We start from the raw sequence: 57,671 nt of genomic DNA, 5'->3' as shown, positions 1-57,671 counted from the left end.
CGGCCGTCGTCATAGCGGGCGATGCTGGCGGTCACAGTTTCGCGCACCGCAATTCGTGGCCGCGTGCGGTCAGGCACCGGCCGGTGGTCAGATCCCACTGCCAGCCATGCTGATTGCAGGTCAATGTGGACCCCTCCACCACGCCGAACTTCGACAGGTCCGCCTTCATGTGGGGGCAGCGGCGTTGAATCTCGTAGCCGCCCAACTCGATTGTCGCGGAATCGTCGTGGGCTTCGCCGAACCAGCCGTCGGCGTAGACGATCCGGTCCTCGGTGAGGCACTTGAAGAAGGTGTACAGGTATTCGTTGTAGCCGCCGACGCGCCATGCGGTGAACCGGGTGGACAGGAAAATGGTGTTGACCCAGTCGGGTTCGTTGTCGCGCAGCACCGTGCGCACCAACTCCGGTGCGATCGCGAACCCGTAGCGGAATTTCTCGCCGGGGTTCGGGGTGCGCACCGAGCGGTTCGGGAAGTCGACCACCACCGTCTCGTTGCCCAGTACCAGCTCCACCGGATAGCCGACCCCGTCACAGATCTGGTCGCTCTTTTTCATCAGCGGCTCGAACAGCGCCTGCAGCGGCGCCAACAGCGGCTCGCCGGTCGCCGGGGCCCACGACGCCTTCTCCGCGGCCAGCACCGGCGCCATCCGCTCGGCGTAGGCGGCGATGTAGTCGGCTTTGCCGGTGGTGAAGATCGCCTCGACCTCCGCGGTGGGCAGCGGGTGGGTCAGCGCCGACAGCTCGGTTCCGTTGAACTGCGCCACCGTGCCGGGGATCATCAGCAGGCCGCGGTCGTGGCCGTTGCGGCGCATCTGGTCGAGGAAGACCATCTCGTCGGGGAAGATGTTGGCCGGATCGCCGTGGTCGTCGTTGAGGTGACGCAACTCGGGATCCAGGAAGCACGGCGGGCCCGCCGAGGGCACCACCCAGGTGGCCCCCACGTGGGCGATGTACTGGCGGGCGCGGTCCATCTGGCGCTGCCGCTTCTGGGTGCCGAACGCCGCTTTGGCGCGCTCCGGCATGTCGTAGACCATCGGATACCAGATCGCCCCGGAGTACTGCAGCAGGTGCACGTCGATGTGGTCGAACGCGGTGAGCACGTCGAGGTCCACCGGGCGGGAGTCGTTCATGTTGAACACGGTGGTCTGCCCGTCGCTGACCACCAGCCCGGAGTCGCCGATCGGGCCGTCGGCGGGCGCGCGCAACGCGATGATCATGATGTCGAGGTCGCCCTTGGGGCCGCTGATCGTCTGGCGCACCGAATCGGTGGTCTCGACGAACCGGTGAAAGCCCAGCGCGGTGAGCGCGTCGCGCAGGTCCGGCACCGGGTAGTCCGGCAGCAGCACCACCGCGTCCTTGCTGACGTGGTCGCGCAGATGCCGGGGGTCGAAGTGGTCGTGGTGCAGGTGCGAGATGTAGAGGTAGTCGCAGTCGCCGAGGGTGTCCCAGTCCAGCTCGCTGTTGTCCGGGAACGGGAACCACGACCCGAAATACGCCGGGTTGACCCACGGGTCGCACAGGATGCTGCCCGCGGCGGTGTCAATCCGAAAACCCGCGTGTCCGACGCTGGTGACCTGCACGAAAACCTCTCTCCACCGCTGGGTCCGCCGACGGTTCCGGTGGGCGCACCGGCTTGGGGCCCGTCGTTTGAGCTTAACGCCCGGATCGGCGCCGGGGCGCCCGCGGCGGTGGGTGCGGCCCACCGGCGGGGTCCGCCGATTAGGCTGAGCGGCGTGGAGCCGGTTTACGGGACGATCATTCAGTGTGCACGCCTGGCGTGGCGGCTGCAGGGGCTGACCTTCACGGTCAGCGGGGTGGAGAACCTGCCGGAAACCGGCGGCGCGGTGGTGGCGATCAACCACACCAGCTACTTCGACTTCACCTTCGCCGGGCTGCCCACCTACCGGCAGGGCCTGGGCCGCAAGGTGCGGTTCATGGCCAAACAGGAGATCTTCGACCACAAGATCGGCGGGCCGCTGATGCGCGGCTGCAAACACATCCCGGTCGACCGCGGCAGCGGCGCCGCGTCGTTCCAGCTCGCGGTGGAGTACCTGCGCTCCGGTGAGCTGGTCGGGGTGTACCCGGAGGCCACGATCAGCCGCAGCTTCGAGATCAAGGAGCTCAAGTCGGGCGCGGCGCGGATGGCCATCGAGGCCGACGTGCCGATCATCCCGCACATCGTGTGGGGTGCCCAGCGCATCTGGACCAAGGGCCACCCCAAGAAGCTGTATCGGCCGAAGGTGCCGATCGTCGTCGCCGTCGGCGAACCCATTGCGCCGACCCTGCCCGCACCCGATCTCACCGCGCTGCTGCATTCGCGGCTGCAGCATCTGCTCGAACGTGTCCAGGACGACTACGGGCCCTACCCGCCGGGCGAATTCTGGGTGCCGCACCGGCTCGGGGGCGGTGCGCCGTCACTGGCTGAGGCCGCCCGGATGGACGACGAGGAGGCCGCCGCCAAGGCCGCCCGGCGCGCGCAGCGGGCGGCCGGCGACCCGGAGTAGCCCGTGGAGCCGGTCTTCCGCGTCCTCGAGGTCACCGCCGCCCAGGTGGTGCGGGCCACCGGTACCCACATCAGCTACCGCGGGGTGGACCATCTGCCCGCAGGCGGCGGGGCGGTGGTGGCGATCAACCACACCAGCTACGTCGACTTCCTGCCCGCCGCGCTGGCGGTGCACCGGGCGAAACGGCGTCTGCGGTTCATGATCAAAGCCGAGATGCGCCGGGTCCGGCTGGTCAACTTCCTCATCACCCACACCGGCACCATCCCGGTCGACCGGTCTGCCGGGGCCGGCGCGTACGCCGCCGCCGTGGAGCGCCTGCGCGCCGGCGAGCTGGTCGGGGTGTACCCGGAGGCCACCATCAGCCGCAGCTTCGAACTCAAGGAGTTCAAGACCGGGGTGGCGCGCATGGCGCTGGAGGCGGCGGTGCCGGTGATCCCGCTGATCGTGTGGGGGCGCAGCGGATCTGGACCAAGGATCATCCGAAGAATTTGGGCCGCACCAAGACGCCGATCAGCGTGGCCGTCGGCGAGCCGATACCGCCGGACGGGACGGTGCCCGAGTTGCTCGACGAGGTGCGCGAGCGGATGGCCGCGCTGCTAGACGAGGTGCAACGCGACTACCCGCAGCCGGCGGGAGCGTTCTGGGTGCCGCACCGATTGGGTGGGGCCGCCCCCACACCGGCGCAGGCTAAGGTTTTGGACGAGGCTGAGCTGGTCCACCGGGCGCGTCGGGTGAGGAGGTAGCCGAGCATGGCCGAACCGTTCTTCCGGTTGCTGGAGATCGTGGTGCCGCAGGTGGTGGCCGCGAACAAGACCACGATCAGCTATCGCGGTCTCGAGCACATCCCCGAACAGGGCGGCGCACTGATCGTGGTCAACCACACCAGCTACGTGGACTGGCTTCCCGCCTCGCTGGCGGCGCTGCAACGCAAACGCCGGCTGCGGTTCATGATCAAGGCGGAGATGCAGGACGTTCCCGCGGTCAACTACGTCATCAAACACGTCAAATTGATCCCGGTGGACCGTGAGCACGGCGCCGATGCCTACGCCGAGGCGGTGTACCGGCTGCGCACCGGTGAACTGGTCGGGCTGCACCCGGAGGCGACGATCAGCCGCAGCCTGGAGCTGCGGCCGTTCAAAACCGGGGCGGCGCGCATGGCGCTGGAGGCCGCGGTGCCGATCATCCCGATGATCGTGTGGGGGGCGCAGCGCATCTGGCCGAAGGACCACCCGAAACAGTTGTTCCTCAACAAGATTCCGATCATCGTGGAGGCGGGCCGCCCGCTGGTGCCCCGCGACGACAGCCCCGAGCAGATCATGACTGAACTGCGTGAGCAGATGAAAACCATGCTCTACCGCGTCCAACAGGAATACCCGCATCCCACCGGCGCGCACTGGGTGCCCAACCGGCTGGGCGGGGGAGCGCCGACACCGGAGGAATCGGCGGTGCTGCGCCGCGCCGAACTGGCCGAACGGGCCCGCAAAAAGGCTCGCAACCACGACGTGGCCCAGCGCCGCTCCGAACGATGACGCTGCCGGCGCTGATCGCCAGCGACGTGGACGGCACCCTGCTCGCCGACGACGACACGATCAGCCCCCGCACGCGGGCGGCGATCCACGCCGCGGTCGACGGTGGAGCCCACTTCATCCTGGCCACCGGGCGCCCGCCGCGCTGGGTGGCCCCGGTCGTCGACCAGCTCGGGTTCGCCCCGACCGCCGTCTGCGCCAACGGGGCGGTGATCTACGACCCGGCCACCGACCGGGTGCTTTCCGCCCACACCCTGTCGACGGAGACCCTCACCGAGCTCGCCGCGCTGGCCACCCGCGTGATCCCGGGGGCCGGGCTGGCGGTGGAGCGTCTCGGGGCCCGCGCGCACGACGCCGCCACCCCGCAGTTCGTCAGCGCACCGGGCTACGAACACGCCTGGCTCAACCCCGATCACACCGAGGTCTCGCTGGCCGATCTGCTCAGCGCCCCGGCGATCAAGCTGCTGATCCGCAAGACCGGGGCCCGCAGCGCGGACATGGCGGCGCGGCTGGCCGAGCATCCCCAGTTCGCCGGGGACATCACCTTCTCCACCGACAACGGGCTGATCGAGGTGGTGCCGCCGGGAATCAGCAAGGCCACCGGGATCGCCGAGGTGATCGGGCCGCTCGGGCTGCTGGCCGGCGATGTGCTGGCGTTCGGTGACATGCCCAACGACATCCCGATGTTGCGCCGGGCCGGCCACGGGGTGGCGATGGGCAACGCCCACCCGCAGGCCGTCGCCGCCGCCGACGAGGTGACCACCGCCAACAACGACGACGGGTTGGCCCGCGTGTTGGAGCGGTGGTGGCTGTGAGCGCCGGCGCCGGTGGGGGCGGGGAGCCGGGCGGTTAGACCGCGGGGCTCACCGGTGGGGAGAACCGCTCCAGTTGCACCGGCGGACCGGTGCCTTCCGGCGGGGGCAGCACCTGCGCGACCCCGTCGACCACCCGGGTGATCGCACCGGTCAGCCGGTCGAAGTTCAAGGTGCCGTGCTGGAAGTTCTGCCCGATCCACTGCGGTTCGGGGATCTCCCCGCTGGTCGGCAATCCCAGCACGCCGCGCTCATAGCCCAGCGCCGCCCACGCCTGATATATCGCCCCGAGCACCGGTTGCGGCCCGGTCTGCGGCGACCAGTACATCGCCCCGTGCTCAAAGGTGGCGTAGCGGGTGGTGTCGACCCCGGCGCTCTCCGGCGAGGTGGGTGCGCCCAGTGGGCCGCGCATCCCGCCCATCGCCTGCCACCGGGCCAGGATCGCGCCGCCGCGCAGTGACTCGACGAGGTCTTCGGGGCCCGGCGGGCGGGTGGAGCGGGCGGCCGCCTGCCGGATCCAGTCGAGCATCGCGTAGGCGGCGTGGCCGGGACAGTCGGTGGCGCCGACGTCGCGGTGGGTGAAGATCGTCGGCAGCGTGGTGGGGGTGTCGCGGACGAACCGGGTGTCGGCCCCGCCGGCCGAGCGCAGCGTCGTGGTCCCCAGCGGGTCGACCCCGTCGAGGCCGAGCCGCCATCCCAGCAGCCGGGCCACGGTACGGGCCTGGATGGTGGTGGGCGGCTCGTCGTCGAAGTTGCCGAGCATCGCCACCCCCCAGGTGTCGCGGTTGAACCCGCCGGTGTGCGACCCGCGCACCGGCCGGGTGATCCCGCCGGCGCGGCCCTCGAACACCTGCCCGTACTTGTCGACCAGGGCGTTGTAGGCGATGTCGCACCAGCCCAGCGTGCGGGTGTGATACGCCTGGATGGCCTGAAGGATCGGCGCGGAATCCTTTGGCGAGTAGTCGTTGCTGCCGGCGGTGTGGTGCACCACCGCGGCGCGCACCCCGTCGGAGTACTCGGTGGGGCAGCGTGCGGTCTCGTCGGCGCCCCACTGGGCCCGGCTGATGATGGTGGGCGGCTGCCCCGGCGGGGTGACCGCGTTCGGCGGGGTCCACTGCACGTCCCGCGGCGCCTGCGGCGGGGAGATCAACACCGCCGAGACCTGCGGGGCCACCGAGTGTTCCACGCTGGCCGGACGGTACCCCCGCTCATCGTCGTCAGCGCCGCGGCCGGAGTCCGCGACGGTGGTCGCCGCGTCGGCGGGGCGATCCACCGCGATCTGCACCGCGGTGGTCGCGCCGACGAAGACCGGTTCGGTGCCGTGGGTCTGCCGCGCGGTGTCGTCCCCGCCGAATTCGGAAGCCTCCACCTCATACCAGGGGCCCCAGCTGCCGTCGTCGTGGCGGGCCCGCACCCGTGCGGTGGTGCCGGTCAGGTCGGTGCCGGTGAGTGCGACCAGTGAGAACGGCGTGTCCTGGGAGAGTTCGCGCACGCTGTGCCCGGCGGTGAGCGCGGGCAGCGGCTGCTCGGCGAGCGCGGTGTCAGCGGCATCGGGGGCCGGCGCGGCGCCGCCGGTGGCGCCGATGCCGTCGGTGGCCCACGGCAGTATCGCGACGGTGACGGCGATGGCCGTGAACAGCAGCGTCGGTGCGGAACGGCGAGACGGCACGCGCCGATGTTACGTACGTTTCAATAGTTACTAATGTTGCGACACGGTATTACTGTGAAATAAGTGACTCAACCTGTAACGACACCGCAGAGCCCTGGGGTGCTGGATCGGCCCGGATCCAGTCCCGCCCTGCGGTGTCGTTGCGCAACAGGTCGATCGTGCCGGTTACGGCAGCGTGGTCCCCACCTCCGCGGCGGTGCCGGCGGCGTCGGCGGCGACCCCCGCGGCGTCGGTGGCGGCCTCGGCGGCCGGGGCCGCGACAGACGGTGCCGCCGCAGCCGGGTTGGCCCCCTGGGCGGCCTGCATGATCGACGGCATCACCACGCCCTTGAGCAGGTCCATGGCCTGGCCGGCGCCGAGCTGCTGGGCCGCGCTCATCACGTCGCTGACGATGCCGCCGCCGCCGCTGGTGGCGGGGGTGGCGGGCATGGCGCCCAGCGAGGGGTCACCGAGGATCGGATAGGTGCCCATCGACGGGTCCATCCCGATCGGTGTGCTGATCGGCATCTCGCTCGGGCCGATCGGGGAGAGCCCGTCGCTGGGTCCGAGCAGGGCGGGGTCCACGCCCGGCAGGGTGGCGGCCGGGTTGGTCAACGCCGGGTCCACCCCGGGCAGGGTGCCGCCCGGGTCGGGCAGCGCACCGGACGGATCGGTCAGCCCGGGGATGGCGGCCGACGGATCGGTCAGCCCCGGCATGGTGGCCGACGGGTCGGTCAGCCCCGGCATGGTGCCGGCCGGGCTGGTCAGGCTCGGGTCGGTCAGCGCGGGATTGGTCATCCCCGGGCTCAGCCCCGGCGAGGTCAGCCCCGGGCTCATCCCGGGCGAGGTCAGTCCCGGCGAGGTGAGTCCCGGCGAGGTCAACCCCGGGGAGGTGGCCGGCATGGCCCCGGCCGGGCTCAGGCCGGTCGGCACCGGCGGGAGGTTGATCCCGAACTGGGACAGGCCCTGGCTCAGCGCGGACATCAGTTCGTTGGGCAGGTCGGTGACCACCGCCGCTCGGACGAACTCGGGCTGCTCGGGCGCCGAGGAGGCGCTCGCGCTCAACTCGGACACGGTGAGAACGGCAAATGGACTCGCGACGGCCAAGGCGGCGACTGCGCTCATGGCGGTCGAGAGCTTGCGTCGACGTCGGTTCGGCACGGAAGTCTCCTCAATGTGGAACTACTGCATTCAGGTGGTGCAGCACGGCAGGGAGCCGCTGAACTCGATGGTACGAGTGTGACTGGTGAGATTGGTGTGACGAGATCGAATCGTGAGCGAATCGCGATCTGCGGTTGGCGCGGGCCCGTGACGCCGGCGATCGCCGCCGGTACGCGGCGTCCGACGCGGCGGCGGCGTCGTCGGATACCCTAGGCGCCGATGACCGCACGTTATGACCTTTTCGTCGTCGGATCCGGGTTCTTCGGCCTCACCGTCGCCGAGCGGGTGGCCACCCAGCTCGGCAAGCGGGTGTTGGTGATCGAGAAACGGCCCCACATCGGCGGCAACGCCTACTCGGAGGCCGAGCCGTCCACCGGCATCGAGATCCACAAGTACGGTGCCCACCTGTTCCACACCTCCAACAAGCGGGTGTGGGACTACGTGCGGCAGTTCACCGACTTCACCGGCTACCAGCACCGGGTGTTCGCCATGCACGACGGGCAGGCCTACCAGTTCCCGATGGGGCTGGGGCTGGTGAGCCAGTTCTTCGGCCGCTACTTCAGCCCCGAGCAGGCCCGCGCGCTGATCGCCGAGCAGGCCGCCGAGATCGACACCGCCGAGGCGCGCAACCTCGAGGAGAAGGCGATCTCACTGATCGGCCGCCCGCTGTATGAGGCGTTCGTCAAGGGCTACACCGCCAAGCAGTGGCAGACCGACCCGGCCGAGCTGCCCGCGGCGGTGATCAGTCGGCTGCCGGTGCGCTACACGTTCAACAACCGCTACTTCAACGACACCTACGAGGGGCTGCCGGTCGACGGCTACACCGCCTGGCTGGAGAACATGGCGGCCGACGAGCGCATCGAGGTGCGCCTCGACACCGACTGGTTCGACGTGCGCGACGAGCTGCGCGCCGCCAGCCCGGACGCCCCGGTGGTCTACACCGGGCCGCTGGACCGGTACTTCGACTACGCCGAGGGACGGCTGGGCTGGCGCACCCTGGATTTCGAACTGGAAGTGCTGGACGACTGCGGGGATTTTCAAGGCACGCCGGTGATGAACTACAACGACGCCGACGTGCCCTACACCCGCATCCACGAATTCCGCCACTTCCACCCCGAGCGGGACTATCCGACCGACAAAACGGTGATCATGCGGGAGTACTCTCGGTTCGCCGACGATGACGACGAGCCCTACTATCCGATCAACACCGACGCCGACCGCGCGGTGCTCGGCGCCTACCGGGCCCGCGCCAAAGCCGAGACCGCGGCCGCGCGCGTCCTCTTCGGTGGCCGCCTGGGCACCTACCAGTACCTGGACATGCACATGGCCATCGCCAGTGCCCTGAGCATGTACGACAACGTCTTGGCCCCACATCTGCGCGACGGTGTGCGGCTGGAGGAGAGCAGCAACCCATGAGCGATATCCCGTCCGGTCCGCTAGACGCCGCCGAGTCGCGGGCGGTGAGCCTGCTGTCGCGGGTCATCCTGCCGCGCCCCGGCGAGCCGTTGGACGTGCGCAAGCTGTACCTGGAGGAGGCCGCCACCAACGCCCGGCGCGCCCATGCGCCCACCCGCACCACCCTGGAGATCGGCGCGGAGTCGGGGGTGTCGTTCGCCAGCTACTTCAACGCGTTCCCGGCCAGCTACTGGCGGCGCTGGTCGACGCTGGAGTCGGTGGTGCTGCGGGTGGAGCTGGCCGGGTCGGCCCGCGTCGACGTCTACCGCACCAAGGCGACCGGCGCGCGCATCAGCGTCGGCGGCGCCCCGGTGGTCAGCGCCGCCGACGGCGAACCGGCCTGGACCGAGTTCGAGATCGACCTGTCGCCGTTCGAGGACGGCGGCTGGATCTGGTTCGACATCACCACCGACACCCCGGTCAGCCTGCTGCACGCCGGCTGGTACGCCCCCACCGCCGCACCCGGGCGGGCCGACATCACGGTGGGCATCCCCACCTTCAACCGCCCCGCCGACTGCGTCAACGCCCTCGCCGCGCTGACCTCCGATCCGCTGGTCGACGCCGTGGTCGGGGCGGTGATCGTCGCCGACCAGGGCACCAACAAGGCCGTCGACCACCCCGACTTCGCCGCGGCCGCCGCCGCGCTCGGCGATCGGCTGGCCGTGCACAACCAACCCAACCTGGGCGGCTCCGGCGGCTACAGCCGGGTGATGTACGAGGCGCTGAAGAACACCGACTGTGAACAGATCCTGTTCATGGACGACGACATCCGCATCGAACCGGACTCGATCCTGCGGGCGCTGGCGATGAACCGGTTCGCCAAGAAACCCACCCTGGTCGGTGGCCACATGCTCAACCTGCAGGAGCCGTCGCACCTGCACGTGATGGGCGAGGTGGTCGACCGGGAGAACTTCATGTGGACCAACGCCCCGCACGCCGAATACGACCACGACTTCGCCGAGTGCGCACTGGCCGACTCCACCGAACTGCACCGGCGCATCGACGTCGACTACAACGGCTGGTGGATGTGCATGATCCCGCGGGCCGTCGCCGAGGAGCTCGGCCAGCCGCTGCCGCTGTTCATCAAATGGGACGACGCCGACTACGGGCTGCGCGCCGCCGAACACGGCTACCCCACCGTCACCCTGCCCGGGGTGGCGATCTGGCACATGGCCTGGAGCGACAAGGACGACGCCATCGACTGGCAGGCCTACTTCCATCTGCGCAACCGGCTGGTGGTCGCCGCCCTGCACTGGGACGGCCGGGCCCGCGGACTGCTGGCCAGCTCGCTGAAGGCCACCGCCAAACATCTGCTCTGCCTGGAGTACTCGACGGTGGCGATCCAGAACCAGGCCATCGCGGACTTCCTGGCCGGCCCCGAGCGCATCTTCTCGGTGCTGGAATCCGCGCTGCCGACGGTGCACGCGCTGCGCAAGCAGTACCCGGACGCGGTGGTGCTGCCCGGCGCGACCGCGCTGCCCGCCCCGTCGGGGCGCACCAAGATCCACAAACCGCCGGTCTCGCTGCCCTCGATCGGGCTGCGGCTCACCCGCGGGGTGGCCCACCAGCTGCGCCGGGAGAACCCCGAGCACCACCGGCGCCCCCAGCTCAACGTCGCCACCCAAGACGCCCGCTGGTTTCTGCTGTGCAAGGTCGACGGGGTCACCGTCACCACCGCCGACGGCCGCGGGGTGGTCTACCGCCAGCGCGACCGGGCCAAGATGTTCACGCTGCTGCGGGCCTCGCTGCGCCAGCATGTGGCGTTGGCGCGCCGGTTCAACACGCTGCGCCGGGTCTACCGGCAGGCGCTGCCGATGCTGACCAGCACCCAGAACTGGGAGGCCGTGCTGCTCGCCGGCGAGCCCGACCGGGCGGGCGAGCCGCGGTGAACGAGCCCGCGGCGCCGCACGGCGAGGTGGCGGTCATGGTGGCGGTCCAGTCCGCCCTGGCCGCCCGGCCGGGCATGGTGACCGGCGCGCGGGCACTGTCGCACTTCGGCGAGCACGCCGCCGGCTGGCTGGGCCTGGCCGCCGCCGGGGCGAGCCTGAACCGGTCGCGTCGGCGGGACTGGCTGGTCGCCGCCGCCGGAACCCTGGCCGCCCACGCCGCAGCCGTCGTCGTCAAACGGGTGATCCGCCGGCAGCGCCCGCATCACCCCGCGGTCGCGGTCAACGTCGCCACCCCCAGCGCCCTGAGCTTCCCGTCGGCGCACGCCACCTCCACCACCGCCGCCGCGATCCTGCTGGGGCGGATCACCGGGTGGCCGCTGCCGGCGGTGCTGATCCCGCCGATGGCGCTATCGCGGATACTGCTGGGGGTGCACTACCCCAGTGACGTGGCAGCCGGGGTGCTCGTCGGTGCCGCCGTCGCCGCCGGGGCCCGCGCCCTCGACGGTGCCCTCGGTGGCGCACCCGACGCCCCGCAGAGCCGAACAGAAGGAACGAGCGCAGGCCCATGAGCAAGATCGACGAGGCACCGCCGGCCGCCGGCCCACCATCGAACCTGGTCACCGGCGTGATCAAGGCGGTCCGCCCCCGCCAATGGGTGAAGAACGTGCTGGTGGTGGCCGCGCCGCTGGCCGCCCTCGGCCGCGGTCTCGACGTCGACTACCGCGCGGTGGCCGGCCAGGTGCTGCTCGCGTTCGTGGTGTTCTGCCTGGCGGCCTCGGCGATCTACCTGATCAACGACGCCCGGGACGTGGAGGCCGACCGCGCCCACCCGACCAAACGGTTCCGGCCGATCGCCGCCGGGGTGGTGCCGCCCTGGCTGGCCTACGTCCTGGCCGGGGTGCTCGCCGCGGCATCGCTGGGGATCGCCCTGTGGGTCACCCCCAACCTGGCGCTGGTGATAGCGATCTACCTGGCCATGCAGCTGGCGTACTGCTTCGGGCTCAAACATCAAGCGGTGCTGGACATCTCGATCGTGTCCTCGGCGTATCTGCTGCGCGCGATCGCCGGTGGGGTGGCGGCCGACATCCCGCTGTCGCAGTGGTTCCTGCTGGTGATGGCGTTCGGCTCGCTGTTCATGGTGGCCGGCAAACGCTACGCCGAGTTGCAGCTCGCCGAGCGCACCGGGGCGAAGATCCGCAAATCGCTGGAGAGCTACACCAGCACCTACCTGCGGTTCGTGTGGACCCTGTCGGCGACGGCGATGGTGGTCTGCTACTCGCTGTTCGCGTTCGAACGCGACCACGGCTCCGGCTCCTGGTACGCGGTGTCGATCATCCCGATCACGATCGGCCTGCTGCGCTACGCGGTCGACGTCGACGGGGGATTGGCCGGCGAACCCGAGGACATTCTGCGTCACGACCGGGTGCTGCAGCTGCTCGCGCTCGCGTGGATCGCCACCGTGGGTGTCGCCGTTGCCTACGGTTAGCGCCGCACCGGCGGACCGGTCGGCGCCCCGCCGGGCGGGGTGGCCGGCCTACCCGTATGAGGCCATCACGCGCACCAGCCTGTGGCTGGGGATCGTGCTGGTCACCGTGGCGTTCGGCTGGGGTGCCTGGCAGCGCCGCTGGATCTCCGACGACGGGCTGATCGTGTTGCGCACCGTGCGCAACCTGCTGGCCGGCAACGGCCCGGTGTTCAACGCCGGGGAGCGCATCGAGGCCAACACCTCCACCGTCTGGACCTACCTGGTGTATCTGGGCAGCTGGATCGGCGGGCCGGTGCGACTGGAGTACGTGGTGCTGGCGCTGGCGCCGGTGCTGAGCCTGGCCGGGATGGCACTGGTGATGCTCGGCACCGCCCGGCTCTACGCCCCGAGCCTGGTCGGGCAGCGCGCGCTGCTGCTGCCCGCCGGCGCGCTGGTCTACATCGCGTTGCCGCCGGCGCGCGACTTCGCCACCTCCGGGCTGGAGTGCGGTCTGGTGCTGGCCTACCTGGGCCTGCTGTGGTGGATGATGGTCTGCTGGGCGCAGCGCCGCCCGGGGGAGCCCGGCGGGCGCGGGTTCCTCGCGGCGCTGGCGTTCGTCGCCGGGCTCAGCGTGCTGGTGCGCCCCGAGTTGGCGCTGCTGGGCGGGCTGGCGCTGATCATGCTGCTGATCGCCGCCTCCGGGTGGCGGACGCGGGCGCTGATCGTGGCCGCCGGCGGGGCGCTGCCGGTCGCCTACCAGATCTTCCGGATGGGCTACTACGGGCTGTTGGTGCCCGGCACCGCGCTGGCCAAGGACGCCGGCGGCGACAAATGGCATCAGGGCTGGATCTATCTGGCCAACTTCAACCGCCCCTACGCGCTGTGGATCCCCGCGCTGCTGCTGCTGGTGCTGGTGCCGGCCCTGTTGATCACCCGCGGCGGCCGGACGCGGACCCGGCGCACCGACCCCGGCGCCGGGCGGCTGGCGCGGCTGCTGCAAAGCCCGGCCGGTGTGGTGGCGTTCATGCTGATCAGCGGGGTGCTGCAGGCGGCCTACTGGACGCGCCAGGGTGGGGATTTCATGCACGCCCGGGTGCTGCTGGCCCCGGTGTTCTGTCTGCTGGCCCCGGTGGCGGTGGTGCCGCTGGTCATTCCCGACGGCGCCCGGGTCTCCCGGGAGACCGGCTACTGGCTGGCCGGGGCGGTCGGGCTGGTCTGGATGGGGCTGGCCGGCTGGTCGCTGTGGGCGGCGAACTCCACCGGCATGGGCACCAACGCCACCCGCATCGGCTACGCCGGCATCATCGACGAGCGGCAGTTCTACTCCCAGGCCACCGGGCACGCCCACCCACTGACCGCGGCGGACTACCTGGACTATCCGCGGATGCGGGCGGTGCTGGTGGCGCTGGCCAATACCCCCGACGGCGCGCTGCTGCTGCCCTCGGGCGACTACGACCGCTGGGACGTGGTCCCGGCGATCCCCCCGCCCCCGGATCTGCCGGCCGCCGAGCGGCCCGAGCCGGTGCACACCGTGTTCTTCACCAACCTGGGCATGGTCTCGATGAACACCGGCCTCGACGTGCGGGTGATCGACCAGATCGGGTTGGCCAATCCGCTGGCGGCCCACACCGCCCGCCTCGACCACGGGCGTATCGGCCACGACAAGGACCTCTTCCCGGACTGGGCGGTCGCCGAGGGCCCCTTCCTCAAACAGCACCCCTACCTGCCGCCCTACCTCGACGAGGACTGGGTGGCGCAGGCGCAGGCGGCGCTGCGCTGCCCGGACACCGAGGCGGCACTGGCCGCGATCCGCGCCCCGCTGGGGCCGCGCCGGTTCGCCTCCAACGTGCTGCACGCCTACGAGTTCACCCGCTACCGCATCGACCGGGTGCCGCTGTACGAACTGCACCGGTGCAAACTGGCGGTGCCGCCGCCGCGCACCGAGCCCTACACCGGGATGCCGGCGACCGGGCCGTGACCGGCGCGCCCACGCCGGTGCGCGGGTGAGAAATGCCACAGCCCCCGTCGGGGCCGTCCAGCAACGTAGCCCGCCGGTGCTGACCGGCGGGTTAGAGAATCTGAGCGCACTCTAAGAGTATTAAGAGCCGGTGGCGAATGTGCAGGTGACCGGCGGGCCCGGCCGCGCGCGATGCCAGAAAACGCCCCGCGATGTGGTTGACTACACGGGCGCTGCCGCGGCCGGGACTCGCGCGAGTCCCGCAGACCGGCGGCTTCGAGCTCGACTCCCCTCCCGTCTGGATGGTGGCGTCAGACGACGGCTCTCCCCATGGTGGTTTTCAGGAAGGAACAGGACAACAACGATGACGCTCGTTGACAAGATGCGCGGTGCCCTCGCGGCGATGCCGCGGCGGCTGACGGTGGCGGCCCTGGGGGCCGCGTTGCTGCCCGGGCTGGTCGGTGCGGTGGGTGGTTCGGCCACCGCGGACGCCTTCTCCCGCCCCGGGCTGCCGGTGGAGTACCTGCAGGTGCCGTCGGCGGCGATGGGCCGCGACATCAAGGTGCAGTTCCAAAGCGGCGGGGAGAACTCGCCGGCCATCTACATGCTCGACGGTCTGCGCGCCCAGGACGACTACAGCGGCTGGGACATCAACACCCCGGCGTTCGAGTGGTACTACGACTCCGGGATGTCGATGGTCATGCCGGTGGGCGGGCAGTCCAGCTTCTACTCCGACTGGTACAAGCCGGCCTGCAGCAAATCCGGGGTCTGCCAGACCTACAAGTGGGAGACGTTCCTCACCAGCGAGCTGCCCGGGTGGCTGTCGGCCAACCGCGCGGTCAAACCGACCGGCGGTGCGGCGGTCGGGCTGTCGATGGCCGGGTCGGCGGCGCTGACCTTGTCGATCTACCACCCGGAGCAGTTCATCTACGCCAGCTCCATGTCGGGCTTTTTGAACCTCTCCGAGGGCTGGTGGCCCAGCCTGGTCAACCTGGCGATGGGTGACGCCGGCGGCTACAAGGCCGAGGACATGTGGGGCCCGAAGGGCAGCGACGCCTGGCTGCGCAACGACCCGATGGTCAACATCCAAAAGATCGTCGACAACAACACCCGCATCTGGATCTACTGCGGCGACGGCAACCCCAGCGAGGTCGGCGGCGACAACATCCCCGCCGAGTTCCTCGAGAAGCTGACGATCCGAACCAACCGGACCTTCCAGGAGGAGTACGTCGCCCACGGGGGCAGCAACGGGGTGTTCAACTTCCCCGCCAACGGCACCCACGACTGGGGCTACTGGGGTCAGCAGCTGCAGGCGATGAAGCCCGACCTGCAGCGGGTGCTCGGCGCCACCTCCGGTGGGGCGGTGCCGGTCGAGGCCCCCGCCGAGGCCCCCGCCGACACCCCGGCCGCCGACAGCGACGAATAGGCCCACCCACCGCCGACGGCGGCGTCCCACCCGGGGCGCCGCCGTTGCGCGTATCGGCACCCCCGGCGGCGCCGGTGTGATTCACTACGGTGCGTCGGGGTCGCGCCGGGCTCACCCGCGGACCCCCGGACCGACGGCGTGCGGAGGGTGATTGCGATGAGGGCCGGGACGATTCTGCTGCGAACACTGCTACGAACGTTGAGCGCCGTCGCGGTGGCGCTGGGCCTGGGAGTGGTGGGCGTGGTGGCGGTGCCGGCCGCGCCCGCCCACGCCGACGGGGTGGAGCAGCTGATGGTGCCGTCGGCGGCGATGGGCCGCGACATCCCGGTCAGCTTCCAGGGCGGCGGGCCGCACGCGGTGTTCCTGCTCGACGCGTTCAACGCCGGCCCCGACGTGAGCAACTGGGTCACCGCCGGCAACGCGATGGGCACCCTGGCCGGCTCCGGGCTGTCGGTGGTCGCCCCCGCCGGCGGCGCCTACAGTCTCTACACCAACTGGGAGCAGGACGGCAGCAAGCAGTGGGAGACCTTCCTCGCCGACGAGCTGCCCAACTGGCTGGCCGCCAACAAGGGGCTCGCCCCCGGCGGGCACGCCATCGTCGGCGCCTCCCAGGGCGGCACCGGCGCGATGACGATGGCGGTGTTCCACCCCGACCGGTTCGGTTACGCCGGCTCGCTGTCGGGATTCCTCTACCCGTCGTCGACCTGGGAGAACGGCGCGATCACCGCCGGGCTGGCGCAATTCGGCGGTGTCGACGCCAACGGCATGTGGGGTGCGCCGCAGTTGGGCCGGTGGAAATGGCACGACCCGTACGTGCACGCCAACATGCTCGCCGCCAACAACACCCGGGTGTGGGTGTTCAGCCCCGGCACCACCACCGCCAGCGACCCGGCGGCGATGATCGGCGCTGCCGCCGAAGCCCAGGGCAGCGCCCGGCAGTTCTTCCAGCAGTACCGCAACGCCGGCGGCCACAACGGGCACTTCGACTTCCCGCCCAGCGGCGACCACGGCTGGTCGTCGTGGGCCCCGCAGCTCGGCGCGATGGTCGGTGACATCGTCGCCGCCATCGGCTGAGCCCCCCGGCGGCCGGCTCACCGAGGTGGGGCCCCGCCGGCGCGGTCGGTACCGTGGAAACGCAATCCGACCGACCCGGGCGAGCAGGAGATCCGCACACCGATGGCCACCACCTCGCGGCGTAAACGCCACCGCATCCTCGGCTTGATCGCCGCCGCCGCGATGGCCGTGGCCGTCGCCCTGGTCATCTGGGTGGTGATCATCGCCATCCGGATGCCGTCGAGTCCGCCGCCGTCCGCCGAGCAGCCCGGCGGGGTGCCGCCCACCTCCTCGACCCCGCGGGCCAAGAAGCCGCGCCCGGCATACCAGGACGCCAGCTGCCCCGACGTGCAGGTGCTGTCGATCCCGGGGACCTGGGAGTCCTCCCGCACCGACGACCCGCTGAACCCCGACCAGTTCCCGATCGCGTTGCTGCTGGGCGTCACCCGCCCGATCGCCCACGACTTCGATGCCGCCCGGGTGCAGACCTACACGGTGCCCTACACCGCCCAGTTCCATAACCCGCTCAGCAACGACAAGCAGATGTCCTACAACGACAGTCGCGACGAGGGCACCCGCGCCGCGGTCAAGGCGATGACCGAGATGAACGACAAGTGCCCGCTCACCAGCTACGTGGTGATCGGTTTCTCCCAGGGCGCGGTGATCGCCGGGGACCTGGCCAACATGATCGGCAACGGCAAGGGGCCGGTCGACGAGGACCTGGTGCTGGGTGTGACGTTGATCGCCGACGGGCGACGCCAGGACGGGGTGGGCCAGTTCATCGGGCCCAACCCGCCCGGGCAGGGCGCGGAGATCACGTTGAGTGAGGTGCCGATGCTGTCGGGGCTGGGGCTGACCATGACCGGGCCGCGCCCCGGCGGGTTCGGGGCGTTGAACAACCGCACCTACGAGATCTGCGGCGAAGGCGACTTGATCTGCGCCGCGCCGCGGGAGGCGTTCTCGATCGCCAACCTGCCGGCCACCCTCGACACCCTGGCCGGGGGTGCGGCCAACCCGGTGCACGCGCTCTACGCCACCACCCAGTTCTGGAGCATGGACGGCAAACCGGCCACCGAATGGACGCTGGACTGGGCGCGTCGGCTCATCGAGAACGCTCCCCACCCGCCACACGGGTGAACCGGCGCCCGGCGGCGCGTTGATTTTGCCCGTGCGGGCCCGGACCTTTAACATTAAGAAAGAATTAAGAGCGGGCGGTCCCCCGGTTGCCGGTCGGATCGACCGCGCAGCCGGGTCGCGTCGGTACGATCTGTGCGAACGCGGCGGCAACGCGGCTGCCCGCACGGCCGACCCCGCGCCGTAACGAGGTGTCGACAGGAGAGTGGTAATGGCCCAGGGATCCCAGTTGGGGTACCGCAACCCGTTCATCAAGGACGGCAAGATCAGGTTCCCCGAGCATGGCAGCCTGGTCCGCCACGTCGAGCGGTGGGCCTCGGTGCGCGGCGACAAGCTTGCCTACCGGTTTTTGGACTTCTCCACCGAGCGCGACGGCATCGCCCGCGACATCTCCTGGGCGGAGTTCGGTGCGCGCAACCGCGCGATCGGGGCCCGGTTGCAGCAGGTCACCCAGCCCGGCGACCGGGTGGCGATCCTGTGCTCGCAGAACATCGAGTACCTGATCGCGTTCTTCGGCACCCTGTACTCGGGGCGGATCGCGGTGCCGCTGTTCGACCCGGCCGAGCCCGGCCACGTCGGCCGGTTGCACGCGGTGCTCGACGACTGCGAACCGGCGGCGATCCTGACCACGTCGGACTCCGCCGAAGGGGTCCGCAAGTTCTTCCGCAGCCGGCCCGCCAAGGAGCGCCCGAGGGTCATCGCCGTCGACGCGGTCCCCGACGAGGTCGCCGGCACCTGGGAGCTGCCGTCCGCCGACGAGGACACCATCGCCTACCTGCAGTACACCTCCGGGTCGACCCGCACCCCCACCGGGGTGCAGATCACCCACCTGAACCTGCCCACCAACGTGGTGCAGGTGATGCACGCGCTGGAGGGCCGTGAAGGTGACCGCGGGGTCACCTGGCTGCCGTTCTTCCACGACATGGGCCTGATCACGGTGATGCTCTCCCCGGTGATCGGCCACCACGTCACGTTCATGACGCCGGCGGCGTTCGTGCGCCGGCCCGGCCGGTGGATCCGGGAGTTGGCGCGCAAACCCGACGACCAGGGCATGGCCTACTCGGTGGCGCCGAACTTCGCCTTCGAGCACGCCGCCCTGCGCGGGGTGCCCCGCGACGGTGACGAGCCGCTGGATCTGAGCAACGTCAAGGCGATCCTCAACGGCTCCGAGCCGGTCTCGGCCGCCTCGCTGCGCAAGTTCAACGACGCGTTCGGCCCGTACGGGTTCGCCGAGAAGGCGATCAAACCGTCCTACGGGCTGGCCGAGGCGACCCTGTTCGTCTCCACCACCCCGATGGAGGAGGCGCCGAAGATCATCCACGTCGACCGGGACGCGCTGAACAAGAACAGCTTCGTCGAGGTCGCCGCCGACGCCGAGACCGCGGTCGCGCAGGCCTCCGCCGGCCGGATCGGGGTCGACGAGTGGGCGGTCATCGTCGACGCCGAGACCGGTGCCGAGCTGCCCGACGGCCAGATCGGGGAGATCTGGCTGCACGGCAACAACATGGGCAGCGGCTACTGGAACAAGCCCGCCGAGACCGTCGAGACGTTCCAGAACCCGCTGACCTCCCGGATCGAGGACTCCCACGCCGACGGTGCCCCCGAGGACGCCCTGTGGGTCCGCACCGGCGACTACGGCACCTTCTACGAGAAGGACCTCTACATCACCGGCCGGGTCAAGGACCTGGTGATCATCGACGGGCGCAACCACTACCCGCAGGACCTGGAGTACTCCGCGCAGGAGGCCAGCCGGGCGGTGCGCACCGGGTTCGTCGCCGCGTTCTCGGTGCCGGCCAACCAGCTGCCGGCCGCGGTCTTCGACAACCCGCATTCGGGGTTGACCTACGACGCCGACGACGCCTCCGAGCAGCTGGTGATCGTCGCCGAGCGGGCGCCGGGCACCCACAAGCTCGATCCGCAGCCGATCGCCGACGACATCCGGGCGGCCATCGCGGTGCGCCACGGGGTGACCGTGCGTGACGTGCTGCTGGTCCAAGCCGGGTCGGTGCCGCGCACCTCCAGCGGCAAGATCGGCCGCCGGGCCTGTCGCGGCGCCTACGTCGACGGTAGCCTGCGCGGCGGTTACGCTTCCCCGAACGCCTTCCCCGACCAGGCGGAATGACGCCGCCGGTCGGTCATCATCCCCGCTCCTGGGGCAGCCACGAGGTGAGGCCTGAACATGACTGACGCCCAACCGGATTCACCGGCACCGGACCGCAACCTGACCGTCGCCGAGATGCGCACCTGGATGCGCAACTGGGTGGCCAACGCCACCGGGCAGTCCCCCGACACGATCAGCGAGACCACCCCGATGGTGGAGCTGGGGCTGTCGTCGCGCGACGCGGTGGCGATGGCCTCCGACATCGAGGACCTCACCGGGGTGACCCTGTCGGCGACGGTCGCGTTCCAGCACCCGACGATCGAGGCGCTCGCCACCCGGATCATCGAGGGGGAGCCGGAGCTGCCCGACGCCGACGACGGGGTGGACTGGTCACGGGAGGCCGACGTCGCCGACATCGCCGTGGTGGGCCTGTCCACCCGGTTCCCCGGCGACATGAGCGATCCCACCGAGACGTGGGCCGCCCTGCTGGAGGGCCGCGACGGCATCACCGATCTGCCGGAGGGCCGCTGGTCGGAGTTCCTCGACGAGCCGCGCATCGCCGAGCGGGTCGAGACCGCCCGCACCCGCGGCGGCTACCTCGCCGACATCAAGGGCTTCGACTCGGAGTTCTTCGCGCTGTCGAAGATGGAAGCCGACAACATCGACCCGCAGCAGCGGATGGCCCTCGAGTTGACCTGGGAGGCCCTCGAGCACGCCCGCATCCCGGCGTCCAGCCTGCGCGGCGAGAGCGTCGGGGTCTACATCGGCGCGTCGAACTACGACTACAGCTTCCTGGCGATGTCGGACCCGAGCATCGCCCACCCGTACGCGATCACCGGCAACGCCCACTCGATCATCGCCAACCGGGTCTCCTACTTCTACGACTTCCACGGCCCGTCGATGGCGATCGACACCGCCTGCTCCTCCTCGATGGTCGCCGTGCACGAGGGGGTGCGCGCGCTGCGTAACGGCGACGCCGACGTGGTGGTCGCCGGCGGGGTCAACGCGCTGATCACCCCGCTGATCACGGTCGGGTTCGACGAGGTCGGCGGGGTGCTGGCCGCCGACGGCCGGATCAAGTCGTTCTCCTCCGACGCCGACGGCTACGCCCGCTCCGAGGGCGGGGGCATGCTGGTGCTCAAACGCGTCGACGACGCGCGCCGCGACGGCGACCAGATCCTGGCGGTGATCGCCGGCTCGGCGGTCAACCACGACGGGCGCTCCAACGGGCTGTTGGCCCCCAACGCCGAGGCGCAGGCCAAGGTGCTGCGCCGGGCCTACAAGGACGCCGGCATCGACCCGCGCACCGTCGACTACATCGAGGCGCACGGCACCGGCACCATCCTCGGCGACCCGATCGAGGCCGACGGGCTGGGCCGGGTGGTCGGGCGCGGCCGCCCCGACGACCGTCCGGCGCTGCTGGGCGCGATCAAATCCAACATCGGGCACCTGGAGTCGGCGGCCGGCGCGGCCAGCCTGGCCAAGATCGTCCTGGCGCTGCACCACGACAAGATCCCGCCGTCGATCAACTACGCCGGGCCCAACCCCTACATCGACTTCGACGCGCTGCACCTGAAGGTCGCCGACACCGTCACCGACTGGCCGCGCTACGGCGGCTACGCGGTGGCCGGGGTGTCCGGGTTCGGCTTCGGCGGGGCCAACGCGCACCTGGTGGTGCGCGAGGTGCTGCCCCGCGACGTCATCGACCGCGACCCCGAACCGGCCCCGGCCCCGGTCGCCGGGACGGCAGAAACCGAGACCCCCGAGCACGTCGGCGGGGTCCGCTTCGACGAGTACGGCGAGTTCATCCACGAGCCGGCCCCCGCGGCCGACGGGGGTGCGGGCGCGCTCGCCGAGGACGAGGTCGAGCTGCCCGGGCTGACCGAGGAGGCGCTGCGGCTCAAGGAGGCCGCGCTGGCGCAGTTGGCCGCCCGGGAGGCCGACAACCCCACCAAACCGCTGATCCCGCTGGCGGTGTCGGCGTTTTTGACCTCGCGCAAGAAGGCCGCCGCCGCCGAGCTGGCCGACTGGATCGACAGCGCGGAGGGCCGCGCGTCGTCGCTGGAGTCGATCGGCCGCTCGCTGTCGCGACGCAGCCACGGCCGCTCGCGGGCGGTGGTGCTCGCCCGCGACCACGACGAGGCCATCGCCGGGCTGCGCGCGGTCGCCGAGGGCAAATCCAAACCGACGGTGTTCAGCGCCGACGGCCCGGTCACCAACGGGCCGGTGTGGGTGTTCGCCGGGTTCGGCGCCCAGCACCGCAAGATGGGCAAAGAGCTCTACCTGCGGGATCCGATCTTCGCCGAATGGATCGACACCGTCGATGCGCTCATCCAGGACGAGCGCGGGGTGTCGATCCTGGAGATGATCCTCGACGACGCGGTGGACTACACCGACGACACCGTCGACTACCCGATCGAGGCCGTGCAGCTGGTGATCTACGCGATCCAGATCGCGCTCGGGGAGCTGCTGCGCGCCCACGGGGCGTCGCCGGCGGCGGTGATCGGCCAGTCCCTCGGCGAGCCGTCGGCGGCCTACTTCGCCGGCGGGCTGTCGCTGGCCGACGCCACCCGGATCATCTGCCCGCGCGCCCGGCTGATGGGCGAGGGCGAGAAGATGCTGTTCGGCGAGTACATCCGGCTGATGGCGCTGGTGGAGTACTCCGCCGAGGAGATCCGGGAGGTCTTCGCCGACTTCCCCGACCTGGAGGTCTGCGTCTACGCCGCCCCCGGCCAGACCGTCATCGGCGGGCCCCCCGAACAGGTCGAGGCGATCATCGCCCGCGCCGAGGCCGAAGGCCGCTTCGCCCGCAAATTCCAGACCAAGGGCGCCAGCCACACCTCCCAGATGGACCCGCTGCTCGGCGAGTTCACCGCGGAGCTGGCCGGCATCGAACCGCAGCCCACCGCGATCGGCTACTACTCGACGGTGCACGAGGGCACCTTCGTGCGCGCCGGGCAGGCGTTCCACGACGTGGAGTACTGGAAGAAGGGGCTGCGCCACTCGGTGTACTTCACCCAGGGGGTGCGCAACGCCGTCGACAACGGCCACACCACGTTCCTGGAGCTGGCCCCCAACCCGGTGGCGCTGATGCAGGTGGGGCTGACCACCGCCGACGCCGGGCTGCCCGACGCGCAGCTGATCGCGACCCTCGCGCGCAAGAACGACGAGGTCGACTCGATGACCACCGCGATGGCCCAGCTCTACGTCTACGGCCACGACCTGGACATCCGCACCCTGTTCCCCCGGGCGCAGTCGCTGGCCGACTACGCCAACATCCCGCCGACGAAGTTCAAGCGCAAACAGCACTGGCTCGACGCGCACTTCACCGCCGACGCCTCGGGCATCATGCCCGGCTCGCACGTGGCGCTGCCCGACGGCCGGCACGTCTTCGAGTACGCGCCGCGCGCCGCCGAGGTCGGCGTCGAGGAGCTGTCCGCGCTGGTGAGCGCGGCGGCCACCGCGGTGCTGCCCGGGGCCCGCGTCCTCGCCGCCGAGCAGCGGGCGGTGCCCGGCGGGGGTGCGCGCCTGGTCACCACGCTGACCCGGCACCCCGGCGGCGCGGCGGTGCAGGTGCACGCCCGCATCGACGAGTCGTTCACCCTGGTCTACGACGCCCTGGTCGCCCGCGGAGACACCGACGCGGCGGCGGTGCTGCCGGCGGCGGTCGGGGTGGGCACCGCCACCGGCGGCGCACCCACGGTGGCCGCGGCCGAACCGGAGCCCGCCGAGGAGGCGGCGATCCTGTCCGACAACCTGACCGCCGGGGCCGGGCTGGCCGCCGGGTTCGCCAAGTGGTCGCCGGACTCCGGGGAGACCGTCGCCGACCGGCTCGGCGCGATCGTCGGCGGGGCGATGGGCTACGAGCCCGAGGACCTGCCGTGGGAGGTGCCGCTGATCGAGCTGGGCCTGGACTCGCTGATGGCGGTGCGGATCAAAAACCGCGTCGAGTACGACTTCGACATGCCGCCGATCCAGCTGACCGCGGTGCGCGATGCCAACCTCTACAACGTCGAGGAGATGATCCGCTACGCCGTGGAGCACCGCGACGAGGTGCAGGCGCTCCATGAGCATCAGAAGACCATGACGCCGGAGGAGATCGCCGCCGAGCAGGCCGCGATGATCGCCGCCGCCAAGGCCGCCGAGGACGGCAGCGCCGAGGCCGCCGAACCCGCCGCCGAGCCCGCCGAGCCCGCCGAGCCCGCCGAGGCGGTGCCGCCGCCGCCGACTGACCCCTCCGGCCCGGCGGGCCCGTCCGGTCAGGCGGTGCCGCCGCCCCCGACCGACCCGTCCGGCCCGGCCGGACCCGCGGCGACCGCCCCCGCCGGAGCGGCCGCCGAATCGCCGGTGAGCACGGCGACCGCTGCCGCCGCGGCGGCGAAGGTGCTCACCTCCGAGGCGGTGACCGAGGCGCTCGGCGCCGACGTGCCGCCGCGTGACGCCGCCGAACGGGTCACGTTCGCGACATGGGCGATCGTCACCGGCAAATCCCCGGGCGGGATCTTCAACGACCTGCCCGCCCTCGACGACGCGGCCGCCGAGAAGATGGCGACGCGGCTCTCCGAGCGCGCCGAGGGCGTGATCTCGGTCGACGACGTGAAGTCCGCGGCCACCATCGAGGCGCTGGCGACCGTCGTGCGCGACCAACTCGAGGACGGGGTGGTCGACGGATTCGTCCGCACCCTGCGAGCACCCAAAGAGGGCTCGAAGAGTGTGCCGCTGTTCGTGTTCCACCCGGCCGGCGGCTCAACCGTGGTCTACGAGCCGCTGATGAAGCGCCTGCCCGCCGACACCCCGATCTACGGCTTCGAGCGGGTGGAGGGCTCCATCGAGGAACGCGCCGCGGAGTACGTGCCGAAACTGCTCGAGATGCACGACGGTCCGTTCATGCTGGCCGGCTGGTCCCTCGGCGGGGCGCTGGCCTACGCCTGTGCGATCGGGCTGAAGCAGTCCGGTGCCGACGTGCGCTACGTCGGCCTGATCGACCTGGTGTTGCCCGGCGAGCCGATCGACCAGTCCAAGGAGGGGATGCGCGCCCGCTGGGACCGCTACGCGAAGTTCGCCGAGCGCACCTTCAACGTCGAGATCCCCGAGATCCCGTACGAGGAACTGGAGAAGCTCGACGACGAAGGCCAGGTCCGTTTCGTCCTCGACGTGATCGCCCAGAGCGGGGTGCAGATCCCCGGCGGCATCATCGAGCACCAGCGCACGTCGTACCTGGACAACCGGGCGCTGGACACCATCGAGATCCGGCCCTACGACGGGCCCGTCACGCTGTACATGGCCGACCGCTACCACGACGACGCCATCGTGTTCGAGCCCGCCTACGCCACCCGCAAACCCGACGGCGGCTGGGGCGAGTACATCGACGACCTGGAGATCGTCCACATCGGCGGTGAGCACATCCAGGCCATCGACGAGCCCTACATCGCTAAGGTGGGTGCGCACATGAGCGAGGCCATCAACCGCATCGACGCCGAGAATGAGGGCAAATGAGCACACCCGCGCAGCCGGAGCGTAAAACCACCGCCGAGCTCTTAGCCGAGCTGCACGAGAAGCTGGCGGAGGCCGCCGAGCCGGGCGGGGAGAAGGCCGTCGCCAAACGGGCGAAGAAGGGGATCCCCAGCGCGCGGGAGCGGATCCACGCGCTGCTGGACCCGGGCAGCTTCCTCGAGATCGGCGCCCTGGCCAAGACCCCCGGTGACCCGAACGCCCTCTACGGCGACGGGGTGGTCACCGGGCACGGGCGCATCAACGGCCGGCCGGTCGGGGTGTTCTCCCACGATCAGACGGTGTTCCAGGGCTCGGTCGGGGAGATGTTCGGCCGCAAGGTGGCCAAGCTGATGGAGTGGGTGGCCATGGTCGGCTGCCCGATCATCGGCATCAACGACTCCGCCGGGGCGCGCATCCAGGACGCGGTGACGTCGCTGGCCTGGTACGCCGAACTGGGCCGGCGCCACGAGATGCTGCGCGGGCTGGTGCCGGAGATCTCCATCATCTTGGGCAAATGCGCCGGGGGCGCGGTGTATTCGCCGATCCAGACCGACCTTCTGGTCGCGGTCCGCGATCAGGGCTACATGTTCATCACCGGCCCCGACGTGATCAAGGACGTCACCGGCGAGGACGTCACCTTCGATGAGCTCGGCGGCGCCGACGTGCAGGCGCAGCGCGGCAACATCCACAAGGTGGTCGCCGACGAGGCGGAGGCGTTCCAGTACGTGCGCGACTACCTGTCGTTCCTGCCCGCCAACCACTTCGACGACCCGCCGATCGTCAACCCCGGCCTGGAGCCGGAGATCACCCCGCACGATTTGGAGCTCGACTCGATCGTGCCGGATTCGGACAACACCGCCTACGACATGCACGAGATCCTGCTGCGCATCTTCGACGACGGCGACGTCTTCGAGATCTCCGAACAGCGCGGCCCGGCGATGATCACCGCGTTCGCCCGGGTCGACGGACGCCCGGTCGGGGTGATCGCCAACCAGCCGATGTTCATGTCCGGTGCGGTCGACACCGACGCCTCGGACAAGGCGGCCAGCTTCATCCGGTTCTGCGACTCCTACAACCTGCCGCTGGTGTTCGTGGTCGACACCCCCGGCGCGATGCCCGGCGTGTCCGAGGAGCAGAACGGGATCATCAAACGCGGCGGCCGGTTCTTCAACGCGATCGTGGAGGCCGACGTCCCCAAGGTGACGATCATCATCCGGAAGGCCTACGGCGGCGGGTACGCGGTGATGGGCTCCAAGCAGCTCTCCGCCGACCTGAACTTCGCGTGGCCGACCGCGCGCATCGCGGTGATCGGCGCCGACGGTGCCGCCCAGCTGTTGGTGAAGCGGTTCCCCGACCCGACCGCGCCCGAGGTGCAGAAGATCAAGGCGGACTTCATCGCCGGCTACAACGAGAACATGGCGATCCCGTGGACCGCCGCCGAGCGCGGCTACATCGACGGGGTGATCCAGCCGCACGAGACCCGGCTGCTGCTGCGCAAATCGCTGCGGCTGTTGCGCGACAAGCAGAACGGGCCGAAGGTGCAGCGCAAACACGGTCTGTTGCCGATGTAGCGACCCGCGCCGCGGGGGCGGCGGGGTTGACAGTGTGGGCTACGGTGGACCCAGTCCGGCGCATTCGAGGCCGGGCCACACAACCACACATCGCACAACCACACATAGCACGGGAGCGCCCGCTCGAGGGCGCTGAGAGGACGGCTAGTGCCGTCGACCGTCTGAACCTGTCCGGGTAATGCCGGCGTAGGGAGAAGCACATGTCTGATGCATCCGTGTCCGGGAAACCGGCCGTCACCACCGGCCCGATCCCCTACAGCAGCAAGCACTACCGGCCCGTGGCGGGCGCCGACGTGGCGGCGGGCCTGCAGGTGCCGTTTCGCCGGGTCCACCTGAGCACCGGGGAGCACCTCGACCTCTACGACACCTCCGGGCCCTACACCGACGACGACGCGGTGATCGACCTGCAGGCGGGCCTGCCGGCGCGCCCGGGTGTGGTGCGCGACCGCGGCACCCAGCTGCAGCGCGCCCGCGCCGGGGAGATCTCCGCGGAGATGGCCTACATCGCTGTGCGCGAAGGTGTTTCCGCCGAGCTGGTGCGTGACGAGGTGGCGCGCGGGCGGGCGGTCATCCCGGCCAACCACAACCACCCCGAATCCGAGCCGATGATCATCGGCAAGGCGTTCGCGGTGAAGGTCAACGCCAACATCGGCAACTCCGCGGTCACCTCCTCGATCGGCGAAGAGGTCGACAAGATGGTGTGGGCGACCCGCTGGGGCGCGGACACCATCATGGACCTGTCCACCGGCAAGGACATCCACGAGACCCGGGAATGGATCCTGCGCAACTCCCCGGTGCCGGTCGGCACCGTGCCGATCTACCAGGCTCTGGAGAAGGTCGACGGGGACCCGGCGAAGCTGACCTGGGAGATCTACCGCGACACGGTGATCGAGCAGGCCGAGCAGGGCGTGGACTACATGACCGTGCACGCCGGGGTGTTGCTGCGCTACATCCCGCTCACCGCCAAACGGGTGACCGGAATCGTCAGCCGGGGCGGTGCGATCATGGCCGCCTGGTGCCTGGCGTATCACCGGGAGTCGTTCCTCTACACCCATTTCGCCGAGCTCTGCGAGATCCTCGCGCGATACGACATCACGTTCTCTCTCGGCGACGGCCTGCGTCCGGGGTGTATCGCCGACGCCAACGACGCCGCGCAGTTCGCCGAGCTGCGCACCCTCGGTGAGCTCACCAAGGTCGCGAAATCCCATGGCGTGCAGGTGATGATCGAAGGCCCCGGTCACGTGCCGATGCACAAGATCGCCGAGAACGTCCGCATCGAACAGCAGTGGTGCGAGGAGGCGCCGTTCTACACCCTGGGGCCGCTGACCACCGACATCGCCCCGGCGTACGACCACATCACCTCGGCGATCGGCGCGGCGAACATCGCCGAGGCGGGCACCGCGATGCTGTGCTACGTCACCCCCAAGGAGCACCTGGGGCTGCCCAACCGGGCCGACGTCAAAGCCGGGGTCATCGCCTACAAGATCGCCGCGCACGCCGCCGATCTGGCCAAGGGCCACCCGCACGCGCAGAAACGTGACGACGCGTTGTCGAAGGCGCGCTTCGAGTTTCGCTGGCACGACCAGTTCGCGCTGTCGCTGGACCCGGAGACCGCCCGCGAATACCACGACGAGACGTTGCCGGCCGAGCCCGCCAAAGCCGCCCACTTCTGCTCGATGTGCGGACCGAAGTTCTGTTCGATGCGCATCACCCAGGATGTGCGCGACTACGCCGCCGAGCACGGTTTGGAGACCGAGGAGCAGATCGACGCCGCGATCGCCGACGGCATGGCCGCCAAGTCGGCGGAGTTCACCGCACGCGGCTCGAGGGTGTATCTGCCGCTCACGCAGTAAGCGGTGCGGCGAGTCCGTCGTGCACCGATGACGTTTCGTCGCCGACTCGTTACCGGGCGCCGTTGGGACTGTCATCGGTGTAATTCACCATCGGCGCAGTTCACGGGCAATTTCCGACGAATTCGGTTGGTATCGACACGATCTCGGGTTGATAAGTGTCTCGTAACACTTTGGCAACACCGGCAACATCCGTTTCAGAGGAATTATCGTGTTTTGGGGCGATCCCGTGACGGGCTCGCCGTCGAGGCTCCCACCGGCCTGGCGTCACCGCACGCCTGCGCCGTATCGATCGCCTGCAGGGTCTCCGGCGGTGTGAAGGGGCGTGTGAAGGGGAGGTAGCCGTGGGCGGTGGTGGCACCCGATGACCCCCCGGACGATCACGCGGGAATCCCGCCCGGCGCCGCAGGCGGCCGAGCAGAAACGGATGCTGCGCAAGGCGATCCTGGCGGCTGCGATCGGCAACGCCACCGAGTGGTACGACTACGGCGTCTACGCGGTGGTCGCCACCTATCTGACCCAGGCGTTCTTTCCCGGCACCCTGGGCAACATCGGCACCATGGCCGGGTTCGCGGTGTCGTTCGTGCTGCGCCCCCTCGGCGGCATGGTGTGGGGGCCGATCGGGGACCGCTTCGGCCGCAAGGCCGTGCTGATGGCCACGATCCTGCTGATCGCGGTGGCCACCACCTTGATCGGGGTGCTGCCCACCCACGCCTCGATCGGGTGGTGGGCCCCGGCGCTGCTGATCGGTTTGCGTGTGGTGCAGGGCTTCTCCACCGGCGGCGAGTACGGCGGTGCGGCGACGTTCATGGCCGAATACGCCCCGGACCACCAGCGCGGCCGCTACGGCAGCTTCCTGGAGTCCGGCGCGGTGGCCGGGTTCGTCGCCGGCAGCGCGGTGGTTCTGGTCCTGGAGGCGCTGCTGACGCCTGCGCAGATGGCCGACTGGGGATGGCGGGTCCCGTTCCTGTTGGCGCTGCCGTTGGGGACCATCGGCCTGGTGTTGCGCGTCAACATGGACGAAACCCCGGTGTTCAAGGAGTGCATGGCGGTCGAGGCGATCACCGGTTCGGCGTGGGGGCGGCTCAAAGACCTCATCGCCAACTACACCCGCCCGATCATGGTGATGTTCGCTCTCGTGGTGGCGCTGAACCTCATCGACTACACCCTGGTCACCTATCAGCCGACCTACCTGCAGGCGACCCTGGGGCTCGGGGAGCGCAGCCGGACCACGGTCGTGCTGGTGGGGGAGTTGGCGATGATGGCGTGCATCCCGCTGGCGGGCCTGTGGTCAGACCGGGTGGGGCGCAAGCCGTTATGGCGATTCTCGCTGCTGAGTCTGGTGATGCTCGCCCTACCGATGTATTGGCTGATGGGTCACGGGTTCGGTGGTGCGCTCGTCGGCTTCACCGTGCTGTGCGTGCTGTTCGCCGCACCGCTGGCCACCGTCGCGGCCACCTTCCCGGCGATGTTTCCCACCCAGGTGCGCTACGCGGGGTTCGCGATCTCCTACAACGCCGCGGTCACCTTGTTCGGCGGCACCGCGCCGATCGTGGCCGACACCGTCATCGAGACCACCGGCTGGCAACTCTTCCCGGCCGCCTACCTGATGCTCGCCGCGCTGATCGGCTTGGCGGCGCTGCGGTTCCTGCCCGAGACCGCCGGATGCTCGCTGCGCGGCACCGACATCCCCGGTGTGGCCAGCGATCTGGAGCGCGAACTGCTGGAGTCGTTGGAGACCCGACCGCTCGTGCTGCCCGCGCCGACCACCGTGTTCCCGACCATCCCGATCCCGATGGACATGCCCACCCTGGTGATGGCCGGGCCGGTGTCGGCACCGGAGCCGACGCTGGATCTCGCGGCCTACTGGTCCGACGAGCCGATCCCGGCGAAAGCCAAACCGATGCGGGTGGGGCCGCGCCGCGCGCCACGCCGCTGAGCCGATCCGCGGCGCGCCGCCGCGTCGCCGCTACGGCCCGATCCGGATCCGCCCGGACTTGTACAGCCCGCTGTGGGTGGTCGTGCCCAGTTCGATGTCGGCGGGAACCGCGTCGACGATGCTGTCGAACTTGCGCAGCGAGCCCCAGTCGCGGCCCCAGTCGTCGGAGAGATACGTGGCCATCACGTGGGCGCGCAGCAGCAGGTCGCTGATGCCCAGCAGCCCGCCGTTGAGGCCGTCCTCCCAGGTGTCGGTGTCCTGTTTCTTGGCGGTGTAGTCCGGGGTGATCCGGTACTGCGGAACCTCGGTGACGCCGTTGGCGTGCAGCATGGGCTGCTGGCAGGGGAACGCCATCCCGACCGCCCAGTCCATCAGCACCGGCGTGGTGGAGCCGACATAGTCCTGCAGGGTGCGCAGCTGCGGAACGCGCGGCGGGGTCACCGCCACCCAGTCTCCCGGGGTCAACGACAGGTCCTCGGCGACGATGCGCACCGCCACCGCGTCGGCCGGGATCGCGGCGCGCGGGAACCGCAGGTTGCGCCAGGAGGGCGCCGGACCCAGATCGTAGGGCTGCACACGCCCGGCCGGCACCGGCGCCCCGTCGGGACCGACGGTGGCGTACTCCAATTCGACGGTCTGCCCGCTGGTGTGGGCGTTGAGCACGCTGTACCCGGCGATGGTGCCCGCGGCGGTCACCACCACCAGCGGATGCTCACCGGCGTCTGCGGGCTCGAGTGCGTACCACGCCGAGGTCAGGGTGCTCTGCTGCTGGGGGCCGTGGGCGAAGCTGCCGGCGAGCGGGACGCGCGCCGGGTCGAGGTCGTAGGGCAGCGGAATCGTCGACCCGTTGACCCCGGGGGTCTTCAGTTCGGTGGGGGCATCCCAGTCGTAGTCGGTGCCCGGCTGCGGCAAGGTCATGCGGATCGCTTCGGCCACAATGTGTTCGGGAACCCCATCGGCGCTGAACCCGACCGGGTCGACACCGGCAAGCGCACCGAGGGGCCCCCAAGCGCCGGCGCCGTCGGGCAGCGGATGCAGGAACCCGTCGTTGGCGTCCGGTTCGACGAGCACGTAGTCGGCCAGCCCGCAGCCGCCGGTGAAGGCCCGCAGGTTCGCCCACCCGTTGGAGTACGTGGGGTATTGGCGCACCACCCCGATGGCCATCGACGCGAAGAACACCACCACCATGAACCCGGCGGTCACCGGGATCGGTGCGGCGGTCAGCGCAGTGGTGATCCGGTCTTGGCCGCGATCGCGGGGGGCGAAATGCAGCCATGCCGCCCACAGCGCGGCCGCGACGAACAGCGCGAAGATCATCGCGCTGACACTCAGCCCGCCGATGCGCGGCATCGCGTTGTTGAACGGCACCCCGTAGCTGGAGACGTACCACCATCCGTTGGTGGTGGCGAAACACAGCGCCAGCACGAACAGCAGGGCGGCCAGAAACGCCATCCGGTTGCGCGCGGAGCGCAGCACTGACCGCGAGACCAACACCGTGGCCAGTGCCGCCATCGCCGCACCCACCGCGGCGAACAGGCCGAAGTGGTGCACCCACTTGGTGGGGGTGAACATCAGGAAGAACATCGTGCCGAAGATGACGCCCATCAGTCGCCACGCAGGCCCGCGCGCCACCCCGGGAACCCGCCCGCGCCGCAGCATGAGGAACATCGCGGTGAACAGGCACAGCGCGGTGATCAAGAACCCGAACCGCCGCGACAGCGACCCGTCGACGGTCGGCAGGATCAGGTAGTAGTAGCGCAGGTTCTCGGTGTACCAGGCCTGGCTGGGGCCGATCGCGCTGCGAACCCGGGTGGCCTCCAGCACCGTCGACAACGTCTGGTCGAAGAACACCACCGTCAGGATCACGAACCCGGCGGCCAGCAGGGGCATCACCAGCGGCCAGGTCCCGACCTGGCGGTGGCGGCGCACCAGGATCCGCAGCAGCGGACGACCGCCGGCCACCAGCGCGGCCACCGCGATCAGGCCGGTCGGCTGGATGCCGAGGGTGAACGCCGCGGCGATGATCGCCAGCGCCGCGGGGGTGAGCCGCCCGGAGGTGACCGCCCGTTCGATGAGCACATAGGTGATCAGGGAGCCGACCGCGATGATCGGCTCGGGGCGCAACCCGTTGTTGAACGGGAACCAGGCGGCCATCAGCACCATCGCCGCCGCCCACAGGGCCGGGCGGCTGGTGGCCACGGCCGGGCCCAGCCGCGGCAGCACCTCCCGGCTGAGCAGCAGCCAGCACACCAGCGCGGCGATGAGGTCGGGCAGCCGGATGAAGATGCTGGCGTCGCTGACGTGGGTCATCCAGGCCAGCAGGTTGTAGTACCAGCCGAACGGGTCCTCGGGGCTGCCGAACCACCGGAAGTAGTTGCTCATGTACCCGGCGTGCCCGGCGACACGGGCCATGCCCAGGATGTAGCCGTCGTCGGAGGAGTTGGCGCCGAGGACATGCCAGAGCGCGAACCCGGCGACGACGACGCCGTCGACGACGCCCAGCGTGCGCCACCGGGTGGGGATGAGCCGGCGCATCCGGCGCCCGTCGAGCCGGTCGAGGCGCCACAGCGCCAGCAGGGCCACCACCGTGGCGGTGATCGCCACCAGGATCGCGGTGAGCTTCATCGCGGTCGGCTTGGTGGTGAACCGGGTGTCGATGGTGGCGGAGAACTCCAGGCCGGCCGGGGCGGGGCCGGTCAGGTCGGTGAACACCCCGACGATCTGCGGGCGCAGGTTCGGATCGGTGAACCCGGTGTGCCACTCCCGGCCGGTTTTCGGGTCGGTCACCCCGACGAAGGTGGCGTAGGTGCCGGCCTCACTGGAGGTGATGTCGATGCGTGAACACCCCGGTGTCCCGGCGGTGCCGGCCAGCGCGGTGCGCGGCACGCTGGCCACCACCACGTTGCGCACGATCACGTCGACCCGCTTGGCGGAGACGGTCACCAGCATCGCGTTGAGCGCGGCCTGCTTGCCGTCGGCCGGGGCGGTGCCCAGCAGCAGCCCGCCGCTGGCGGGCAGCGCCTCGACGGTCTCGCACGGGATGGACACCTGCAGGGTCACCGGCACCTGCGAGATCAGCGGGGCGGTGACATTGCCGAGCTGGCCGTGCTGCGGCCAGTCCAGGGTGGCGGTGGTCTGCACCACCGGCAGCAGCGGGGTGGCCACCGACAGCAGAAACCCGATGAGCCCGGCGACGATCGCGGTCCAGCGGGTCCAGCGGATCTCCCGCGACAGCGGCTGGTCGGCGGGCGCGGTGGTGGTCACGGCAGGGCTCGAATCGGTCCGGGGCGGCTCCAGCCGGGCACGGTGGTCACACCTTCCTCGATGGCGGCTTCAGGGGCCTGCGACGCCGGCACCAGCCGGTGGTAGCGCTCCAGCGATCCCCAGTCGCGGTACCAGTCGTCGCGCAGATAGGTCGGCACGGTCGTGGTGTACAGCAGCGCCTGGGTGAACAGGAACGGCCCGCCATCCTCGGGGGCCTGCCACAGGTTCGACGACGACGCGGTCTGCTTGTGGTCGGGCAGGATGCGGTACTCGGGCAGCTCCGCCACCCCGAGGTGTTCGGTGAACGGCCGCTGGCACGGGAAGTTCGCGGCGGTCGCGATGTCGGCCAGCACCGGGGTCGCCGGGCCGATCAACTGCCCGACGGTCTCCAGCACCGGCACCCGCGGCGGGGTGAACGCGAACCACTGGTCGGAGCTGAGGTTCGGGTCGTCGGCGACGATGCGCACCACGTCGGCCTCCGGCGGTGCCCAGGCCAGCGGGAACCGCAGGTTACGCCAGGCCGGGGCGGGCCCGATGTCGATGGGCTGCACCTGGCCCAGCGCCGCCGGTTCGCCGTCGGGACGGCGTGCGCCCCACTCCAGTTTCAGCGACTGGCCGTAGGTGAACGTGCCGTCCTCGTCGTAGGACCAGATCGCGCCGGCCGCGGCGACGGTCACCAGCGGCCGGTCGGCGCTGCGCTCGGGCAGCGCGTACCAGGCCGACGTGGCCTCGGCCTTGACGGTGTTCTCCCCGTAGCTGCCCATCACCGGCGTGGTCGCCGGGTCCAGGCCGAACGGCAGCGCCACCCGGGAGCCGTTGATCCCGGCCGGGGCGTCCGGCGGCAGCCAGCCGCCGGCGGTGCCGGCGGAGTCGCTCACCGACGATCCGGGCTTATTGGGGGAGGCGTCGGAGTTGACCACCCCCGGCTTGGAGATCACCGGCTCGCTGGACAGGTCGTCGCCGACGCCGTCGGGGGTGAACCCGACCGGGTCCAGTCCGCCGAGCGGGCCGTCGGGGCCGAACCGCTGGCCGGGTTCCACCGCGAGCAGCCCGGCGTTGGTGTCCGGCTCGGCGAGCACGGCGTCGGCCATCGCGCAACTGTCGGCGGCCAGCCCGGAGGTGAGCGCGGCCAGGTTGGCCTTGGCGGTGGTGTAGGTCGGGTAGCGCGCCGCGAAACCCTTGGCCATCGAGGCGACCTGCAGCACCACCATGATCGAGGCGACCACCAGCAGCGGGGTCGACGCCAGCACCCGGTTGCGGCGGGTGTTGGCCACCTGGGTGTGCCCGGCGAAGTCCAACCGGAAGTGCTGCCAGGTGGCCAGCAGCCCGGTGAGGATCGCCAGCACCAAAAACATCGTGGTGACCGGGTGGCTGGCCAGCACCGGCTGCTTGTCGAACCACGGCACCCCGTAGTTGCCGACGTAGAACCAGCCGTTGATCCCCGAGGTGGCCCACGCCAGCAGGAACAGCAGCGCGGTGACGTACAGCGACAGGTTGCGGCGCGAATGCAGCCCGACCCGCGCGAACGTGAACGCGGTGACCGCGCCGAGCGCACCGGCCAGCCCGGCGAACGCCCCGAACTGCACCGCCCACTTGGTGGGGGTGAACGTCAACAGCAGCAACCCGATCGCGGTGGTGCCCAGAAGCCGCCACACCGGTCCGCTGGCCAGCCCCGGCAGCCGGCCGCGGCGCAGCAGCACCGCGAGCATCCCGAACAGGCACAGGAACATGATCAGCACCGCGAAGCGTCGGGTCATCGACCCGTCCACGGTCTCCACGGTGAGGAAGTAGTAGCGCAGGAACTCCTGATACCAGGAGATGGTCGGGCCGACCTCGTATTTGATCCGCGCCGACTCGGCGACGGTGGCCAGCGTCTGGTTGCGGAAGACCACCACGACGATGAGCGCCGCGGCGGCAGCCAGCGCCGCCACCGGGGCGGCCAGCCCGTCGGTGCCGCGGCGCCGGCGGATGTGCCCGACGATGCCGCGCGCCCCGGTCAGCAGTGCGGCCACCGCGATGAGGCCCTGCGGGGCGAGCGTGGCGGTCAGCGCCGCCACGATCAGCGCCACCGCGGCCGGTGTGAGGCGGCGGGTGGCGATCGCGGTCTCCACCAGAAGCCAGGTGGCGACCGTGCCGAACGCGATCAGCGGTTCGGGGCGCAGCCCGTTGTTGAACGGCAGCCACGCCGCCAAGAACACCACCCCGGCGGTGAGCACCGCGACCCGGTTGGCGGCCAGCCCCCCGCGGGCCGGTCCGAGCCGGTGCAGCATCCGCCGGCTCACCAGCACCCAGCAGGCGATCCCGGCCAGGGTGGCGGGCGCGCGCAGCCACACCCCGGCGGTGCTCACCGAACTCAGCTGCGCCAGCAGCGCCGGATACCAGTCGAACGGCGCCTCCGCGGCCCCGAAGTAGCGGTAGTAGTTGGCCAGGTAACCGGCCTGGTCGGAGACCCGGGCGATGGTCTGGTTGTAGCCGTCGTCGGAGGAGATCGCGCCGATCACATGCCAGAGCCCCAGGGTGCCGATCACCCCGATGTCGGTGAGCCAGGTGACCGGCCCGCCGTGCCACACCCCGCGGCGCTGCCGACGCGGCACGCGGAGCCCGCTGCGCCGGTCGAGCACCGCCAGCGCCACCAGGGCGGCCAGCACGCACAGGATCCCGGCGGCGATGCCGGCGGTCTTGATCGCGGTGGGCGAGACGATGAACCGGGTGTCGACGTCGATGCGCGCCGACAGCCCCGGCTGCGCCGGCACCGTCAGGTCGGTGAAGACCCCGGCGACGAGAGGTTTCTTGTCGGCGGGCAGCACCCGGGTGGTGGCGGGGATGCCGACGAACTCCGTGCTGACGCCGCCGGCGTCGGCCCAGATGTGCAGCTGCCGGCAGTCCGGTCCGGCGATCGCGTCGCGTTCCGCGACCGCGGCCACCGAGTCGCGGAACGCGACGACGACCGCGCTGCGGTTGGCCTGCACGAACAGCCCGCTCTTGGTGGCATCGACCCCGCCGGCGGGCACCGTGGAGAGCACCAGCCCACCGGCGGCGGGCAGCGTGGCCATCACGGGGCACGGGATCGTGATGTCGAGGCTGCGGGGCGCGCCGGAGACCAGTGGCGCGGTGATCTCGCCGACGTGCCCGTCGGCGGTCGGCGCCTGCGGCCAGGCGATGGTCGCGGTGCGCTGGTGCACCGGCAGCAGCGGAACCAGCGCGCACAGCAGGATCCCGGCGACCCCGGCGACCACGGCGATCAGGCGGGCGATCCGGTAACGCGACCGCGCAGCGTCGTCGGAGGGATCGTCGAGGGGCACGAGGGTTGATCGTAGGGGACGGACCGGGCGGGTGGTGGGCGGCCAGCCGCAATCAGTGCCGCAGGGGCGCCGGATTCCACCATCCGCTGCGGGTGGTGCGGCCCACGTCGAGATGCGCGGGTGTGGCGTCGGGGTAGTAGGGGGTCAGTTTCTGCAGCGCGCCCCAGTCCCGGAACCAGTCGTCCTTGAGGTAACTGGGCACCGTCGACGCCTTGAACAGCAGCTCGCTGATGCCCAGCGGGCCGCCGCCGATGTTGTCCATCACCGGCGAGTTGGCCTCGGTGCCGAACCGGTCGGGCATGATCCGCCACCGGGGAACCTCGATGACGCCGTTGCGGTGGCCGAACGGCCGCTGGCACGGGAACGCCAGGCCCACCAGCCAGTCCAGCAGCACCGGATCGTCGGAGCCGACCACCTGTTGCAGAGCGCGCAGGTGCGGGATGCGGGGCGGGGTGAGCGCGATCCAGTGCTGGGGGGCCAGGTCGTCGTCGGAGGCGACCAGCCGGATGCGGGTGGCCTCGGCGGGGATCGCCGACAGCGGCACCCGCAGGTTGCGCCAGGCCGGCTCGGCGCCGACGTCGGCCAACTCGACCGACCCGTCGGCGGGGTCGTCCGGGGAGTCCGCGGGGTCGTGCGGGCCGGCCCATTCCACGGTGATCTCGTGGGCCTCGAATCGGCCGGCGGCAGACACCGCCAGCACCGGTCCGGCCTGGTCACGCGGCGGCAGCTCGTACCACGCCGAGCGCAGCCGGGCCGGCATCTGCACCCCGGCGCGCCAGCTGCCCAGCACCGGGGTGGTGGCCGGGTCGAGGTCGAACGGCAGCTTGGCGCGCGAGCCGTTGATCCCCGGGCGGGCGGTGGTGCCGCCCTCGGTGTCGCTGTTGGTGCTGGCGGTGGCGCCGTTCGTCGCGTCGAGGTCGTTGCCGCCGCTGGGCGGTTCCATCACCGGGTCGGCGGAGACGTCGGCGGGGATGCCGTTGGGGCGGAATCCGCTGGACAGTCCGGCGCCCAGCGCGGTGGCCGGGTCCACCCCGTCGGCGGGGGTCAACATCCCGCGGTTGGGATCCTGTTCGACGAGCACGTCGTCGGCCAGCCCACAGGTCTTGCCGGTCAGTGCCTCCAGGTTGGAGCGGCCCACCGTCCACGCCGGGTACTGGCCGATCATCGCCGCGGTCAGCGACACCACCTCGAAGACCACCAGCGCCCAGGCCGCGATCGCCAACGGGGAGCGCAACAGTCGGGCCACCCGCGGGCCGGGGCGTCGCCGGCCCGGCCCGGGCGGCGGGGCCTCGTCGTGGCCGACGAAGTGGAACCAGGCCGCCAGCAGCGCCACCAGCGCGGTCAGCCCGATCAAAAACGTCGCGAACGCGAAATGCCAGGCCGGGAACTCGTTGGACCACGGCACCCCGAAGTTGGAGACGTACCACCAGCCGTTGACGCTGGCGAACGCCAGCGCGGTGATGAACAGCACCACCGCGGCGAAGACGGTGCGGTTGCGCCGCGAGCGCAGCACCGCCGCGCTGACCGCGACCGCGGCGAGCGCGCCGAGCGAGCCGGCCAGCCCGGCGAACACCCCGAAGTGGTGGGTCCATTTGGTGGGGGTCGACATCATCGCGATGAACGAGATGATCGTGATCCCGACGATGCGGCGGCTCGGCCCGGCGGCGGTGCCCGGGATCCGGCCCTTGCGCAGCGACATCGCGATCGTGACCGCCAACGCCAGCAGCAGTGCGAGCACCGCGAACCGCCGCGCGATCGAGCCGTCCGGGCTGGCCATGAACAGCCGCTCGTAGCGGATGTGCTCGTCGAACCAGCTCAGGCTCGGACCGACCGCGGACTTCAACGCGCTGGCCTGCAGTTCACCGACGAACGTCTGGTCGCGGAAGATCAGGATCGCCGGGACCGTCGCCGCGGCCAGGATCGGGGCCAGCAGCGCCGGCAGCCCGAAGCGGGCCGACCGGCGGTGCAGGATCGTCAACAGCGGCCCGATCGCCACCAGCAGCGCCCCGATCGAGGCCACCCCGGTCGGCCCGGAGAACAGCGTCAGCGCGCCGATGATGCAGGCGACCGCCACCGGCAGCAGCCGGCTGGTGGCCACCGCGCGCTCCACCGAGCACCAGGTCAGCAGGATGCCCAGGGCGATGATCGGTTCGGGGCGCAGCCCGTTGTTCAGCGGCAGCCAGAACACCAGGAACATGCCCGCGGCGGTCCAGGCGGCCGCGCGGCTGGTCTTCACCGCGTGGCCGAGTCGCGGCAGCACCTCCCGGCTGATCACCCACCAGCAGGCCAGCGCCATCACCAGGGTGGGCAGCCGCATCCAGATCGACGCGGTGGAGACGTGCGCCCAGGCGGCGAGCAGGTCGTAGTACCAGCCGAACGGGGCCTCCGGGGTGCCGAACCAGCGGTAGTAGTTGGCCATGTAGCCGGCGTGTTCGGAGACCCGGGCCATGGTGAGGATGTAGCCGTCGTCGGAGGTGTTGGCGCCGACGAAATGCCACCACACCAGCACCGCCGCCACCAGCGCGTCCAGTCCGGACAGCGACCACCAGCGGGGCGGCAGAAACCGGCGGTGCCGCATGCCGTCGGTGGCGTCGAGGCGGTGCAGCGCCACCAGCGCGATCACGGTCAGCAGCACCCCGAGGATCATCACGGTCAGCTTCAGCGGGGTGGGTGCGCTGGAGTAGCGGGTGTCGATGGTCGCCGAGAACCGCAGGTCGGCGGGGGCGGGACCGTCCAGGTCGGTGAAGACCCCGACGATCTGCGGGCGGAAGTCATAGCCGCTGCGCTCCCCGCGCAGCCGTGCCCCGGGATCCTTGGCGCCCGGGCCCTCGGTGAGCCCGAGGAACTCGCCGGTCACCTTGTCGGCGTGCGCGGTGAACACCAGCTTCTGGCAGGCCGGGCTGAGCACCTGATCCAGCGGGGCGACCACCACCGGGGTGTTGCGCACCACCACCACCAGGTCGTCGTTGGCGCGTTCGATGAGCAGGCCCCGGTCGACGGCCTTCGGGGCCTGTTTGGGCACCGTCGACAGCAGCACGGTGCGCCCGGTGTCGGCGCCGGTCAGGCCGGCCGCCGCCCGACACGGGATGGTGATCTCCATGTCGGTGGCGACGTAGCCGATCAGCGGGGCGTCGACGCTGGCGAACACGTCGTTTTGCGGCCAGGTGAGCTGCGCGGTGGTCTGGGTGACCGGCAGGAACGGCACGGCCAACGACAGCGCGGCGCCGAGCAAGCCGGCGACCACGGCCACCAGCCGGGCGATCCGGGAGTTTTCGCGCAGGTCAGCCACGGGCTTAGATGGTAATTGGCGACGGTGGCCGTGGTCGCAGGGCCATCATCGGTCGGCGCCGTCGACCCGCACGGCCAGCACGAACGGCCCGATCTCGGAGACCTCGAACTGCGGGCTGTCGAACAGGTCGGCGGCCAGCTCGACGGTGTAGCGACGCACATTGGGGTGGTTGGGGTAGACGTCCTCGGCCAGCCGCAGCGTGTAGCGCGCCCCGGCCCCGGCGGCGCCGGGGCGCATCACGAACACCGTCGGCGGCGCCCACGGCAGCCGGTCCAGTGCAGCGAGGAACGCCGTCGAGGTGGTGAGTTTCTCCCAGCTCTCGATCTCGGCGGCGCGGGCGTCGAACTGCGCCAGCGGGTTGGCGTAGTGCGAGGTCAAGCCCTGGAACCCGAAGTAGGGGTACAGCGCCAAGAACCCGTAGTCGGCGGTGAGCACCACGGTCTGGTCCCGCGGGACGCCGGTCGCGGCGGTGATCGCCTCGTCGAGTTGGGCGTAGTAGCGCTCCGACCCGGGCGGGCGGCGGTCCCCGCGCTGGCCGTCACCGTCGGTGTCGGTGTAGGCGACGGTCAGGTCCGGTCGCAACACGTCGGGGATGTCCTGGCTGAAGGCGATCGCCCCGGCGCAGCCGATCACGGTGGCGACCGCGACCAGCGGGTCACGCCAGCCGTACTGGCGCCCCCACGCCACGACCCGGTGGGTGATCTCGATGAAGGCGAACACCCCGGCGGCGGTCAGCAGCACCGTCAGGGTCGACTGCAGCCGAAACGACAGCAAGGTGGTGCGCGCCAGCGTCGTCAGCATCGACAGCAGCGACCACAGGTAGACGCTGGCCACCCCGACGCCCAGGGCGGCGGCGCGCACCGAGGTGCCGGCCTTGACCACCAGCCACAGTGTGCCCAGCAGACACAGCGCCCCCAGCAGGGTGAACTGCAGCATCGGGAACGTCAGCTCGGCGCCGGCGGCGGGCAGATAGTGCTGGGCGCTGCCGGTGCCCGAGACCGGGTCGCGGGCCGCGCGCAGCAGAAACGGCAGCCAGGTGGTGGACGCCAGCGCCAGCGCGATCACGCCGATCACGCCCAGCCGCACCAGCGGGTCGGCCGCCGCGCGCAGCCCGTGGCCGCGCCAGCGGGCCACCGCCAGCCCGAGCGCCATCAGGGTCACGGTGAACGCGCTGTAGGCGACCAGCAACGTGTAGAAGGTGGCGGCGAACCCGAGAAAGATCCCGGTGCCGGCCACGGCGGCCCAGCCGGCGTGCCCGCGCGTCCCGGCCCGCAACCCCGACCAGGCCAGCACCAGCACCGGCGGCACCAGCACGGTGATCATCGCCGCGTAGGGCTCCGGGGAGCTGTAGGCCAATGTCGTCGCGGCGGTCGCGGCGGTGACCGCCAGCGCGTACTCGAAGCGGATCAGCCGCTGCCACAGCACCAGGGCGACGGCGACCGCGATCGTGATCGAGACGATCGCCCACGGTTTGAACATCGCCCAGGCGGGGGTGTCGGTCAGTGCCGCCGCGCGCCCGCCCAGCCAGAACCAGCCCGGCGGGTAGAACGGCGGCAGGCCCAGGTAGGTCATGTCGCGCAATGCGGCGCTGTCGGCGAAGCGGGTCAGATATTCGGTGCGGAACTGTTGGTCCACCGAGATGCCGAACAGGTACAGCTTGGTCGCGCCCAACGGCATCCCCAGCGTCACCACCGAGAACGCCGAGATGAATACCGGCGCCGCCAGCCGGGCCAGCCACCGGTGCCCGCGGCGGAACACCCAGCCGGTGGCCAACAGTCCACCGAGGCAGCCGACCTGGCCGACCGTGGTCAATGCGTGCAGTTGATTCGACGACGGATAGGCCGGCCACTCCACCCGCGAGATCGCGATCAGCGCCACCACCGCCACTGCGACGGCGACTCCGGCGGCGAGCACCATCTCACCGACGGTGCGGCCGGCGCCGGCCAGGGCGGCACGCATGCGCTAGATGGGCAGCCGGCGGAAGACCGCCCGCGGGATGTGTCGCAGCACCATCATCACGTAGCGGAACGCCCCCGGCGCCCAGACGATCTGCTTGCCCTTGGCGGCCGCGGTGACCGCCAACTCGGCGACGTCTTCCTTGTCGACGGTGAGCGGCGCCTCCTTGACGTGTGCGGAGAACCGGGTGCGCACCTGCCCGGGGCGGATCACCAGCACCTTGACCCCGTCCTCGCGCAGCGCCTCGCCCAGCCCGAGATAGAACCCGTCGAGACCCGCCTTGGTGGATCCGTAGACGAAGTTGGCGCGGCGCACCCGCTCGCCGGCGACCGAGCTCATCGCGATGATCTGCCCGTAACCCTGGTCGCTGAGTTTGTCGGCGAGGAGCACACCGACGGAAACCGCTGCGGTGTAGTTGATCTCGGCGACCTGCACCGCCTTGCGCTGGTTGTGCCAGAGTTCCTCGGCGTCGGCGTCCATCCCGAACGCCACGATCGCCACGTCGACGTCGCCGTCGGCGAACGCGGCGTCGATCACCTGCGGATGACTGTCGGTGTCCAGGGCGTCGAAATCGATGAGCTCGACCGACTTGGCGCCGGCGGCCTTCATCTCGGAGACGGCGTCGTCGCGGCCGGGATCGCCGGGCAGGCAGGCCAGCACGACGCGGGCGGCCGAGTTGCGGAGGTAGCGCGCGCAGATCGCCAGCCCGATCTCCGAGGTGCCGCCGAGCACCAGGATGTTCTGGGGGTTTCCCACGGCGTCAAGCACCATTTACACAAGCTCCAAACGTCGGGCCATGTCCGAGGCGAAAACGCCGTCGGGGTCCACCTTGCGGCGCACCGCGATCCACTCGTCGATGCGCGGATACATGGCGTGGAAGGTTTCGGCGGTGGTGCGGGAATCCTTGGCGGTGTACAGCCGGCCGCCGAATTCCAGCACCCGGCGGTCAAGGTCGCTGAGGAACTCGCCGAGGCCGGCTTTGATCGGGAAGTCGACGCAGATGTTCCAGCCGGCCATCGGAAAGCTCAGCGGCGCTTGGTTGCCCGGACCGAACAACTTGAACACGTTGAGGAACGAGTAGTGACCACTGGCCTGGATGTCGTAGATGATCGCCTTGAACTCGTCGACCGCGTCGGTGGGCACCACGAACTGATACTGGGCGAACCCCGCCGACCCGTAAGCGCGGTTCCACTCGCCGAACATGTCGAGTGGGTGATAGAACTGCGTCAGGTTCTGGATCTTGCCCCGGTAGGTGCCCGATTTGCGGTACCACAGCTCACCGATCGGTCCGAAGGTCAGTTTGTTCGCCAGCCCGTTGGGGAATACGTCGGGAACGGTGAGCAGTTGCGGCGCATCGAATTTCAGCGGGTTCTTCTGCAGCTTCTTGGGAAGCTGGTCGACGGTGGCCAGCGAGCCCCGCGAGAGCGCCGCCCGGCCCACCTTCGGTGGTGCGCTGATCGCGTCGAACCACGCCGATGAGTAGGTGTAGTCGGCTTCACTGCCGTCGCTGTGCAGTGCGATGGTCTCGTCCAGGGTGGCGGTGACATCGCCGTCGGCGATGAAGTAGGCCGTCTCGGTGGGGGTCATCGCGATGGTGGCGCGCAGGATGATCCCGGTCAGTCCGTTGCCGCCGACGGTCGCCCAGAACAACTCCGAGCCCTCGGCGTCGGGAGTGAGGGTGTGGACCGTGCCGTCGGCGGTGAGCAGGTCCATCGAGGCGACGTGGTTGCCGAAGCTGCCCGCACTGTGATGGTTCTTGCCGTGGATGTCGCAGCCGATCGCCCCGCCGATGGTGACCTGCCGGGTGCCGGGCAGCACCGGAACCCACAACCCGAACGGCAACGCCGCCCGCATCAACTGATCCAGGCTGACCCCGCCGTCGACGTCGGCCAGGCCGGTACCCGCATCGATCGCGTGGATGCGGTTGAGCGCGGTCATGTCGATGACCAACCCGCCGCCGTTCTGGGCGTTGTCGCCGTAGGAGCGGCCCAGCCCGCGTGCGATCACCCCGCGGCTGCCCTGCCGGCCGCCGTCGTCGGCAACCTGGGCCACCGCACGTGCGATGACCTCCGGATCGGGGGTGCGCAGCACCTGCGCGACCGAGGGCGCGGTACGGCCCCAGCCGCTCAGCGACCTGCTGGTGGTGGCAAACATCGTCAAGAGGGTACCGCCTGGACGCCGCGGTACCCGCCTGCCGCACTGAACGCCCAGCGTGCGCCCGCCCCGGCTGATAAATTCGGCGAGGTGACCGGCGGTCGTGACCTTCGTGGTCGTCTCGCCTTGGTCGCGGTGGGTGTGGCCGTGGCCGGGCTGGTGGCGTGCGGGCCGCGGCCCAGCGCGGCCGGAGCGGATCCCGGTGTCGACGTCGACACGGTGATCGTCGATCTCGCCCGGGTCGGCGAGATCGTCGCCGACCCGTCGTTGCACTTCACCGAGCGTGAACACCGCGACACCCCGGCCGACATCGATCCGGGCGCCCCGGGCACGTGCTGGTCGGTCTCCAACGAGCAAGAGATCTTCGGCGCCGACACCACGGCGTTCCGCGCGGTGCAGTACGGCGCCGAGCTCAAAGCAGCACCGCGCGGCAAGGGCTTTCCCACCGTCACCCAGGCCGTCGGCGGGTACCGCGACGCGGCGGCAGCGCGCGGCACCTTCGACCGGCTGCAACGCGCGCTGCAGGAATGCGCCCAGGTGCACGAACCGTCGCACTCGTTCACCCTCAGCTCCGAGGACCCGACCACGGCGGTGTTGACGTTCCCCGCTCCCGCCCGGGCGACGGTGCTCTACCGGGTGCGCGACACCGAGTTGCTGCGGGTCTCGGCGCTGGCCCTCGATCAGTCCGACCGGATCGCGCACCAGGTCGCCGAGGTGATCACCGGGCGAATCGGCTGAGCGATCAGCGGATCCGGAAGATCACCGCGCGCTGCACGATGAAGTTGATGACGGTGGCGGTCCCCTGGGCGATGACGAACGCGATCGGCACCCGCCACGGGTGGTCGGCGAGCTGGCGGTAGAACAGATAGTTGATCCCGACCTGCACCGTGTAGGTCAGCGCGTAGAGCACGCAGACCGCCAGGAACCGCCCGGTACTGGGAGGGGCTTGAAAGGTCCACCGCCGGTTGAGCAGATACGCGGTGGTGGTGCCGGCTACGAAGCTCAGCGACTTAGCGGCGTTGACGTGCAGACCGGCCGCCAAAAACGCGAGGTACAAACCGAAGTCGACGATCGCGGAGAAGCCTCCGGTGACGACGAAACGCCACACCTGAGTCGTCAGACTCGGCTGCGTGCGGGTCGTCGTGATGATCGCGGGGCTCTCGGGCATCGCCGGTACTTTACGCCCGAGCGGGCGAGCGTTGTCGTTCCGTGATTGGTCCGTGTTTCAAAATATGCGTTTGACCTGCGGTAAAAGGCATGACATGATGGGTCCTGCAAGCACCTCGCTAGGTGAGGCTTCTGCAAGGACACAGGCCACTGACCTTGAACGTCGAGAGACGCCCCGGGTCAGGACAGCTCTTCCCGGCTTAAGGGTTGAGCCCAAGTGGCTTCCGGTTCCACCGGATACGCCGTGCAGTGCCGAAGCTGTGACGAGAGGGGTGCCCGTCTCCCCGTCGGTGCCTGCAGTGAAAGCGACGCCCGCGTGCGTCATGGCCGAGAGGAGGTGAGGGCGTGAAGAGTTCCTGTGAGAGTCCGCATCCGTATTCGGTATCCGTTCTGCCCTTGTCCGGCCGCGGCCTCATCGCCGCCGCTTGATCCGCTCGGATCGGCGTCTGGCCGGCCTGGTTTTCGTCAGGAGAAGATCATGGCTTCAATTCGTACCCGCCACGGTGACCGGTTCCGCGCGAGCCGGCGTGCCGTCAGCCAACTGTGGGCTCGGCGCAACATGAACCCACAGCAGCGCGCCAATGTGTACGCGCTGTCGACCGCGCCGGCGGTGATCACCGCCTCGCTCGGCGGTGGCGACTCACGTCGCGCATGGTGACCGCCGACCCCACCGCGAAGTCAGGGCCGTGAATCCGAGGGGGTTCACGGCCCTGACTTTTCGGCACTCCTGCCAGGCTCACTCCTGCCAGGTCCGTCCCTGCCGGGTTCACTCCTGCCAGGCCCGCTCCGTGGCGCGGGCGTAGCGCCATCGCGCTCGGTTATCCACAGTCGGGCATTCATCCCCAACCCCGCAACGCGCCCCCGGTTTGTCGCTGATTTTTCTGGCTTTCCTTGCTTCCCTTCGTCTTTCCCCGCCTCTGAATGTCAGAGGGGCCCTCTAGCGTGGAGGCATGGAATCAGGACCGCGGGCGCTGAGCGCACAGGAGGCGTGCGAACGTATCGACGCCGCCCTGTCGGCGATCGAGGCCGGCCAGCAGGTTCTGCGCGATACCTGCTCGGAGCTGACCGATGTGGAGTTCCACATCGCCTTCGCCGAGCGGCTGGAGCACCAGGAGCGGATCAACCGCGGACTGATGTACCGGGTCTTCGGGGAACTCTGCGACCCACCCGACAGCGCCGACATCGTCACGAAGGTGCGTGACGCACTCTGGGCGCGGCTGCACATCACCCCCGCCGAGATCAAGCGACGCTGCCGGACCGCCAACCGGATCCGGCCGCGCCACTCGATCAGCGGAGCACCGATCGCCCCGGAGTTCCCGGAACTGTCCGCCGCGGTGGAATCCGGTGCGGTCGGCGAGGACCACATCCGCGTGGTCTTCGACGCCGTCGACGCGCTGCCGCAGGCGGTATCGCCCGACGACGTCGTCGAGACTGAATGCACCCTGGTCGCGCATTCCACCAAACTCGACTCGGCGCTGGTCAAGAAACTCGGCCAGCGCATCGCCGACTACCTCAATCCCGACGGCGAATTCAGCGACGAGGACCGCCAGCGGCGCCGCAAACTGCACCTGGGACCGCAAGGCCCCGACGGAATGTCGCGGCTGAGCGGGCTGCTCGACCCGGAGGCGCGCGCCTACCTGGAGGCGCTCACCGCGGCGGTACGCCCGGGCCGACACCTACCGGAGAACCCTGACGCCGACCCTGAGGAGCGCGACACCCGAACCGCCAGTCAGCGCTGCCACGACGCGCTCAAACTCGGTCTGTCCGCAGCCCTGGAATCCGGCACACTCGGCCAGCACCGCGGCAACTCGGTGACCGTGGTCGTCACCACCACGCTGGCCGAACTCGACGCCGCCGCGCATGCCGTCGCCAACCCCGACCTGCCGATGCCCGGCCCGGCCCGCACCGGCGGGGGATCCCGGTTGCCGATGCGGGACCTGATCACCATGGCGTCGGGGGCGATCCACTACCTCGCCGTCTTCGATGACCACATGAAGCGTCCGCTGTACCTGGGGCGGAAAAAGCGGGTCGCCAGCAGCGATCAGCGGCTGATCTGCCACGCCCGTGACCGCGGCTGCACGCGGCCCAACTGCACCGCCCCGGGTTATCACTGCGAGGTTCACCACGCGCGGGATTGGGCGGCCGGCGGCCGCACCGACGCCGATCAGCTCTTCTTCGCCTGCCCGACCGACCACCGCAGCGTCACCCGCGGCGACCAGCGCACGGTGGTGACCCGGACCGGGCGACTCGGCTGGACCGACGGCACCGGTCCACCACAGGTCAACCATGCCCACCACCCCGATGAACTGCTGCGCGGGGACCCCGACCCGCCTGCGGAGCGGTAGAGCGGCCTACACCCAGTAGGCCACCCGAGCCCGGTACTGCCGCAGCGCGAGTGCTGCCACCGCCCAGCCCAGCGTGGTGAGCACCAGCGCGATCACCCAGTGCCGCACCTGCTGGTCGGCGCCCAGCAGCGGGGCGCGCACCAACTCCATGTAGTGGAAGAGCGGATTGAACTCGATGACATTCATCCAACCGCTCGCGCCCTGGGCGCGCAGGGTGTCGTAGTTCCAGATGATCGGGGTCATCAAGAACAGCAACTGCACGATCGAGAACAGCAGCGGGGATATATCGCGGTAGCGCGTCGACAAAATTCCGAAGCACAGCGACACCCACACACAGTTCAGCGCGATCAGCGCCAACGCGGGGATCACCGAAAAATCCGTCCACGTCCACGGTTTGGGAAACAGCATCGCGATCGGGATATAGATGACGATGTTGTGGGCGAAGAGGATCATCTGGCGCCACACCAGCCGGTAGACGTGGACCGACAGTGGCGTCGGCAACTGTTTGATCAGGCCCTCGTTGGCGACGAACACGTCGGCGCCCTCCAGGATCGCCGCGTTCAGCAGATTCCAGACGATCAGGCCGAGCGTCACGTACGGCAGGTGCACCGCCAGTTCGAGGTGGAACAGCTTGGAGTACAACCCGCCCATCGCCACCGCGGTGGTCGCGGTGCCGATCGTGATCCAGAACGGGCCGAGCACCGAGCGGCGGTACCGCTGCTTGATGTCCTGCCACCCCAGGTGCAGCCAGAGTTCGTGGCGGGCGAACCCTTCGACCAGGTCGCGCCAGGCGCGAGCGAAGGTCTTCGATTCCGAGGCGCTGTCGGTGAACGTCATGGCTGCTCCGCGGGTCGGACGAACTGTTCGCGGCGGCCCAGCCGGCGCAACCGGATCCACTCGCGCAGACCGGCCACGTCCCGGCGGGACACCAGAAAGAACCAGGCGAACCGTACCCACTCCTGCGCCCACAGGCGCCGCATGCCCGGCTGGGACAGCAGATAGCCGCGGTTGCGGTAGGTGTAGAACCGTTTGACCGGGTTGTCGGGGTACTGGGTGTGCATGCGACCGGCCAGGATCGGCTTGAACTCGTCGGTGCCGCACGGATGCAGATACGTCGTCGTCAGGCAGGTCCCGAACGGCAGCCCGGAGCGCGCCAGCCGACGGTGCAACTCCACCTCGTCGCCGCGCACGAACAGCCGCAGATCCGGCACCCCCACCGCCTCGCAGGTGGTGGCGGCGAACAACGCACCGTTGAACAGTGAAGCGATCCCCGGCAACAGATCGGTGTCGCCGTCGGCGGCCAGCTCCTCGGCGCGGCGACGCCACACCAAACCGCGGCGCAGCGGGAACGCCAAGCGGTCCGGGGCGTCGATGTTGCAGACCATCGGGGAGACCTCGGCGAGCCCGTGACGCCGAGCGCAGTCCAGCAGGGTGCCCAGCACGGCGGTGTCGGCGGGCCGGCCGTCGTCGTCGGCGAGCCAGATCCAGTCCGCCCCGGCGGCCAGCGCGTGCAGCATGCCCAACGCGAACCCGCCGGCCCCGCCGAGGTTGCGCCGCGATCCCAGATAGGTGGCCGGGATCGGCTGGCCTGCCACCAGTTGCGCCACGCGGGGATCGTCGTCGTTGTCGACGACGATCAGATGGTCCGGGCTCCGGGTCTGAGCGCACACCGTCGTCAATGACTGCGCCAACTGTTCGAGGCGGCGGTGGGTGACCACCACCGCGAACACCGTCTCACTCATCGATGGCGGTCCGCTGCGCGGTCGTGGGCCGTGCCGACCGGGTTTCGGAGGCGGTCTCCTCGAGCACCTCGCGGACCGTGCGGGCGGCGTCCTCGCCCTCGTAGGCGCGCACGACGTCTTCGATGCCACCGGTCATCTTGATGCTGCCGTGGTCGATCCACATCGCGGTCTTGCACAGCCGCGCCAGAAACTCGTTGGAGTGGCTGGCGAACACCAGGATCCCGGAGCGCTCCACCAGTTTCTGCAACCGCGTCTGGGCCTTCTTCAAAAACTCGGCGTCGACGGCGCCGATCCCCTCATCCAGCAGCAGGATCTCCGGGTCGATGCTGGTGACCACGCCCATCGCCAGTCGCACCCGCATGCCGGTGGAGTAGGTGCGCAGCGGCATCGACAGGTAGTCGCCGAGCTCGGTGAACTCGGCGATCTCATCGACCTTCGCGGCCATCTGCTTGCGGGTCTGTCCCAGAAACAGTCCGCGGATGATGATGTTCTCGTAGCCGGAGATCTCCGGATCCATCCCGACACCGAGGTCGAACACCGGCGCGACCCGCCCGACCACCTTCGCCCATCCCCGGGTGGGCTCGTAGATCCCCGACAACAGCCGCAGCAGCGTGGACTTGCCGGCGCCGTTGTGCCCGACGAGGCCGACCCGGTCGCCCATCTTCAGCGACATCGTGATGTCGCGCAGCGCCTCGATCACCACCACGTTGGAGGCGTTGCGCCCGATCGCGCCGCCCGCCTTGCCCAGGAACGCCTTTTTCAGCGACCGGGACTTGGCGTCGAAGATCGGGAACTCCACCCACGCGTCGCGGGTCTCGATCCGGGGTTCGTTCACAGGTATTGCCCGGTGCCGGTGTGCCCGGGCATGCCCGGCTGCCCCGGCTGGATCCCGGGCGGCAGCGCGCCCTGCCGCATCTTCTCCAGCTGGGCGCGTGCGGCCATCTGCTGGGCGAACAGTGCGGTCTGAATACCGTGGAACAGGCCTTCCAGCCAGCCGACCAGCTGGGCCTGCGCGATCCGCAGCTCGGCGTCCGACGGCGCGGAGTTCTCATCGAACGGCAGGGTGAGCCGGTCGAGTTCCTCGCGCAGCTCCGGGGCCAGGCCCTCCTCGAGCTCGGCGATGCTGGTCTCGTGGATCTCGCGCAGCCGGGTGCGGCTGGCCTCATCCAGCGGCGCTGCGCGCACCTCGTCGAGGAGCTGTTTGATCATGGTGCCGATCCGCATCACCTTGGCGGGCTGTTCCACCAGGTCGGTCAGCGACCGCTCGTCGGAGTCGGCGTCCGCTGCCGTCAGCAGCTGTGGATCCTCATCGCCGATGATCTCGATGTCCTCGATGTCCTCGTCGCCGGTACTCACCGTGTGTGCGCCTCCCAGTGTTGTGTGGCCTCTCGCTGTCCGCGTACCCGACCGGGGCGCCGCTGTGCGCCTGGTCATTGACCCTAGTCCGTCGGTCCGCCATACCCGCTGAGTATCCGGGTGGTGGCCTCACCTGCCGAGTTGCGGCGCGGTCCTGGGCGCGGTCCTGGGCGCGGTCCTGGGCGCGGTCACTGCCTGCATTAGTATTACGGGCAATGCGTCCGGACGCGGGCGAGCGGGCAGGGCGCCATCGTGGTTTTGTCGACTGCCAGAAATGCTTAAGGTGTCTCTCATGGCTTATGACGTCGCCCGGGTGCGCGGTTTGCATCCCTCGTTCGGCGACGGCTGGGTCTACTTCGATGCGCCCGCCGGCATGGCGATTCCCGATTCGGTGGCCACCACCGTCTCCACCGCGTTCCGCGGGTCGGCGGCCACCGCGGTCGGCCCGCACCCCTCGGCGCGGCGCAGCGCCGCGGTCCTCGAGGCCGCCCGGCAGGCGGTGGCAGACCTCGTCGGTGCGGACCCGCGCGGGGTGGTGTTAGGCGCTGACCGCGCGGTGCTGCTCGCCGCGCTGGCCGACGCGTCGTCGTCACGCTCCGGTCTGGGCTACGAGGTGGTCGTCACCCGCCTCGACGAGGAGGCCAACATCGCGCCGTGGGTGCGCGCGGCCAACCGCTACGGGGCGAATCTGCGTTGGGCCGAGGTCGACATCGAGACCGGCGAGCTGCCCGGCTATCAGTGGGACGAGTTGCTCACCCACGCCACCCGACTGGTCGCGGTCACCTCCGCCTCGGCGGTGCTGGGCACGGTCACCGACCTGCGTTCGGTCACCAAGAAAGCCCACGACGTGGGGGCGCTGGTGGTGGTCGACCACGCTGCGGCCGCGCCGTACCGGTTGCTCGACGTCGCCGACGTCGACGCCGACGTGGTGGCGGTCAACGCCACCGCGTGGGGCGGACCGCCGATCGGGGCGTTGGTCTTCCGCGACCCCGGCGTGATCGACACGTTCACCGCACCCTCGCCGGATCCCACCGCCGTCGGTGCGGCGCGCCTGGAGGTCGGGGCGCATCAGTTCGGGCTGCTGGCCGGGGTGGTCACCAGCATCGAGTACCTGGCCGCGCTCGACGAGACCGCCCGCGGGGACCGACGACAGCGGCTGGCCACCTCGATGCGCGCCGCCGGGGCCTACCTCGATCATCTGCTGGACTATCTGCTGGTGTCGTTGCGGTCGCTGCCGCGGGTGATGGTGATCGGCAGCCCCGAAGAGCGGATCCCGGTGGTCAGCTTCGTGGTGCAGGAGGTGCCCGCCGAGCGGGTCATCCAACGCCTCGCCGACAACGGGGTGCTGGCGGTGTCCAACCCGACGTCGCGGGTGATGGAGGCGATCGGCGTCAACGACATCGGCGGGGCCGTCACGATCGGGCTGGGGCACTACTCCACGAGCGCCGAGGTCGACCAGTTGGTGCGCGCCCTGGCCTCCCTCGGCTGACCCGGCCTAGGCCTTCCCAGCGCCCGCCGTGCCTTCCCAGTGCGCGCCGAGCGCGTGAGTGTGCAGGAAGTGGTCGACGGATCGGCGGTTTTGCGACCATAACCTGCACACTCGGTCAGAGCGGGCAGCCGGCTGCCCGTAATTTTGCGGCGACCCGGGCGATGATCACGTCCGGGCGCGACATCAACTCGGCGCTGACCCGCACGACGGTCCAGCCGAGGCTTTCGAGGATGGCGATCCGGTCGATATCCCAGGACCGTTGACGGCGATCCGACCAGTGCTGCACCCCGTCGTATTCGACCGCGACTTTCCACTGTGGCCAGCCCATGTCGACCCGGATGCGGATGATCCCGAACTCGTCGCGGAAGCAGATCTGCGTCGTGATCGGGGGGAAGCCGGCACGCACTAGGCGCAGCCGCAAGCGTGTCTCCTGCGGTGACTCGGCACCCCCGTCGACCAGCCGCAGGGTCTGCCGCAGCCGCTGTACCCCGCGAAACCCCGGCTTGGTGTCGGCGAGGGCAACGACGTCATCGACCCGAAAACCGGTGGCGTTGGCGAGCGCGTCTAACACCACCACCGCGCGGTCGGTGGCCAGTGTCCGGCCGAGGTCGAAGGCGGTGCGCGCCGGAGTCGTCACCCGCATCCTGTCGACGACGCAGGTCTCCACCGCGGGGATGGTGTAGCTGTGCGCGACGATCCCTTCCGGGCAGTGCCGGTTGAGCCGGCTCAGTTCGGCGGGCCGGTTCGCGTCGAGCCATTTCGCGCCGTGCACCGCGGCCGCGGAGAATCCGGTCAGCGTCGCCGCGCCACCGGACCACAACCACGCCCCGCGTGCCCGAGTCAGCGCGGTGATGTCGGCGTCTTGCGTGACGTAGACGTTGCGAAACAGCGCCCGATAACGGCAGCGCAGCCGGTACGCCGTCAGCGTGCCGCCCGCCACCGCCTCCCTGCCGAGGAACGGCCATCGCTCTGCCGCCACCTAGGAAATGCTGGCAGGGTTGGCGCCGTGGCGTGTTCAGCTATCCACAGGCTGGCCCGCGTAGGCACCCGCGGTGGTGAGTGTGCAGGAAGTGGTCGACGGATCGGCGAAATCACCGCCATAACCTGCACAGTCAGGACACGGTCAGCACGACCTTGCCCGCAACCGCGCCCGACGCGAGCAGCTCATGCGCCTCGCCGGCCTGCTCGACCGGGCGCTGCGCGCCGATCACCGGACGCACTCGCCCCTCGGCGATGAGCGGCCACACCCGCTCGGTGACCGCAGCGACGATCGCGGCCTTGCCGTTCGGGCCGTCCAGCGGGCGGCCGCGCAGCGCGGTGCCGATGATGCGGGCGCGTTTGCCGATCAACGTCCCCAGGTTCAGCTGTCCCTTCACCCCGCGTTGCATGCCGATGACCACCAGCTGCCCGTCGGGAGCCAGGGCGGTGAGGTTGCGGTCCAGGTAGTCGGCGCCGATGATGTCGAGGATCAGGTCGGCGCCCCCCGCCTCGGTCAGCCGTGCCACGAAGTCGTCGTCGCGGTAGTTGATCAGGATCTCCGCCCCCAACTCGGCGCAGAGCGACAACTTCTCCGCCGAGCCGGCCGTGACCGCCACGCGCGCCCCCAGCTCGCGCGCCACCTGGATCGCGTGGCTGCCGACCCCGCTGGCTCCGCCGTGGATGAGCAGCGTCTGCCCGGCGTACAACCCGGCGGCCATCACCAGGTTCGACCAGACCGTGCAGGCCACCTCCGGCAGTCCGGCCGCTGCGACCGGATCGACACCGGCCGGGATCGGCAGCAACTGCCCGGCGGGCACCGCGACGTACTGCGCGTAGCCGCCGCCGGCCAGCAGAGCGCAGACCGGTTGATCCACCGACCAGCCGCTGACCTGGTCGCCGATGGCGGCGATGGTCCCGGCGGCCTCCATGCCGAGAATCTCGCTCGCCCCCGGCGGGGGCGGATAGTGCCCGGCGGCCTGCAGCAGATCCGCTCGGTTGACCCCGGCGGCCGCGACGCGGATCAGCACCTCGCCGGGGCCGAGGATCGGCTCGGGGACTTCGCGCCACTGCAGCTGGTCGGGGCCCTCGACGGTGATCGCACGCATGGGCTCGACGCTACCCATTCCGGGCCCCGTTAGGCTGGTCGGCGGTGGCGTGGCAGAGCGGCCTAATGCACTCGCCTTGAAAGCGAGAGGTGGGTAAAACCATCCGGGGGTTCAAATCCCTCCGCCACCGCTGTGTGATGAGTCGCGTCATCGGTGACAGATCACCCCGGCTGGCGGTCACCGACACGATCCGAATCGGTCACCCCAGAAACCCCATCAACTCGGAAGAGGCGCATGACCTCCACAAGGTCAACTTGATCGCCGTCCGGCGTCTCACGCGGGTACTCCCAGATAACGGGAGGATCTCGCGCAGTAGTCCTCCCGGCAGTTCCAGCGGGTCTTGCGCCAGCGCACCACGACGCTGTCGGGACCACCGGGAACGCATCTCGGCGAGGTGATCGTGTGTTCGTTGACCGACGTCGACACCACCCCGCAACCCGGGGCACGATGCCGCTGTCTCACCCGGAGGCGACCACATGCACCACCCGCTCAATGAGAGCGGAATGGCAACCGGCCGTTTAAAATTCCAGTTCCCGTCAGTGAGTAAATTTTTTCGCAGCGACTAGAGCGATTTGTTTGTTCTGCTCGCAGTTGCCACCGCGCACTTCGATATCGGGCAGAGGAGCATCCTCGAAGCCCGCCGCGTGCGGGCCGATCGGCACCGGCTCCAGCGGTGGCCCGGTCACAACGTACACGGGGCTGCAGCCTGGGTGCTCAAGCCCGGTATAGAGCAGGACACCTTCGTGCGACTCTATTGATGAAGTCGGGGCGTGACGAACGTAATGCGCTTCGATGGAGCTGAATTCCAACCCCACTGGGGTGTTTCCGCCGCCGGTGAACATGCATCTGTCCGGCACGACATCAAAGGCTTTGGTGAATCCGGTGAGTTCCGGGAACACGGCACAGGGGTCTTCAGCCAGCAGCGGCACCGGTATGGGACTGTGGGTGTCGCGCAACGGGAGATTCGCAGCCCTGATCTTCGCCGCCGCCAACGCCATGGCCTTGGCTTGCCCGCAGGATGGGTCTCCGGCCCTTTTGCTAGACACGACCAAGGGGAACGCGGCGTCGAAATAAGCGATCATCTCGGGATCTTTCGGCGCACCCGGCAAGCTCGCCAGCCCGAGGGAAAACGTCTCGACGCACAATGCTCCGACGGCTGATTCCGTTACTGTGATGCCGTCGACGTTGAAGGTGTCATTGTGTTCGGATTCGTCGTGCGCCGCCGCGGTCTCAGCGGTGTAGTTAAGGTAGATAGTCACGTTCGACGCCGGACGTTCACCACCGGGGTCCTGAAACACTGTGCAAGCCCCCAGGCCGGAGCCGTATCCGTATCCCATTACGCCTGGGATACTTTTCTCAGCAGTGGTCGAGTCAACGAAACCGCAGGGGTCGATGCACTGAACGGCGCGAGCCACGGCCCGCTCGTTGATCTCGCGTGGGGTGAGGTACTGCCCGTAAGTCTCGACGCGGCCGGCGAAGAACGCGCTCGGATTGGCGGTCGGATCCATCGATGGTGGCCCCCCGCCTCCTGAGCTGTCGTGAGCGCACCCCGCGATCGTCACCAGGGCGATCGGCACGGCGAGGATCCGGGCCATTCTTTCGTCGTGCCGTCGTTTCACGGACAGTCCTCGAACATCTCGTACAACTCCTTTGCGCCAACCGGGAGTGCCACTCCTCCGCGGCGTAGCTAGGTCGCTCGCTTGATTGCCGCTACGGCAGTCTGTTGTGCGGTTTCGGTACAGTTACTGCCTTTCGGCATGCTCAGTTGCACAGTTACTACCGGCGTGGGTGGGGCCAGATCAGGGGCACCAATCCCGACGCTGACTGGCTCAATGTTGACGTTGCTCTTCCCGAGAACGAAAGCCCGACAGGCGGTCTCGTTATTGGTTGTGAAGTCGAAGAGCTCAACATTGTCTTGCTCGCTGCGGGCTGGCGTTTGCCCAGATGGCGACTCGACAACGCCGTCAGACCACACGGCGAGGCCGTATTTGACCACAGCGGATGAGACGTCGATCCTGCCTTTCGACTGCCCCAGTTGGAGGTCGCAGACACCTGGATGCCGCCATGTTGTCGCCCATTGCGCATCGGCTGGGGGTTCGTTCCAGATGAAGTCGACGGCATGAAGGTCGAGCGCGGCAGCGCAGGGGTCGCTGGTCAGAAATGTCGCCGCGACAGTGTCGTGATCGGAATGAGCCGGAATGCCCTTTTGAGACACGTTCACAGCGATGTCACCTGCTATCGCTTCAGCGAGTTGGCATAGTGAGGTGTCTCCGAAATTCGACCTTCCATTTGTGACGTCAGCCGGGCTGACTTCCGCCACGGGGTCGCGCATTGATCTGGGAGCGCCCGACAGTCTTGTGAGCGGCAATGCAACACGAAATGCGCATACAGGTGACGTTCGTTCCATCACACCCTGATGCGCAGCGTTCGGATTGAACTGTGTGTCAACCAATCTAGATTCTCGGCTCTTCACCACGAACCTGGGAGATGGGGAGTCCGGGCGACACGCCGCGAACGGTGAAATGAACTGATCGTGGGCC

39 protein-coding genes, 1 tRNA gene, 1 pseudogene and 2 riboswitches (1 of these 43 running past the window's edge) are annotated in these 57,671 nt (G+C 69.9%); of the genes and pseudogenes, 22 read left to right on the top strand and 19 right to left on the bottom strand.

The window, feature by feature from the left end; translation table 11 throughout:
• Together B8W67_RS10545 and B8W67_RS10540 are read right to left on the bottom strand one after the other, a co-directional pair.
• On the bottom strand, nt 1-35 hold the 5' portion of the coding sequence (locus B8W67_RS10545) for a hypothetical protein (RefSeq protein WP_069393054.1). 307 nt of this gene lie to the left of the window's left edge; the window shows 35 of its 342 coding nt (coding positions 1-35); the start codon lies at nt 33-35; the stop codon falls past the left edge of the window.
• On the bottom strand, nt 32-1,579 hold the full coding sequence (locus B8W67_RS10540) for an MBL fold metallo-hydrolase (protein ID WP_085303909.1): 1,548 nt from the start codon (nt 1,577-1,579) through the stop codon (nt 32-34). Before B8W67_RS10540 ends, B8W67_RS10545 begins: the two co-directional genes overlap by 4 nt.
• 153 nt (nt 1,580-1,732) lie before the next feature.
• Between B8W67_RS10540 and B8W67_RS10535 the strand changes: the two genes are divergently transcribed.
• The 4 genes and pseudogenes from B8W67_RS10535 (at nt 1,733) to B8W67_RS10520 (ending at nt 4,844) form a co-directional block, all read left to right on the top strand.
• On the top strand, nt 1,733-2,503 hold the full coding sequence (locus B8W67_RS10535) for a lysophospholipid acyltransferase family protein (RefSeq protein ID WP_069393052.1): 771 nt from the start codon (nt 1,733-1,735) through the stop codon (nt 2,501-2,503).
• Nucleotides 2,504-2,506: 3 nt separating this feature from the next.
• Nucleotides 2,507-3,246, top strand: a pseudogene (locus B8W67_RS10530) (lysophospholipid acyltransferase family protein).
• 6 nt (nt 3,247-3,252) lie between these two features.
• Nucleotides 3,253-4,032, top strand: a complete 780-nt coding sequence (locus tag B8W67_RS10525) for a lysophospholipid acyltransferase family protein (protein ID WP_069393051.1) — start codon at nt 3,253-3,255, stop codon at nt 4,030-4,032.
• Nucleotides 4,029-4,844 carry a Cof-type HAD-IIB family hydrolase gene (locus B8W67_RS10520; RefSeq protein ID WP_085303907.1) on the top strand — a complete coding sequence of 272 codons (816 nt, stop codon included), beginning with the start codon at nt 4,029-4,031 and terminating at the stop codon, nt 4,842-4,844. Before B8W67_RS10525 ends, B8W67_RS10520 begins: the two co-directional genes overlap by 4 nt.
• Nucleotides 4,845-4,878: 34 nt before the next feature.
• On the opposite strand, the gene B8W67_RS10515 is transcribed toward B8W67_RS10520, so the two are convergent.
• Together B8W67_RS10515 and B8W67_RS10510 are read right to left on the bottom strand one after the other, a co-directional pair.
• Nucleotides 4,879-6,510 (bottom strand): N-acetylmuramoyl-L-alanine amidase, encoded by a 1,632-nt coding sequence (locus B8W67_RS10515; protein ID WP_085303905.1) that lies wholly within the window; start codon nt 6,508-6,510, stop codon nt 4,879-4,881.
• 165 nt (nt 6,511-6,675) lie between these two features.
• Nucleotides 6,676-7,650 carry a hypothetical protein gene (locus tag B8W67_RS10510; RefSeq protein ID WP_085303904.1) on the bottom strand — a complete coding sequence of 325 codons (975 nt, stop codon included), beginning with the start codon at nt 7,648-7,650 and terminating at the stop codon, nt 6,676-6,678.
• Nucleotides 7,651-7,869: 219 nt separating this feature from the next.
• Here B8W67_RS10510 and glf point away from each other — a divergent pair, with 219 nt between their 5' ends.
• The 13 genes from glf (at nt 7,870) to B8W67_RS10445 (ending at nt 30,983) form a co-directional block, all read left to right on the top strand.
• Nucleotides 7,870-9,066, top strand: a complete 1,197-nt coding sequence (gene glf / locus B8W67_RS10505; RefSeq protein ID WP_069393046.1) for a UDP-galactopyranose mutase — start codon at nt 7,870-7,872, stop codon at nt 9,064-9,066.
• Nucleotides 9,063-10,994, top strand: coding sequence for a glycosyltransferase (locus B8W67_RS10500; protein ID WP_069393045.1), 1,932 nt, complete (start codon nt 9,063-9,065; stop codon nt 10,992-10,994). Before glf ends, B8W67_RS10500 begins: the two co-directional genes overlap by 4 nt.
• A 35-nt stretch (nt 10,995-11,029) precedes the next feature.
• Nucleotides 11,030-11,563 carry a phosphatase PAP2 family protein gene (locus B8W67_RS10495; RefSeq protein WP_069393087.1) on the top strand — a complete coding sequence of 178 codons (534 nt, stop codon included), beginning with the start codon at nt 11,030-11,032 and terminating at the stop codon, nt 11,561-11,563.
• Nucleotides 11,560-12,480 (top strand): decaprenyl-phosphate phosphoribosyltransferase, encoded by a 921-nt coding sequence (locus B8W67_RS10490; protein ID WP_069393044.1) that lies wholly within the window; start codon nt 11,560-11,562, stop codon nt 12,478-12,480. The genes B8W67_RS10495 and B8W67_RS10490 overlap by 4 nt, the downstream gene beginning before the upstream one ends.
• Nucleotides 12,467-14,437: a terminal beta-(1->2)-arabinofuranosyltransferase gene (gene aftB / locus B8W67_RS10485; RefSeq protein ID WP_084228962.1), complete on the top strand. Its 1,971-nt coding sequence runs from the start codon at nt 12,467-12,469 to the stop codon at nt 14,435-14,437. Before B8W67_RS10490 ends, aftB begins: the two co-directional genes overlap by 14 nt.
• Before the next feature lie 343 nt (nt 14,438-14,780).
• Nucleotides 14,781-15,842 carry an esterase family protein gene (locus B8W67_RS10480; RefSeq protein WP_069393043.1) on the top strand — a complete coding sequence of 354 codons (1,062 nt, stop codon included), beginning with the start codon at nt 14,781-14,783 and terminating at the stop codon, nt 15,840-15,842.
• A gap of 156 nt (nt 15,843-15,998) precedes the next feature.
• Complete coding sequence (locus B8W67_RS10475) at nt 15,999-16,916, top strand: esterase family protein (RefSeq protein ID WP_069393042.1); 918 nt, start codon at nt 15,999-16,001, stop codon at nt 16,914-16,916.
• A gap of 102 nt (nt 16,917-17,018) precedes the next feature.
• The gene (culp6, locus tag B8W67_RS10470) at nt 17,019-18,032 is read left to right on the top strand and encodes a carboxylesterase Culp6 (protein WP_085303903.1); all 1,014 of its coding nucleotides are present in this window, start codon (nt 17,019-17,021) and stop codon (nt 18,030-18,032) included.
• Between the two features lie 226 nt (nt 18,033-18,258).
• Complete coding sequence (fadD32, locus tag B8W67_RS10465) at nt 18,259-20,151, top strand: long-chain-fatty-acid--AMP ligase FadD32 (RefSeq protein WP_085303918.1); 1,893 nt, start codon at nt 18,259-18,261, stop codon at nt 20,149-20,151.
• A gap of 57 nt (nt 20,152-20,208) precedes the next feature.
• Entirely contained in the window at nt 20,209-25,626 is a 5,418-nt protein-coding gene (gene pks13 / locus B8W67_RS10460) for a polyketide synthase Pks13 (protein WP_085303902.1), read from the top strand.
• Entirely contained in the window at nt 25,623-27,194 is a 1,572-nt protein-coding gene (locus B8W67_RS10455; protein WP_069393039.1) for an acyl-CoA carboxylase subunit beta, read from the top strand. The genes pks13 and B8W67_RS10455 overlap by 4 nt, the downstream gene beginning before the upstream one ends.
• Nucleotides 27,195-27,293: 99 nt before the next feature.
• A riboswitch (TPP riboswitch) is annotated at nt 27,294-27,404 on the top strand.
• A complete protein-coding gene (gene thiC, locus B8W67_RS10450) occupies nt 27,395-29,047 on the top strand; it encodes a phosphomethylpyrimidine synthase ThiC (protein ID WP_085303917.1) in 1,653 nt (550 codons plus the stop codon). Its footprint overlaps the riboswitch before it by 10 nt.
• A 361-nt stretch (nt 29,048-29,408) precedes the next feature.
• A complete protein-coding gene (locus B8W67_RS10445; RefSeq protein WP_085303901.1) occupies nt 29,409-30,983 on the top strand; it encodes an MFS transporter in 1,575 nt (524 codons plus the stop codon).
• A gap of 30 nt (nt 30,984-31,013) precedes the next feature.
• Here the strand turns inward: B8W67_RS10445 and B8W67_RS10440 are convergent, their stop codons facing one another.
• The 6 genes from B8W67_RS10440 to B8W67_RS10415 are packed head-to-tail and all read right to left on the bottom strand — an operon-like array spanning nt 31,014 to nt 44,948.
• Nucleotides 31,014-34,247 carry an arabinosyltransferase domain-containing protein gene (locus tag B8W67_RS10440; protein ID WP_085303900.1) on the bottom strand — a complete coding sequence of 1,078 codons (3,234 nt, stop codon included), beginning with the start codon at nt 34,245-34,247 and terminating at the stop codon, nt 31,014-31,016.
• On the bottom strand, nt 34,244-37,549 hold the full coding sequence (locus B8W67_RS10435) for an arabinosyltransferase domain-containing protein (RefSeq protein ID WP_197747565.1): 3,306 nt from the start codon (nt 37,547-37,549) through the stop codon (nt 34,244-34,246). Before B8W67_RS10435 ends, B8W67_RS10440 begins: the two co-directional genes overlap by 4 nt.
• A gap of 52 nt (nt 37,550-37,601) precedes the next feature.
• A complete protein-coding gene (locus B8W67_RS10430) occupies nt 37,602-40,838 on the bottom strand; it encodes an arabinosyltransferase domain-containing protein (RefSeq protein WP_085303899.1) in 3,237 nt (1,078 codons plus the stop codon).
• Nucleotides 40,839-40,883: 45 nt separating this feature from the next.
• Entirely contained in the window at nt 40,884-42,797 is a 1,914-nt protein-coding gene (locus B8W67_RS10425) for a galactan 5-O-arabinofuranosyltransferase (protein WP_069393037.1), read from the bottom strand.
• A gap of 3 nt (nt 42,798-42,800) precedes the next feature.
• Nucleotides 42,801-43,565, bottom strand: a complete 765-nt coding sequence (locus tag B8W67_RS10420; RefSeq protein ID WP_069393036.1) for a decaprenylphospho-beta-D-erythro-pentofuranosid-2-ulose 2-reductase — start codon at nt 43,563-43,565, stop codon at nt 42,801-42,803.
• The gene (locus tag B8W67_RS10415) at nt 43,566-44,948 is read right to left on the bottom strand and encodes a decaprenylphosphoryl-beta-D-ribose oxidase (RefSeq protein ID WP_085303914.1); all 1,383 of its coding nucleotides are present in this window, start codon (nt 44,946-44,948) and stop codon (nt 43,566-43,568) included.
• Nucleotides 44,949-45,038: 90 nt separating this feature from the next.
• On the opposite strand from B8W67_RS10415, the gene B8W67_RS10410 reads away from it, so the two are divergent.
• Nucleotides 45,039-45,686, top strand: a complete 648-nt coding sequence (locus tag B8W67_RS10410) for a sensor domain-containing protein (RefSeq protein ID WP_163797266.1) — start codon at nt 45,039-45,041, stop codon at nt 45,684-45,686.
• A 4-nt stretch (nt 45,687-45,690) separates the two neighbouring features.
• On the opposite strand, the gene B8W67_RS10405 is transcribed toward B8W67_RS10410, so the two are convergent.
• Nucleotides 45,691-46,116 (bottom strand): GtrA family protein, encoded by a 426-nt coding sequence (locus tag B8W67_RS10405; RefSeq protein WP_069393034.1) that lies wholly within the window; start codon nt 46,114-46,116, stop codon nt 45,691-45,693.
• Between the two features lie 107 nt (nt 46,117-46,223).
• A riboswitch (M-box (ykoK) riboswitch) is annotated at nt 46,224-46,394 on the top strand.
• Between the two features lie 199 nt (nt 46,395-46,593).
• Between B8W67_RS10405 and B8W67_RS20290 the strand changes: the two genes are divergently transcribed.
• Both B8W67_RS20290 and B8W67_RS10400 read left to right on the top strand, forming a co-directional pair.
• Nucleotides 46,594-46,773 carry a hypothetical protein gene (locus tag B8W67_RS20290; protein WP_109470155.1) on the top strand — a complete coding sequence of 60 codons (180 nt, stop codon included), beginning with the start codon at nt 46,594-46,596 and terminating at the stop codon, nt 46,771-46,773.
• 292 nt (nt 46,774-47,065) lie between these two features.
• Nucleotides 47,066-48,460 carry an HNH endonuclease signature motif containing protein gene (locus tag B8W67_RS10400; protein ID WP_085303898.1) on the top strand — a complete coding sequence of 465 codons (1,395 nt, stop codon included), beginning with the start codon at nt 47,066-47,068 and terminating at the stop codon, nt 48,458-48,460.
• Between the two features lie 6 nt (nt 48,461-48,466).
• On the opposite strand, the gene wzm is transcribed toward B8W67_RS10400, so the two are convergent.
• Genes wzm through B8W67_RS10380 form a run of 4 tightly spaced genes read right to left on the bottom strand, consistent with a single transcriptional unit; the run spans nt 48,467 to nt 51,576 of the window.
• Nucleotides 48,467-49,297, bottom strand: a complete 831-nt coding sequence (gene wzm, locus B8W67_RS10395) for a galactan export ABC transporter permease subunit Wzm/RfbD (RefSeq protein ID WP_069393032.1) — start codon at nt 49,295-49,297, stop codon at nt 48,467-48,469.
• Nucleotides 49,294-50,202 (bottom strand): galactofuranosyltransferase GlfT1, encoded by a 909-nt coding sequence (glfT1, locus tag B8W67_RS10390; RefSeq protein ID WP_085303897.1) that lies wholly within the window; start codon nt 50,200-50,202, stop codon nt 49,294-49,296. The genes wzm and glfT1 overlap by 4 nt, the downstream gene beginning before the upstream one ends.
• The gene (gene wzt, locus B8W67_RS10385) at nt 50,195-51,037 is read right to left on the bottom strand and encodes a galactan export ABC transporter ATP-binding subunit Wzt/RfbE (RefSeq protein ID WP_085303896.1); all 843 of its coding nucleotides are present in this window, start codon (nt 51,035-51,037) and stop codon (nt 50,195-50,197) included. The genes glfT1 and wzt overlap by 8 nt, the downstream gene beginning before the upstream one ends.
• Nucleotides 51,034-51,576, bottom strand: coding sequence for a bacterial proteasome activator family protein (locus B8W67_RS10380; RefSeq protein WP_420845611.1), 543 nt, complete (start codon nt 51,574-51,576; stop codon nt 51,034-51,036). Before B8W67_RS10380 ends, wzt begins: the two co-directional genes overlap by 4 nt.
• A 274-nt stretch (nt 51,577-51,850) precedes the next feature.
• Between B8W67_RS10380 and B8W67_RS10375 the strand changes: the two genes are divergently transcribed.
• Complete coding sequence (locus B8W67_RS10375) at nt 51,851-53,047, top strand: cysteine desulfurase-like protein (RefSeq protein ID WP_085303895.1); 1,197 nt, start codon at nt 51,851-51,853, stop codon at nt 53,045-53,047.
• Nucleotides 53,048-53,162: 115 nt separating this feature from the next.
• Here B8W67_RS10375 and B8W67_RS10370 read toward each other — a convergent pair whose 3' ends face one another.
• Together B8W67_RS10370 and B8W67_RS10365 are read right to left on the bottom strand one after the other, a co-directional pair.
• Entirely contained in the window at nt 53,163-54,026 is an 864-nt protein-coding gene (locus tag B8W67_RS10370; RefSeq protein WP_069393027.1) for an endonuclease domain-containing protein, read from the bottom strand.
• A 133-nt stretch (nt 54,027-54,159) separates the two neighbouring features.
• Nucleotides 54,160-55,131 carry an NAD(P)H-quinone oxidoreductase gene (locus B8W67_RS10365; protein WP_085303911.1) on the bottom strand — a complete coding sequence of 324 codons (972 nt, stop codon included), beginning with the start codon at nt 55,129-55,131 and terminating at the stop codon, nt 54,160-54,162.
• Nucleotides 55,132-55,174: 43 nt separating this feature from the next.
• On the opposite strand from B8W67_RS10365, the gene B8W67_RS10360 reads away from it, so the two are divergent.
• A tRNA-Ser gene (locus B8W67_RS10360) sits at nt 55,175-55,261 on the top strand.
• A gap of 406 nt (nt 55,262-55,667) precedes the next feature.
• Here the strand turns inward: B8W67_RS10360 and B8W67_RS10350 are convergent.
• Both B8W67_RS10350 and B8W67_RS21115 read right to left on the bottom strand, forming a co-directional pair.
• Complete coding sequence (locus B8W67_RS10350) at nt 55,668-56,639, bottom strand: hypothetical protein (RefSeq protein ID WP_133056095.1); 972 nt, start codon at nt 56,637-56,639, stop codon at nt 55,668-55,670.
• A 179-nt stretch (nt 56,640-56,818) separates the two neighbouring features.
• A partial coding sequence (locus B8W67_RS21115) for a hypothetical protein (RefSeq protein ID WP_207567701.1) occupies nt 56,819-57,671 on the bottom strand: 853 nt, incomplete at its 5' end.

Source organism: Mycolicibacillus koreensis, assembly GCF_002104795.1.
GTDB classification, from domain to species: domain Bacteria; phylum Actinomycetota; class Actinomycetes; order Mycobacteriales; family Mycobacteriaceae; genus Mycobacterium; species Mycobacterium koreense.
This window is presented reverse-complemented; position numbering and strand designations above follow the sequence as displayed.

Coding starts and splice junctions, on each gene's coding strand:
- B8W67_RS10415 (WP_085303914.1), bottom strand. CDS start 44,948: ATGTTTGCCACCACCAGCAGGTCGCTGAGCGGCTGGGGCCGTACCGCG.
- B8W67_RS10475 (WP_069393042.1), top strand. CDS start 15,999: ATGAGGGCCGGGACGATTCTGCTGCGAACACTGCTACGAACGTTGAGC.
- B8W67_RS10500 (WP_069393045.1), top strand. CDS start 9,063: ATGAGCGATATCCCGTCCGGTCCGCTAGACGCCGCCGAGTCGCGGGCG.
- B8W67_RS10405 (WP_069393034.1), bottom strand. CDS start 46,116: ATGCCCGAGAGCCCCGCGATCATCACGACGACCCGCACGCAGCCGAGT.
- B8W67_RS10480 (WP_069393043.1), top strand. CDS start 14,781: ATGACGCTCGTTGACAAGATGCGCGGTGCCCTCGCGGCGATGCCGCGG.
- B8W67_RS10490 (WP_069393044.1), top strand. CDS start 11,560: ATGAGCAAGATCGACGAGGCACCGCCGGCCGCCGGCCCACCATCGAAC.
- glfT1 (WP_085303897.1), bottom strand. CDS start 50,202: ATGAGTGAGACGGTGTTCGCGGTGGTGGTCACCCACCGCCGCCTCGAA.
- glf (WP_069393046.1), top strand. CDS start 7,870: ATGACCGCACGTTATGACCTTTTCGTCGTCGGATCCGGGTTCTTCGGC.
- thiC (WP_085303917.1), top strand. CDS start 27,395: ATGTCTGATGCATCCGTGTCCGGGAAACCGGCCGTCACCACCGGCCCG.
- B8W67_RS10400 (WP_085303898.1), top strand. CDS start 47,066: ATGGAATCAGGACCGCGGGCGCTGAGCGCACAGGAGGCGTGCGAACGT.
- B8W67_RS10420 (WP_069393036.1), bottom strand. CDS start 43,565: ATGGTGCTTGACGCCGTGGGAAACCCCCAGAACATCCTGGTGCTCGGC.
- culp6 (WP_085303903.1), top strand. CDS start 17,019: ATGGCCACCACCTCGCGGCGTAAACGCCACCGCATCCTCGGCTTGATC.
- B8W67_RS10455 (WP_069393039.1), top strand. CDS start 25,623: ATGAGCACACCCGCGCAGCCGGAGCGTAAAACCACCGCCGAGCTCTTA.
- B8W67_RS10350 (WP_133056095.1), bottom strand. CDS start 56,639: ATGGATCCGACCGCCAATCCGAGCGCGTTCTTCGCCGGCCGCGTCGAG.
- B8W67_RS20290 (WP_109470155.1), top strand. CDS start 46,594: ATGGCTTCAATTCGTACCCGCCACGGTGACCGGTTCCGCGCGAGCCGG.
- wzm (WP_069393032.1), bottom strand. CDS start 49,297: ATGACGTTCACCGACAGCGCCTCGGAATCGAAGACCTTCGCTCGCGCC.
- B8W67_RS10525 (WP_069393051.1), top strand. CDS start 3,253: ATGGCCGAACCGTTCTTCCGGTTGCTGGAGATCGTGGTGCCGCAGGTG.
- pks13 (WP_085303902.1), top strand. CDS start 20,209: ATGACTGACGCCCAACCGGATTCACCGGCACCGGACCGCAACCTGACC.
- B8W67_RS10520 (WP_085303907.1), top strand. CDS start 4,029: ATGACGCTGCCGGCGCTGATCGCCAGCGACGTGGACGGCACCCTGCTC.
- B8W67_RS10375 (WP_085303895.1), top strand. CDS start 51,851: ATGGCTTATGACGTCGCCCGGGTGCGCGGTTTGCATCCCTCGTTCGGC.
- B8W67_RS10445 (WP_085303901.1), top strand. CDS start 29,409: ATGACCCCCCGGACGATCACGCGGGAATCCCGCCCGGCGCCGCAGGCG.
- B8W67_RS10365 (WP_085303911.1), bottom strand. CDS start 55,131: ATGCGTGCGATCACCGTCGAGGGCCCCGACCAGCTGCAGTGGCGCGAA.
- B8W67_RS10495 (WP_069393087.1), top strand. CDS start 11,030: ATGGTGGCGGTCCAGTCCGCCCTGGCCGCCCGGCCGGGCATGGTGACC.
- B8W67_RS10425 (WP_069393037.1), bottom strand. CDS start 42,797: ATGCGTGCCGCCCTGGCCGGCGCCGGCCGCACCGTCGGTGAGATGGTG.